This window comes from Candidatus Allofournierella merdavium, assembly GCF_944382735.1.
GTDB classification, from domain to species: domain Bacteria; phylum Bacillota; class Clostridia; order Oscillospirales; family Ruminococcaceae; genus Allofournierella_A; species Allofournierella_A merdavium.
The window spans coordinates 171,584-229,254 of record NZ_CALWND010000003.1 but is presented as its reverse complement, the minus strand read 5'-3'; the positions used below and the strand labels follow the sequence as shown (position 1 = coordinate 229,254).

Below are 57,671 nucleotides of genomic sequence, written 5' to 3'. Positions count from 1 at the left end.
CCAAAGGGAAGATATGGAAAGGAGGGAACAGCATGGGCAAGCTGACAGTAACCGTGCCGGAAGAACTGCACGAGCGGATCCGAAAGGCACTGGAGAACAAAGGAATGACCACAGCGCAGTTCATCCAACAGGCCGTTTATATGTATCTGGATGACCACAACAAGAAAGGAGAAGGGAACATGGCCACACGAACCATTGCATTTCAGGTAACCGAAGAACTGTACCAGAAGGTAAAAGAGTACCTGATCCGCTACGAGCAGGTGTACGGGAGAAAGTTGAGCCAGAAAGAGTTCATCGTTACTCTGATCGAGCAGGCTCTGGAGGAGGCGGACGAAGACTTCGAAGCGGCCCGGGCCGACGAAGACGAGGGCAGCCATGAAGACCCGCTGGAAGAAGACCAGCCGGAAAACGACGATCCCTCCGAATACGACGGCTGCGGCACCGAACAGGAAGCCGGTGCGGCTGACGAGGAGACTGACAACGCTCCCAGCGAGGAAGCGTGATAGTCCACAGGAAAAGGAGGTGGTTCCCATGCAGGCAGAAACAGAAACATCGTAACGAAAGGAGTTGAAGCAAGAGAGTATTCGATTCATCGATATGTTCGCCGGCATCGGCGGGTTTCGAGAGGGCCTGCAGCTTGCCGGCGGATTTCAATGTGTAGGATTTTGTGAGTGCGATAAATACGCACAACAGAGCTATCGGGCTCTGTTCGAATGTGAGGAGGAATGGTATAGCTCAGACGCAAGAACAATCGACCCCGCTGAACTCCCGGAATTCGATCTGCTCTGCGGTGGATTCCCTTGTCAGGCATTCAGCATCGCTGGCGCTCGAAAAGGATTTGGTGATTCCCGAGGAACCCTGTTCTTTGAACTGTCCCGAATGGCTGCAGCCCGGAAGCCTCGGTATCTGCTCTTTGAAAATGTTCCCGGATTGCTTAACCATGACCACGGCAGGACGTTTGCGGCGATCCTCGATGCGCTGGGGAGACTGGGGTATCATGTGGAATGGCAGGTGCTTAACAGCAAGGATTTCGGCGTCCCCCAGTCCCGACGTCGAGTGTACATTGTCGGATATCTTGATGAGCGATGCAGAGGAAAAATACTTCCTTTCACCACAGCAAATGCAACGCCTCTTGCCTGCATCCATGACGGACCGCAGGGGAGTAGGGTCTACGACCCCAGCGGAGTAAGCTGTACGCTCACCAGCCAGGCAGGCGGTGTGGGCGGCAAGACCGGGCTGTATCAGGTGGGGTTCCCAGTCAAGGAGGCCACCCGAAAGGGCTACAAGATGGCCTATCCGGGAGACAGCATCGACTTGGCCTATCCACAAATGAATACCCGCCGCGGCCGTGTGGGCCACAAGATCGCGCATACCCTGACCACGGATGCGACCCAGGGGACGCTTGTTGAGGCGCCCCGGTTCGTGGATCTGAACGAAGATCCTGAGCTTACGAGCATCTCACGGTGCCTGACGGCCAAGCAGAACGGAGGGATCCGCAAGCACAAGCGTGAAGCATCTGGCGTACTGATCGGCGGGCGGATCCGCCGACTGACGCCGAGAGAATGCCTCCGCTTACAGGGCTGGGCAGATGACAGGATCGACAAGATCCTCGCCATCCAGAGCGACAGTCAGGTGTACCGGCAAGCGGGCAACGGAGTGACCGTGACCGTGGTAGAGGCCATCGGAAAACGGCTGGCGGCTGTGGATGCGGAGGTGATGCGCCATTGACCTGAAAGAGCAGCCTTTTGGTTGCGAGATCGAAATGACCGGGCTGACCCGTCAACAGGCAGCGGAAGCGGTCGCCGCCCTGTTCGGGACCAGTGCCCGCCAGACTCACGAGTCCACGACCTATGATCCGTGGGAAGTGATCGACCGGGACGGAAAAAAATGGCGCTTCGTTTTCGACAATAGCATCAAGGCTACCATGCGGGATGGCCGCCGCCAGATTCCTGCGACATCGGGCCTTTATAAGGTCGAGATGAACTCCCCCAAACTGAGCTATGAGGAGATGGGAAAGCTGCAGGAGGTTGTGCGGACACTGCGCCATGCCGGAGCAGTTGTCAACGGCAGCTGCGGGATGCACGTCCATGTGGATGCCTCTCGGCACACACCCCAAAGTTTGAAAAACGCTCTGTCCATCATGTATTCCAAAGAGGATATTCTATTTAAGGCTCTGAATGTGAATGAAGCCAGAGTACAGCGGTGGTGTCAAAAGGTACGGGAGCCGATGCTGGAAAAGATCCGAAAGCTGCCCACGACCACCAGCATGGAGCGGCTGAAGCGGGAATGGTATGGCGGGAATGACGGAAGCTATGAGCACTACAACTGGACTCGATATTATGCGTTGAATCTGCATTCCGTATTTTATCGAGGCACACTGGAATGGCGATGCTTTGAAAGCACTCTCCACGCCGGTAAAGTCCGGGCGAACATCACACTGGCTTTAGCCATCTCCGCACAGGCGATCAACCAGAAGAAGACGTTGATGCGGAAAACGGAAATCTCCGAAAATCCCGCCTTCACGTTCCGCACGTTTCTGCTGCGACTCGGCCTGATAGGGCCGGAGTACAAAAATGTTCGAGAGCATCTGCTTGCCAACCTGCCCGGTGACCGGGCATGGCGATACGACCGCTCCAGCTATCCCAGCCTGACTACCAGGCACAGAGAAGAACGATAGGAGGTGAAAAAACGTGGAAAAACTGCTATACTTTGCCTATGGATCTAATATGGACTTGGACCAGATGGCTTTCCGGTGCCCGGATGGAGAGGTGGTTGGGGTGGTTCGTGTGGACGATTACCGCCTGACCTTCTGCGGAAACAGCTGCGCCGGGGTGGCAACGATCCTGCCCCAGGTGGGAGGCCATGTGGATGGCGTCCTCTGGCGCATTTCGCAGGAGGATGAAAAGCACCTGGACTTCTATGAGGGGTATCCCCGGCTGTACGGCAAAGAGTCTTTGGAGGTCACTGACAGCAACGGGCAGAAAATAACGGCTATGGCGTACATCATGAATTCTCCGTATCGGGAAAGCCCGGCACCGCCCGCGCCCCGCTATATGGAAGTAATCATGGACGGATGCTGCCAGCATGAGATCAACCCCGTCCCGATGCTGCAGGAAGCAAAGCGCCTTCAGAAAGAATACGAGGCGCGACTCTCGCAGCTGAAAACGCACAAGAAAAAGGCCAGCCGGGATGACCGCTGACCGAAAATGATAGAGAGATTGAATAGGAGTGGAACCCATGTATAAAACCATGATCGCAGTGTTGCTTCTGGCCTGTCTGGTCGGATGCGGAGCTCAGCCGAGCGAATCGCAATCTGCACCGAGCAGTTCTATGACCCAGTTGGAAGCCGCCTCTGACAGCCAGACCGAAGGAAACAGTCAGGCCACCCCCACACCGGCACCCGCAAGCAGCTCACAGGATCCTTCGTCTGCCGGCAGCCAGCCGACACAGACTCCGGAGCCTGCCACCACATCAGAGCCGACCGAAAGCACTGCACAAACTGCTGAAGCCAGTGGCTCAGATGCCGCAACTACAGCCTACGGTGCCGTGCCCTTTGAACTTGCAGCGGGCACAGATAAGTGGTGGTACATCGATTCCAGCGACAGCGCCTACTGGGCGGTGCAGGAGAACATCAACGCCATCCGGGCTGAAGCCGGACTGCCTGCACTGACGATGGACGAGTCGCTGAGCGAGGCGGCAAGTGACCGCTGCGAAAGCTTCGTGGCCGGCGGCGCCTTTGACCACTCGGGCATGACAACCCGCAGTGAGATCTGCGCAAGGGGTCCGCTGCGTTCCGCAAGTGAGGTCTGCGAAGCCTGGCAAGGCAGCCCTGACCACTACGCAAACATCGTCAGCCCCGACTTCACCACCATGGGAGTCTCCTGTTGGTTCTGCGATACTGCAGATGGGCAGTACACCTATTGGACGGTGACCTTCGGATAAAACACAGTAGAAGGATAAATACCTTCTGCAAGAAACAGAATCACGCAAAACAGCCTAAGCACCTGCAATTCGCAGGTGCTTTTTTTATTGGAGGTATTGATGAAACAGAAATACAAAATGAGGCACCGCTTCACGGCGTTGCTGCTAGCATTCATGCTCTGCCTCTCCTGCTTTGCCCCGTCTGCTTTCGCACTGGAGAGCAGCGCCTCGGAGTCTGCCCCGACGAGCGAGGCGAACTCGGCGGGGCAGGAGGTGGAAGTTTCCTCCACCCCGGAAAGCGCAGAGCCTGTTCCTGAAGCCGGCAGTGAGTCTTCGGACACCGCCGAAGGGCTCGGAGAAAAAACGGAACTGAGCGCAGAAGCCCAGGCGTTCATCGCCGCTGTAGATGCGCTGGACCGTGAACAGATCCTCTCAGCCATCGATCAATGGCGAGAAGCCAGTCAGGCGTGGCAGAAGGACAAGGAAAACCCTGATCTGATCGCCGCACTGGATGAAGCAATCGCCGTATCGGATGAAGCGGCCGCCCCGGTGACCGCTGCGGAAGATATCTACCTAGCCCTTCCCGACAGCGAAAAGGAAAACGATGCGGTGGCTGCCGCCTATGCTGCGTTGGCCGCGCTGGTCGTTACCATGCAGATGACAGTCGAGCAGGCGGTCGAGCCGAGCGTAGAAGGTGGCAGTACTGGCGGTACCGATGCCGGTGCCGGTGCAGAGCCCGACCTCAATGAGATCGCTCAGATGCTGTACGACGATCTGCCCGATGCGCCGACCGGCAGCTATATGGGGTCTTATGGCTTGCCTGTTGCTACCGGCGAAACCAAAATCGGCATCGGTCTCTGGCACGATGACCAGTCGGCTGTCATCGGCTATATGGATTCCGAGGCGCTGAATTCGGACGGGCTGACCATCACGGTGCCCCGGCAGGCTGGCGAGAGCTTCGCCATCGTTCCTATTTTTGTGCAGGTGGAATACCCTGCAAATGGCAGTTCTTCGCAAATCATTCTGCCCGAAGACGTGGTCCTGCTGGACTATAACGGCTCTGTTGCTGACGAACAGACTGCAGCGGAACTGCTGAACACCAACTATGTGGAAGCATCCGCAGGCACCACCGGCATCTATGTTCAAGCCGATCACGACTTCTCTGCAACCATCCGCTACGCTGCCCCGGACGGTACCAGCATGGAAAAGAGCCTGAATGTCCGGCTGGAAGGAGAAACAGAAAAGCCGACGGATGCCTACAGGGTCAGCACCTACGAGGCACGGCCCACACCGTCTGTAACGACAGGCAAGATCACTGCCGTAAAAAAAGTCAACGGAACTTGGCTGTTGTGGTTTAACGGTGAGGAGGCTTACTGTTGCACCCACGGCGCGAAAGGCACACCCAACGGATGCCCTGTTTACAACTATTCGCACACCTCTTTGGTGACTGCAGCTCAGTATACGCCCGGCGACCACTATGCTAATCAAATCAATATTTGGGGTGGCTTGAATCAATTGAGCCTTGGGCTGCTGAGCGTGGATGCCACCATGGATACCGCATACGACGATGTGCAGCGGTGGGTCATTGCCAACTACCCGGACAGCACCGCTGCCCGGAGTTACCTCGGTTCCATTGAACAGATGCGCAGCGGGGTATCGACCTTTGCAGCGGAAAGTGATTACTTTACCTATATCTATGAACCCTCCGAGGCAGGTTGGCAGACGATTGCTCTGATTGGGCCTCCTACCGGCAGCATCGACCCGAATGCACCGCCCGCAGGCGCCGAGTATTATGCCAGCTGGTCTGCTTCGCCCCAGACTGTCAGCGGCAGCTTTGATGCCAAGTACACGATCAATACAAACAAGATCGGGCTGGAGACCGGCGAAAAGGTGGACAACGCCACTATCGAGATCGAGCCCATCGAAAAAGGTGGGACCATCGACGGCGGTTCCTGGGCCATCACGCCTGCGGACAAACAGACGGTTACCACCGGCGGTCACGTTATGGACGATTCCTACCAGTCCACGGGTGGCGATGCCAGTGCCAGCTGGAGCTTGCACTATGCGGTGACCAAAACCTCCACCAGCAGCCGAAGCGGTCGGGAAGGGCCTTTCGCCAGTCAGGCAGAGGCCGACGCAGCAGCGGCCAGTGCCAAGGCCAGCGCAGAGTCTGATTTGCGGGCTGAAGCCCAGGGCATGGTTGATCGGGCTATCGCAGCGGCGAAAAGCAAGCTGGCCAGCATCAATTTCAGCTTTAATGAAACGGTGATCCCGGTTGGTTTCGAGTTCTATGATGGTGAGCATGGCGGCAGTCAGACAATTTCTGTTCCTATGAACAGTGCAAATGACTACCTCATGCGCAACGACGAGTGGAGCCTGCAGGTCAACATCTCTAAGGTGGACAGCGAGACCGGAGAGCCGATTGCCGCCGATGCAGAGTACGAAGTGTTCGAATGGGATACTGTGACCCAGAAGTATATCCCCTTTGGCGGGTACAATCGGTATACGGTGATCCGCAATGAGGACGGCACCTATTCCGTAGCCAATGGCACCGACTACGGAACGGAGTTCGATACCAGCCGCACTCTCTACTACACCCAGCGCAACCAGGGTCGTTTTATCATCGTTGAGACCAAAGCGCCGGACGGCTACTATGGCGACTGGACCAACATTGAGCAGCCCGGTGAGGCTGGCACTCCCCTGGGCAAGCGTGCCTACTATATCGAGATCACCAAGGACAATGATGGCAGTGTGATCTGGCTGGATAATGCCGACTATACAGCCGATATTGCCACCAACTACACCGGCGGCACCAAACTGGTGACCAGCGATGGCACGGAAGCCACTGTCACCATCCACGATAAGCCGCAGGATGCTGGCCGCACCTATGTGACCGACAGCACCGGCCTCGCAAACAACGAGGACAGCTACACCATGACCCCCAAGGATAATGTGTTCCAGAACGACCGCATTCTGGGTGAGATCATCTTGACAAAGGCGGATCTGGATCAAAAGCCGGAGGGTACTGCGACTCATGGTGAAGCCAGCATCGAGGGGGCCGTGTACGACCTTTATGCGGCTGAGGACATCCTGCACCCCGACGGTGTGAGCGGTGTGGTGGACTACAGCAAGATCACCTATGAGGATGGCACCCCCGTCTGGCATACCACGGTGCGCACCAACAGCGGCTGGGATGACAGTTATCTGCCCATCCTCTCCAAAGACCACCTGGTAGCCAGCGCCGAGATCAAAGACGGCCTGCTGGTGTTCAGCAACCTCTATCTCGGCAAGTACTATCTGGTGGAGCGGGCTACGGGCATTGTGCTGCCGGTGGATACTGGCAGCAAGTTTTACATCACCGGGCTGTACCCGGAACTGAACCGCAAGCTGGAGCCGACTGGCCGGTATTCTCCTCTGGAGCAGTCCGATGGCGAGTATACCGACTACGTCTACAAAAATCTGTACTCCGCCGTGGCAGAGGGCCGTGCGCTGGACGGCAGCAAAACCTATGATGGCTACTACCTGAGTTATGCCGAAGGTTACCTCTGCGATGAGATCAACCACTATGAAACCCTGTCCTATGGTGATGAGTCCGGCTATGTGGTTCGGGAGGGCAATCAGAGTTTGGACGCTGTCCTGAAGGGCGGTTTTGAACTGCGCAAGCTGGTGAGCACCACCGGCCCGGGCAGCCCTGCTCCCAAGCTGGAAGGTGCGGGCTTCACCATTTACCGCATCCCCGATCTGAGCAAGGCGAATCAGTTTACCCGCGCCCCGGACGGCAGCTACAATATCCAGAGCGTGCTGGACGCCTACCGCAAGGACAACTACGACAGCGAGACCCTCAAGTATGATTTCAGCAATGAGGCCCAGGCCATCGCCCGGATGTTCGAAAGCGATACCGATCTGGTGTATGCCTACAATGCTACGCTGACCGAAGCGGGGGACAATGCCAACGGCAGCGGTCTCGGCTGGGTTCCCACCGGCACGACCAATGAGTATCGTCTGAGCGAGCTCTTCACCAATGAGGAGGGCGTATTCCGGGTGACCGGTTTGCCCTACGGCCAGTATCTCATCGTCGAGACGACGATCCCGCAAGATGTCTTCCAGGCTGATCCCTTTGGCTTTACGGTGGACAGCACCACTCCGCAGAGCGTCATGTGCCAGCCCAACGGCAGCGTGACCGAACCCAGCAACAGCTACCTGACTTATAACATCCTCGACGAGGAGATGGAAGGCTATCTGAAGCTGGTCAAGGTGGATGCTGAGACCGGCAAGGCAGTCAAGCTGGCCAACACCTCTTTCGCCATCTATATGCTGCATGAGGATGGCACCAAAGAGCGCCTGTCCATGGTCGATCCCAGCAGCGGTAATCCGACTGAAAAAACCAATGTGTTCTATACCGACAGCGAGGGCCGTATGAAGACCCCCGAAAAACTGCCCTTGGGCCGGTACGAGGTCGTAGAGCTGGAAGGCCCCAACGGCTTCTTCAACGATGAAGCCTATACGGTTCAGTTTGAGATCTCTTCCGACTCTGCTTGGGAAGTGGTTGGCAATGCTGTCAACGGCATGGATGAGTACATTCTCACCCAGGAGTACATCAACCACGAAACCCTCGGCAAACTCACGATTCGCAAAATGGGCGAAGTTTTGACCGGCTGGGAACAGGACTGGAGTCTGGACATCCTGGACCCCTGGTTCTCTGGCGAAGCATGGCCCGGTGACTTCACCTGGGAGGAACGCCCGCTGGCCGGTGCCCAGTACACCATCACAGCCAACGAGGACATTTTCACTCAGGATCGTCAGACCGATTCCGACGGCAACCGCACCTTGTGGTATGCCAAGGGTGACGTGGTGGCGGTAGTCACCACCGGCGACGGCACCAGCGATATGGCTGTGTTTGCGCCCGGCCGCACCCAGGCTACCTACGATTTCCTGTCCGTTATCCATGAGAAGGTTGGCGAGGTCACAGTGACCCTGCCGCTTGGAAGTTACCACATTGAGGAGACCAAACCTCCCTATGGCTATACCAACACCACGCAGAGCTACGATGTGACTTTCCAGTGGGATGAGCAGACCAACAGCGTGGTTATGGCACAGAGCATCACCAGCACGGATGAGAACGGCAATGCCACCACGACCGAGTTTGAGATCGTCAATGCAGAAGATACCACTGCCGAGTTTACCGAGCAGCAGGTCTTGAAGTTCCACAACGAGCGGGAAAAAGCACAGGTCAAGGTCATCAAGCTGGACGAGAAGACCGGCACTGCCCTGGCTGGTGCAGTGTTCAACCTGTATACGCAGGATGACATCTACAACGCCGACGGCGACCGCCTGTTCCGAGCAGGTGATCTGCTGGCGACCTCTGCCCCCACGGGCGAGGACGGCACAGTCGTGTTCGACTGCGACCTGCCCATGCAGGATGCCCGCTATGGTGAAGTGGACGAGCAGAACAGCGGACGGTACATCATCCGTGAACTGCGTGCGCCCACCGGCTACTTCCTGAATGAGGAGCCGATGGAGTTCACCTTTACCTACACCGGGGCTAAAGTCCAAGTGCTGGAAAGCGTGTGCAAAAACGAAGGTACCAGCGTGTTCATCAGCAAGCGGCAGCTCACCGGCGACGAGGAACTGCCCGGTGCGACCCTGACCATCCAGGACGAGAATGGTGCTGTTGTGCGCCAGTGGGTCAGCGGCGACAAGCCCGTTGAGATCCGCGGCCTGGAACTGAACAAAGTCTATACGCTGGTGGAAACCATTGCCCCGAACGGCTTTGCCAAGGCAGAGAGCATCCGCTTCAAGCTGGTACAGCGGCAGGACGAGGATGGTAACGTGCTGCCGGAAAACGATGTGTATGTCTGCACGGACAAAGATTGGCTGATCTTCGATCACTGGACTCTGATGGAAGACGGGACTGTGGTCATGCGGGACGCCCCTGCGCCCACCCCGGATAAGCCGGAGTCGCCCAATCCCGAGCAGCCTGCACCTACTCCTACCCCTGTGCCTCCGGCACCCGCTGTTCCGCAGACTGGCGATATGACCTGGCTGTGGATCGGACTGGGTGTTGTTGCGGCACTGTCCGCCGGTGGCCTGCTGCTGATCTTCAAACGCGGCGGCACCCACGATGAGGATGAGGAGTCCTGATGCGACACTTCGCAAAGGGATTCCTCATCGGTACCCTGTGCATCTGCCTGCTGGGGCTGGTTTGGCTGTTTGCTTTCCAGCCCCGGCTGACGGCACAAGAAGCGCAGGACCTGAAAACTCAGTTTACCACCATCCCCACAGATGACCTCTCCGGGGATGGACCGGCTGGAAAAGAAGAACCCCAACTGGATTTCAAGGCACTGCAAACCAGGTACCCGGACGTGAAAGGATGGCTCACCATTCCCGGCACAGTGGTGGATTACCCGGTGATGCAAAGCAGCGCCCAAGACCCGGAGCAGTACCTCCGGCGAAACTACGACATGAAGTGGCGGATGGCCGGCAGTCTGTTCTTCCAGTATGACTGCATGCCGGACAGCCGGAATCTGGTTGTATTCGGCCACAACATGAATGACGGAACCATGTTCGCTGTTTTGAAAAAGATGGCGGATCCGAAGTTCCGACAGGAGCATCCAACCGCTGTCCTGCAAACAGCGGATGGGACGCATGAATATCGGATCTTGACCGCACTGACCACAGACACGACGCAGCTCCCATTCAACAGGACGCAGTTTGCCGGGGATGAGGATTTTCTGTCCTTTGCCGGCAGCATGCTGGCAGGAACCGGCTATACGGCCCGGGCGGGCGACCGACTGCTGACGCTGGTGACCTGCGCCTATACCTGGGACGGGGCGCGCACAGTTGTCGTGGCAGTCGAACAAAATTGAACCGAAATCGGCGGGGTGTGCAGGCGCCCCGCCTTATTTTATGAAGGGAGGAATTCATTGAAGCAAGGTCTGCTGGACAAGGTAGCGGAACAGAATCACGCATTTATCTCCAGCCTCCGCATTTTGCCTCACTTGAAATGGGCGGCTTTGCGTGACCTGTACTACCTGAAAGACAAGGAACAGTATCCCCTCAAGGAATGGGAGGAAGCTGTTTCGTATCTGCTGGGCTGCACTGTGGTGTTTCAGGCCTATGAGGAGATCACCAACAGCCTGAAACCTTTTTCGCTTGGATTGGAGTGATGAAATGAAAGTTGTTATGGTAGAACCGGGGCAGTATGCCCGAATCGAGGAGATGGATACTGGCCTGGAATCGCTGCAGAAAGCGGTCGGTGGCCTGATCGACTGTGCGTATCCCTGGGAAGAAATGGTCTGCATCGTCTGCAACGATGAGGGCCTGCTCAACGGGATGCCGCTGAACCGTCACGTGGAGAACTACCAGCCGATTGCCGGCCCGTTCTTTGTGTGCGGGATCGAGGGCGAAGACTTCTGCAGCCTGACCGATGAGCAGGCCCAGCGGTATCAGGCAATGTTCCATCAGCCGGAACTGTTCATTCCCTACAAAACCGGGCTGATGCATCTGAAGTACGATGACCCCAACCTGCCGGGGGCACCTGACACCATCAAGAAAGCCTATCAGGAACGGCACGGCCTCCCGGAACTGGGCTTCTGTTCGGTACCGGATCTCAACATGATCATGCTGGTGAAGTACGGCCAGACGGGTTATTGGCCCATTGAGCATTTCCCGGAGGGCATGGGTGCTGAGGAGTATGCAGACACCCTCAACCAGATGATTGGTGTTTCCAAACCGCAGCAAACGGCAATGCTGTACGGCTCTATGTTCGGCTGGAATATTCCCGCCGCCAGCCCGGAACGCTACGATGAAAATGGGAAACCCAAACCGCACGGTCAGCGGCGCGGCAACCCGGAACGATAAAGGAGGACGAGAGATGGATCGATTTTATACCGCTGAATCTGTGACCGAGGGACATCCCGACAAACTGTGCGACCAGATCGCAGACAGCGTGTTGGATGACTGTCTGGCCCATGACCCGTTGTCCCGTGTGGCCTGCGAAGTGCTGGCGACCCGCAATCATATCGTGGTTGCCGGCGAGATCACCAGCCATCATGTGCCCCGAGTCCCCGCCATCATCGAATCGCTGATGCATGATATCGGCTACTCGACCCGCGGCCTGACCATCGACCTGCTGCTTCACCGGCAAAGCCCGGACATTGCGGCCGGGGTGAACAACCCGCTGGAAGAAAGAGAGGTGATCGGGACCGGCGAACTGGGTGCTGGCGACCAGGGCGTCATGGTAGGTTTCGCCTGCAGCGAGACCCCCGAAATGCTGCCGCTGCCCGTGGTGCTGGCCAATCGGCTGGCGCTGACCCTTTCGTCTGTTCGCAAAGCCGGTTTGATTCCCGGTCTGCGCCCGGACGGCAAAACTCAGGTCACCGTGGAATACGACGAGGACGGCAAGCCCCTGCGGCTGGACACGGTAGTGATCTCCGCCCAGCACAGTCCGTCCATGGAACAGGATGAGCTGTTCTGGCAACTGAGCGACAAGGTCTTGGCACCGGCACTGCATGATCTCCGGCCCGACGAGGACACCAAGATCCTCGTGAACCCCTCCGGCCGCTTTGTCTTTGGCGGCCCTGAAGCGGATACCGGCTTGACCGGGCGGAAACTCATGGTGGACAGCTATGGCGTGTTTGCTCCCCACGGGGGCGGCGCTTTCTCCGGCAAAGATCCCACCAAGGTGGACCGCAGCGGTGCGTACATGGCCCGGTACATTGCCAAGAACATCGTGGCGGCAGGCCTCGCCAGTCGGTGCAAAGTGACGCTGGCCTACGCCATCGGCAAGGCGGAGCCGGTCATGGTGTCGGTGGATACCTTCGGTACCGGCACCCTCTGCGCCGATGACTGTTTGGAAGATGCTATCATGCTGGTATTCGGCCTGACCCCTGCGGCCATCATCCGGCAGCTGGATCTGCTCAAGCCCATCTACGCCAGCACGGCGGCCTATGGCCACTTTGGCCGCCCCAGTTTTGCCTGGGAGCGCACCGATAAGGCCAAGGAGCTGCGGGATGCCGTGGAATGAGAGGTGACGCAGTATGTCGGGGGTGACCAAAGAGCAGATCAACGCAGCGAAGCAGATCCGTGCCATTGATTTTTTGCTGCAGTACCGGGCGGACGATATCATGCCCAGCCAGTGTCGGGGGGAGTTCCAGCTGCGCAGTCACGACAGCTTCAAGATCAGCGGCGAGACCAGCCTCTGGCATTGGAAAAGCCGGGATATCGGCGGAAAGAGTGCGCTGGATTATCTCATTCATGTGGAGGGGATGCGCTTCATAGAAGCAGTCCTGCTTTTGCGGGACCAGACCCCGGCAGTGGTTCACTCTGCCCCGGCACCGAAGCAGATGCCCAAGCCGAAAACTTTTGCCTTGCCTGAAGCGGCAGCGGACAACCGACGAGTGTTTGCCTACCTGCTGCACCGGGGGATCGACCGCAAGGTCATCAGCGATTGCATCCGAGCCGGTATCCTGTACGAGAGCGCCCGGTTCCACAATGCTGTGTTTGTGGGCCGGGACGAAAACGGTGTGCCGAAGTATGCATTCCTGCGGGGGACGCTTACCAATACCGCCGAGAGTTTCCGGGCCGAGGTGGCCGGCAGCGACAAGCGGTACTGCTTCTGTCTGCAGCCGGAAGGTGAAAGCCGAAGGGTGGCTGTTTACGAAGCCGCCATTGAGGTGCTCGCCCATCTGAGTTTGGAACAGACACGGGACAAATACCGACTGTCGCTGGGTGGGATCTACGCACCCAAAGAGGGATTCAATGCCAGCTCGTTCAAGAAGCCGGCAGCCCTGACGGCCTTTCTGGAGCAGAATCCGAATGTCTGTGAAATCGAGATCTGCACCAACAACGACTATGCGGGGCGCTGGGCGGCGGACCATATCCGCAAAGAGTACGAAGGAAAGTACCAGATCATTATGAACCTGCCCGAACGGGAAGGAGCGGACTACGGAGATCTGGCACAGGAGAAAAGCAAAGAGAGGGCCGTCCGGCAGCGGGCGGCCCTCTCCCGTTAAATAAAAAAGGAGGACTATGGAAAAGGAAACCTTGAAAGCCTATGTGATCACGGACCTCACGGCAGAACTGGCTGTAGAAGACATGGACAGTGAGTACGGCGAAGACGATTACGCCGAGCTGGACGGGCATGACCTGACCGACTACGAGCCGAGCATCCGGGAGTACATCGAGAAGGAGAAGGAACTGCTGGATGACGGCGGCAACCTTGCTCCCTATATTGACAGCTCTCTTCCCCGGCTGCGTGAGAACGTGCTCCGCATCGAACCCGACGTGGTGGTCTACGATGGGAAACTGTGCGGCTGCGCCACCGTGGAGCTCAAGCAGGAACTGAGCGAACGGGACTGGAACACACTGTTCGACTACATCTCCGGCCAGTATTCGGATGGCTGGGGCGAGGGTTTTGAGCAGCGGGATATCCCGGTGGCGGATGGTGTTCTGAACGTCCACTTCTGGTAGCCGGATCAGCGTTGCCCGATTGTGCTGGATGCTTTGCCCGGTCAGGGAGCGGCAGTGCCTCGGCAGGCACACAAGCCCAAGATGAAGCTGATTGGCCAGGACGGGAATATCTTCTCTATCCTGGGCCGAGCTGGTCGGCTGCTTCGCCAGAATGGCCAGCGCAAACAGGCCGAGGAGATGGTTCAGCGTGTGCAGAACTGCGGCGACTACTACAAGGCGCTCGGGATCATCAGCGAGTACGTCCAGACCGAGTTGTCTGCACCTGAAAAGGGTGACGCTGCGCCTCGCCCCAAAAAAGATCAGCAGGAGAGGTGATGCAGATGTCCGTGTCGAATTATGATCTGCTGCAGGCCAAGGTGGATGCCGAGCTGGCGCGCTATACCGAAGAACTCATGAGCCACGGCCCGCAGGAGGTCGTGGACAACGCCTATGAACTCGTGATCAAGAGCGAACTTGCTGTTCGTCTGGAAAGCTCTTTCCTGACCAAGCAGCAGATCCGTGCGCTTCTGGATCAGGAGAACCCGCTGGCCTACATCTACGAACGCTGGGAGCATGACCATGCCGCCATTGGTGATCTGCTGTGCGATACCATCTATGCGGCAGGCAATGATGCCCATCGTGAACGTCTCACCAAAACCAAGCATCGAAAGGAGGAAACTCGTTGAGTCAGAAATACGAAATCAGCGAGATTGCCCATCCCCGGTATCCCTGGCTGCATCGGATCCGTGCATTAAGTGATGTGCGGTCAGGTGTTGTCAAAGGGGACTTGGGCGGATATGTTCAGAACGAGGATAATTTGAGCCAGGAAGGGACCTGCTGGATCTTTGATGACGCCATCGCCTGCGAGAGTTCTTTCGTGGATCAGCAAGCAACTGTTTCGGGCACCGCTGTTATCCGTGGCTCAGCTTTGGTTTCAGGCCGAGCCATGATTCGTCAAAATGCGGTTGTTGATGATCATGCCATCGTAATGGATGGCTTTGTAAAGGCGCAGGCTCATGTGGCTGGCAATGCTGCGATCACCGCCAGTTCGGTAACCGGGGCATGGCCGCACATCGAAGGTTTTGCCAGTGTGTACGGGGATGTTTGCGGCGCAGTGTTCGTGAAAGGGACTGCGGTCATCTTGCCGGGGGTTGCAATCAACAACCCCACCAAGGACTCCTTTGTGGTCGAGAACAATAAGGTGACTGTCGAGCGGAACTATTTCCGCCTGAACGGGATCCCGCAAAATCCCAACAAGCAGGAGACCAAGAGAAACAGACGCTCCGAGGTGGAGCGATAAGAAAGGAAGGATGCCTCTGAGTAATACCAATGAACTGAACCTGATCGTGGACCCTGATACCCAGCTCAACATCGAACACAGTGGTGGAGATGGCTGGACCATCCTGCACGGGGATATGTTGAGCATTGTCAAGGCGTTTCAGCCGGGCGTTTTTGATGCGGTCATCACTGACCCTCCCTACGCCAGCGGCGGCGCCAAGCCGTCCGAAAAGAACCGAACCACCAACCAGAAGTACAGCAGCATGAAAGCGGACAAGGCACTGCCCGACTTCGACGGGGATCAGAAAGATCAGCGCAGCTGGACCCGCTGGTGCGCCGAATGGCTGTCGGATGTCCGCCGTGCCTGCAAACCGGGTGCCGTGCTGGTCGTGTTCATCGACTGGCGCATGGCCCCTTGCCTGTCCGATGCGATCCAGTGGGCCGGGTGGATCTGGAGAGGCCAGATCGTGTGGGATAAGCAGGTCAGCCGTCCTCAGCGTGGCCGATTCCGGCAGCAGAGCGAGTATGCGCTTTGGGCATCCAATGGACCGCTGCCCATGGACCGCCCTGTAGGCTGCCTGCCCGGTGTGTTCCGCTACACCAATCCGGCCAACCGCATCCATGTGACAGAAAAGCCCCTGCAGCTCATGCGGGATGTGGTGCAGATCTGTGTCCCCGGCGGGCGCATCCTGGATCCCTTTGCCGGTGCGGGCACCACGATCCTGGCCGCCGTGAAGGAGGGCTACGAGGCCGTAGGTATCGAGGTGACGGACGCTTACTACAAGCTGGGCTCCGACCGGGTTCGATTCGCACTCAATGAAGCCACTGACCACAAGGAAACCCAATAAGGATGAAACAAGGAAGCCTAATTAGGCTTCCTTGTTTCTGATTGCAAGATATTAAGGAAGCCTAATTAGGCTTCCTTGATAGACAGAAAAGCCCGATGGCCGATGAGAAACCGGCTGTCGGTCTTTTCTTGTAAGAGAGGAGACATGGAATGGATAAAGCGTTTGCGTATATTTGTGCTTCTGCCGAGACCGCCCCCCGCATTCTCAAGCGGTATTGCCGTACTGTGTATGAACTGGGGTATGTGCCCATCTGCCCCACCCTGAGTGATAACCAGTATCTGTCGGATGAAAGCCCGGATGAACTGCGGGATCTGCACAGCATCGCCCTGCAGAAGTTGGCCCGCTGCCGGATGCTGGTGGTCTGCGGCAAAGAAGTCAGTCACGGGATGTCGGTGGAGATCGGCTTTGCTGAAAAGCGCCATATCATCTGCACCACTCTCGCAGGTCTCGCCAAGATCCAGGAAGACCTGGATGGGGCCGCCGAGTAAGGGACAACCCTATTTTTCTCAGGGGGTGGCTGTCTTTGCAAGCATAGCGTTTGGATATCCAAACGCACCCTTCTTGGGGAGAACCCCAAACCCCCGGCAGCCATCCCCGCAATGCTCTCACTGAAATGAGGTGAATCAATGGACGAAAAGCAGTACGCCGTATTCTGCCGGAAAGGCAGCGACGTGGATGAACTGATCGAGTGCGCTGCCTCGCCCGGTATGCAGAAGACCAAGACGGCCTTTCAGGTGGAAAAGGTGGTCGTCCTTTCGGACGCAGAGTATGCCATTTTCCGCAAGGAAGGCTTTATGCAGGATCAGGTTTTCCTGTTCGAAAACGGTGACCATATGTGGTTCGACCCGTCCGAGTCGTGCTGGCACTGCCTGCTGATCAAAGGCGAACACAGCCGTGAGGGGATCCTGGTGGAAGCCGAAGGGTATTCCTACGCCCGGTATGCGGCCCATGTGCCGGACTGCAGTCTGGTGCGGGTTGGTGCGGTGCCTGTGCAATTTGAGTACCCGGTCAAACCGCCCCACAAGAAAAAGGAGGCCCCGGAGCGGTGAGAAAACGTAACCATGTGATCCCGCTCCATCTGAACCGACGGGAGCTGGAATACCTGGAAGCCCAGGTCAAGCTCAGCGGCCAGCCGAGGGAGGAATATCTGCGCACCCTCATCATGGGAGCACAGGTACGGCCGAAGCCCTGCACCCATCATGCGGATCTTCTGCACAAAGTGTCGGGCCTCTGCAACAATGCCAACCAGCTGGCCAAGGTCGCAAACACTTATGGTGTGGCAGATGCAGCAAGCGTTGCTGAAATGACCGCTATCGCACAGCGGGTATGGGAGGAGGTGAAAATGCACTGGTAAACAGTATGAACGGAAAGGAACTGACCGCTTCCTTTTGGAAAGGGGTCAAGACCGCACGAGAACTGAAGATGCTTTCCTCCGGGTGGAATCCTTCCACAAAACAGAAAGTCCAGATCCGTAAAGTGGTGGTGCTTTGTGATGCGGAGTACAAGAGGTACATGGATGGCGAACTCGATCAACCGAAAATCTTCTTGGCGGAGGACAAAGAACGGCTTCGCTATGACACCCGACACCACGCATGGAACTGCCTGCTTGTTGTTGGCGAGTCCAGCAAGGACGGAATCCTTGCCGGCTATCTGCCGAAATCAGATTCTCTCTTCCTGACCTATGTCCCTGAACATCAGGAACTGGAACTGCCGGAAGGGATCCCCGTCGCAATGGAAATGGGGGCGGCTTCTACGAATCTGCAACCCGCCTTGCTTGGCACTGCGGATGCGGCGGCCCACTATTCTTCTTTTGTGGGGTTGGAGTTGATCTCTATGGCATCCTCCCTTCATTTTGCTGCGTATGACCCTGCGGCCAATGTCTTCACAGTGCTTGAGCAGGGCGGACCCAATGACTATATGCAGTACAAGGGCACGCCGGAAGAGATCGCACAGGCATTCCATTTCAACGGAAAACTGAAAGAAGCGTTCTTCGATCTGCGGTATCGGAATATCAGCCATGGAAGCCATCTGGTAAAAGAAAGGCAGAAGCGTACATATTCGAAAGAGCGCAGCGGAGATGGGAGATGAAAGATGGCGTATACGTCCGTTATCCCCGTCCACCGCCTGAAAGGCAGTGTTGATTATGTGCTGGATGAAGCAAAAACGTCCCGTGGCCAGAACGCAAAATCTCTGGAAGAAGCTGTGGCCTATGCCCTCAACCGGGCCAAGACGGAGCAGGATCTATTTGAGTCAGCCATTGCCTGCACCTGCAAAACTGCCTTTGAGGATATGTGTCAGGTCAAGGAGATGTGGCATAAGACCGGCGGAGTGCAGGGCTTTCATCTGGTGCAGAGTTTCGCAGCCGGCGAAGTGACTCCTGAACTGGCACACCAGATCGGGCTGGAATTTGCCGGGCAGCTCCTCCAGGGAAAGTATCAGGCGGTAGTCAGCACTCACCTGAATACCGGGCATATTCACAACCACATCGTGTGGAACTCTGTGGCGATCCAAGATGGGAAAAAGTATCACAGCAACGCCAAGAGTTACTACACAGAGATTCGAGCAATATCAGATACGCTCTGTAGACAACATGGATTGTCTGTTATTGAGGAGAAACGGGAAGATGTGGTGGGACGGCCATATCCACAATGGTTGGCTGAACAGGAAAACCGGCCTACATGGAAAGCGGCGATCCAACAGGATATTGATTCTGTTGTTGCCGAAGTGCTGACATGGAATCAATTTGTCCGAGCCCTTGAGGAGAAAGGCTATACCCTTCGGATGAACCGAAAATATATCACCCTCCAGCCACCAGGCAAATCCCGGCCGGTACGGTTCAAGACCCTGGGGAAAAATTACACCCCGGAGGTCATCCGCCGTCGAATCCTGTACCCGTCGAGGCGAACACCGGCTGGCAAGAAAAAACTGCCGCTCAGCCTGTACGCTGTGATCGTCGAACATCCCGAAAACCATTACTCCGGCCTTCGGGGGCTGTATGTTTCATATCTCTTTCAGGTTGGAGTGCTGCCCCGTAAACCCCGCTACCCCAGTTACGCAGTGCGGGAAGATATCCGTAAGCTGGACCAGCGGATCGAACAGATGGAGTTCATCTTTGAGCATGAGATCGAGGACCGGGGCCAGCTCAATGCCATACGCCAAGCAGCGGAGGCGGAGATTGAGAATCTCACGAAAGAGCGGAAGCGGCTGTACCGACGGGAACCGGATTCCCCACGGATCGATGAACTGACCGCCCAGCTGAAGGAAAAACGGAAGACCGTTCAGCTCTGTAAGCGGATCGAGGAACATTCTCTCGCCATTGAGCAGAGGCTTGAAGCCGGTCGAAAAGAACAGGCTCAGCAGGAAGCCAGACACCGTGAAGATGAGCAGAGAGAAGCTGCCATCAAAGAAAAGCAAAAGGAGAAAACCAAATGAACAGAATTCCCACACAGCAGCAGGTAGAACGCCTGCGCAAAAATTACCCCGTCGGCACCCGTGTGGTGCTGCACAGCATGGACGATCCCTATGCCCCTGTTCCGCCCGGCACCAAAGGAACGGTGACCTATGTGGATGACATGGGGCAGATCGGTGTGAACTGGGACAACGGCTCCGGCCTGTCCCTTGTGCCCGGTGAGGATACCTTCTCCAAGGTGTCTGAGCCGGAGAAAGCCAAAAGTGATCGCGGCATGAGCCGCTGAAAGGAGGGAGGAGAACACTATGAACTATGGCAGTGATCCCGCAGACCAGATCGTCCGATTCTCACTGGACGGCACCGAGATGGTGCTCAAACTGTCTGGTCTGGCGGCAAAGAATTTCGCCCTGTTCGTGTATGCAGTTCTGAACGACCAGCAGAAGGTGCGAGGGAAAACAAAGCTGGTGCGGATGCTCAAGGAGCGGCGCCCGTTCAAGTTCTTTCGCATCCCGGATAACATGATGCGGGAATTTGCACGGGAAGCCAAAGACCACGGCCTGCTCTACACGGCCATTCGCAACAGGTCCCGGAAGGGACAGATCGAGCTGGTGGTGTTTGCCGATGATGCCTCCAAGGTCAACCGCATCCTGGATAACCTGAATCTGGACTTCGTGCAGGCCCAGGCAGGCGAAGCTACGGTGGAGCAGGTGCCCGCTGCGCCCAGTGCCGAGCAGCCCGGTGCGGCGCCGGAAAAGAAGCTGGAACCGGCTGTGGAAGTGGAAACAGTTGCCACGGAACGCGGTGCGGTGGATTTCCAGGTGGGCGACAGCGAGGAGGCGTTCAACTTCTCGGATACGGCAGATGCCGCAAAGGAACAGGTGCCGGAAAATTTTACGCCCGGCCGGGAGCCGGTGGACAAAGCCCCGGCGGAAAAGAGTCCGTCCGAGCCTTCCTCGCCCAGCAGCGGCTCCTCCTCCGGGGCATCCGGCGGTGATAAGCCTTCGGTAAAAAAAGAGCTGGAGGACATCCGCAAGGAACAGGCTGCAAAAAAGGAGGCAAAGGCGAAGCCGCCCCAGCGCCAGACCAAAACGCCCGGACGCACCCGCCGCAAGAAGAACAAGAAAAAAACGAAAGGACGGTAATCCATGGATCTTTCCAAAATGATCAAGAACCGCGAAGCGGAGCAGCAGGAAACGCAGCCTGATGGCCAGCAGTTTTCCAAAGAGGAGTATGCCGCCATAAAAAAGGCCGAACGGGAGGAAGTATGGGCACGGGTGGATGCCCAGGCCCAGGCGGTGTTCCGGGACGATGCCTCCATGAAGGGATTCCTCGATTTCATGGCCCGCTGCACCCCGCAGAGTACCCGCAATCTGCTCATTCTGTATGACCAGAACCCGGAGATCACCCATCCCCGCACCTTTGCCATGTGGGCGGAAGCAGGCCGCTCGGTGCGCACCGGGGAGAGTGGCTATGCTTTCTTCACGGAAAGCAAGTATGAGCGTGAAGACGGGACCACGGGCCGAGGCTATGACATCGTCAAGGCGTTCGACATCAGCCAGACTCGTGGCCCGCAGATGTATCCTGCTCAGCCCCATCTGCCGGATGAGGTGATTGCGGCTATGATCGAGAACAGCCCCGTTCCGCTGGCACTGTCGGACCAGCTGCCCAAGGGAGTGCAGGCTCAGTATGTGCCAGCACGGAAAACCATCTATGTGCGCAATGGCATGGATGAAACTGCGACTCTCTGCGCCATTGCACGGGAACAGGCTCATGCCTCTTACGATGTGCCCGGAGCCGGGTACCGTCGGCAGGCGTATGCAGCGCAGAGCTACTGTGCCGCCTATGTGGTGGCACAGAAGTTCGGCCTGGACACTTCCGGCTTCAAGTTTGATAAGGTCTGTGAATCCTGGGCCGGCAAAGAACCTCAAGAGCAGCGCACCTTCCTTGGTGAAGTGAAGCGGGCCGCCTATTCCATCAACCGGGAGGTGCAGCGCAGCTTTCGGGATATGGATCAGGTGATCAAGCCGGACGAGTTTGAGATCGGAAAGGGGACACAGGCCAAGACCGAAAAAGCCGAAAAGGCGACGGAAAGCCGGTGATCCCCTCGGCCAAGAGTTTTCCGTTTGTTTTCATTTGAACAGTCGCTTTGTCACTGGCTTTGTGATATGCTTGGCTTGAAAAATAGATCCGAATGGAGGCGATCGTATGGAGAAACAGCGGCTGTTCAAGATGACGGATATCGAAAAAAATATGCTGGTACGGGCCTTGTCTGATAAGCAAAAGCGGGTCGGCAACGACCGATGCGGTGAGGTTCGGGCGCTCGTGGAAAAGACGGAGCAGGCACCTCGAAACCGGCTGTATATGGACGAGATCGAATACCAGTGGGTGGAGATCGCCCTGAACGATCTTCGCAATGCCTATCTGGCGGCAGGCCGCAGCAGCGGCGGAATTGACAAGGTGATGTTGAAGCTCTTCCGTTCGCACTACAAGCGGGTGCCTGCAAGATAAATATCTATATGCCAAGGGGTCTGTGGTGGAAGCCACAGGCCCCTTGGTGCTTTCGGAAAGGAGGATGCTGATACGGAGATTCGCCAGAAACAACCCTGGTGGGTATGGTTGCTGCCGCTGCCCATTGTCTGGTGGGCGGCACTGCTTCTGGCCGCCAACTGGCAGGCGGGCATGAACATCGTGGAATGGATGGGTGCCTTCTCCGCCGCAATGAATAAGCCTTTTCACCTTCGCTGGACGGAGTATTCTGTTCGGCTTTTGTTTTTATTCACCATTGTCTACGGAGCAGCAGCGGTACTCATCGTGACAGGCCGGAAGAACTATCGACGCGGCGAGGAACACGGTTCTGCCCGCTGGGGAAATGTGGTACAAGCCGGAAAACGGTATCGGGACCATGAACATCCGTTCCGCAATCTCATACTGACCCAGCACTTTCAGATGGGGCTGGATGGCCATCGCCATAAACGCAATACCAACGTGCTGGTGATCGGCGGCAGCGGTGCAGGCAAAAGCCGCAGCTATGCCATCCCCAATGTATTGCAGTGTGCCCAGGGGCCGGACGGCGGGTGTTCGGTGATCGTTGCAGACCCTAAATCCGAGATCCTGCGCAAGACCGGCAACGCTCTGATCGCAGCCGGATATGAGGTGCGGGTGTTTGATTTGCTCAGCCCGGACACGTCTTACTGTTATAACCCGCTGGCCTATGTGCGGGATGACAAGGACGTGCTGCGGCTGATCGAGACCCTTATCCAGAGCACCACCCCGCCCGGTTCCCAAAGCACCGACCCATTCTGGACCAAGTCCGAAACGGCTCTGCTGCAGGCCCTTGTCCTGTACCTCATCCATGAGGCGCCGAAAGACGAGCAGAACTTCGCCATGGTCATGGAGATGCTGGCGGCTGCCGAAGTGCGAGAAGAAGACGAGGATTTCGAGTCGCCGCTGGATATTCTGTTCGAGCGGCTCGAGATGCGGGACCCGGAGAGCATTGCCGTCAAGCAATACCACATCTTCAAGATGGGTGCTGGCAAAACTCTGAAATCCATCCTGATCAGTGTTGGCGTCCGGCTGTCTGCCTTCAACTTACCCCAAATCGCACGGCTCACCTATACCGATGACCTGCATCTGGAAGAAATGGGTGAGAAAAAGGTGGCGCTTTTCTGCTGCCTGCCGGACTCGGACAAATCTCTCAACTACCTGGTCGGCATGATCTACGGCCAGCTCATCCAGACACTGTACTATGTGGCCGACCGCAAGTACAAAGGCAGGCTGCCGGTGCCGGTCCACCTGCTCATCGACGAGGCTCCTAACATTGCTTTGCCCACCGATAACTTTCTGCCCTGGCTTTCCACCATGCGCAGCCGCAATATCTTTTGCAGCTACATCGCTCAAAACATGGCCCAGCTGAAAGCCCTGTTCAAGGAACAGTGGGAATCGTTGGTGGGCCTCTGCGACGAGTTCCTGTATTTAGGAGGGAACGAGAAAGAAACGCACAAATATGTGTCTGAGCTCATGGGCAAGGAAACCCTGGACACTCACACCTATGGTCATACCAAAGGCCGGAACGGCAGCTACTCCATCAACGACCAACAGACCGGCCGGGAATTACTCACGCCGGATGAAGTACGCATGCTGGACAACCGAAAATGTATCCTGTTCGTTCGTGGTGAGCGCCCCATGCTGGATGACAAGTATGACCTGATGCACCATCCCAATATCCATCTGACCGAGGACGGCGGCGCGCCGCCCTACGACTATACCGCAGTTCGTGATGCTGCCGATGACCTGGACTATGACCCGGAGCGGTATGAGGATTATGAACTGCTGGATCCCGATGATTTTCTTTGATACAAAGGAGGAACGCATTTGAAACTGTTTTCTAAAAAGAACGATCAGAACCACAAGACCGAACCGCTGCGCCTGGGCAAAAAGGGGCGGATGCGCTTTGCCACTTTTGCAACACTGATGATTTGCACCTACTGTCTCTCTACCACTGTCCTTGCCGCAGCCACCGACCCGCTCACCGTGGTCAACAACCTGTCCACCTTCATCTTCTCTCTGATCCGTGCCATTGGCCTGATCCTGCTGGGCTGGGGCATCGTGCAGGTCGGCCTGTCCTTCCAGAGCCATGATCCCAGCCAGCGTTCTCAGGGCTTTCTGACCCTGGCAGGCGGTCTTGTGATCACCTTCACCAAAGAGATCCTGGACCTGATCACCGGCACTCCTTGAGGAGGCCGGAGTTCAAGGAGGGAGGTGATGTGGTACGAATTGGATCGTGGACAATTTGAACTCCGCCCTGCAAACCTGGAATGACAAGCTGGCGGAGATCTGGACGCTGCTCACGCAGGATCCGGCCACATTCAAAGGCGGCGGCATCTGGCAGGTGATGCTGGGTATTCATGGAGCATTGCAGGCCATCGGGTATGGTCTGTTGGTGCTTTTCTTCGCCGTGGGCGTAGTCAAGACCTGCGGCAGCTTCGTGGAGGTCAAGCGCCCGGAGCAGGCGTTCAAGCTGTTCATCCGCTTTGTGCTTGCCAAAGCAGCCGTGGGGTATGGTCTGGATTTGATGCTGGCCATCCTTTCAGTGGTACAGGGGATCGTCTCGACGATCATCACACAGTCGGGTGTTGCAGGAGCCGGCGGCACCACACTGCCGCAGGATGTCATCGACAAGATCAACCAGGTGGGATTTTGGGACTCTATCCCGCTATGGGCGGTGACCCTGATTGGCGGACTTTTTATTACGGTGCTGTCTTTCCTGATGATCCTGACAGTGTATAGTCGTATGTTCAAGCTCTATAGTGCGCCCGGAAGGGCTGCGGCGTAAGCCAAAGCAGCCCGCGGGCAATTTGGGATTCTGCCAGTGGCGCGGCAGTAGGAAAAGGTATTGCGAAAGGAGGTGGAAATCACCCTATCACCAGCCGATTTATCCGGAGGGGAAACCCAACGGGGAGTGTAGCATATCGGCAACGCCGTAAGTTGGGAAACTATCGAACCACTACTGAACGGCAAGGTGAAACGTTGTGAACGAGGAATAAAGCTGGATTGCTTGAAGGGCAGTCCAAGGCGGCATACTGGAGCCGGCGGCGCAGGATAGTTGTATTCGCCGCATACCGCGGCAATCGGTGACATGTATACACCGATTGCGGAATACCCACGGTAGCCAACCGCAATAAGCGGATAACGGACGAAAACCCATTCCGACATCACAACACGCTGTCCCAAACTGCTTAACCGGGGATTGCCTAACCCGGAGTGCCAAAAAGGCTATGGCTTTCAGAGCCTGAAAATCCGGTATGGCAACGGAGCCGCCATAGTAGTCCGAGCAAGGGAAATCCTTGCACATGGCGAAGGGCGGCAGGATATCAACCAAACTATCAATGGAAAGGTGCGTGAGGCACTATGAGAAATCCAAAGAATGTTTTGGAAAGTTTAACTTCAAAAGCAGCAAATGAAGATTACCACTACAAACGGCTTTATCGGAATTTGTACAACCCGGAATTTTTCCTGTTGGCATACGAGCGCATTCAAGCAAAGCCTGGCAATATGACAGCCGGAAACGATGGGAATACAATCGATGGTATGAGTATGAAGCGGATTGACAGTCTTATACAGAGATTAAAAGACTTCAGCTATCAGCCGAAACCAGCCAGAAGAACGTATATTCCCAAAGCAAACGGCAAAATGCGCCCATTGGGTATTCCGGCCTTTGACGACAAACTGGTACAGGAAGTGGTACGCATGATACTGGAAAGTATCTATGAACCCACATTTCAAAACTCATCCCATGGATTCCGTCCGAAGCGGAGCTGTCACACAGCTCTGCAATATATCAAGCGGAATTATACGGGTGTCAAATGGTTCGTCGAGGGCGACATCAAAGGGTGCTTTGACAACGTCGACCACCATGTGCTGGTGCGGATACTGCGCAGACGTATCAAAGATGAATATTTCATCAGCCTGATTTGGAAATTTTTGAAGGCAGGCTACATGGAGGACTGGGTGTACCACAACACCTACTCCGGCACCCCGCAGGGGTCGCTGATCAGCCCGATTCTGGCGAATATATACCTCAATGAACTTGATGTGTTTATGGCAAAATACGCAGAGTCCTTTAACTGCGGAAAAGGCCGGAAAATCAATCCAGCTTACAAAATGCCGCTGGATGTTCGGCGCGGAAAGCAGGAATGGCTGAAACGCAATAGTGCGAAAATCAGTGAGGAAAAGCGCCAGAAAGTTATGGCAGAGATTCGGGAACTGAACAATTATCTGTTCACAGTCCCGTACAGCGACCCTATGGATACAGGGTACAAGCGAGTCGTATATGTGCGCTACGCCGATGATTTCCTGATTGGTGTGATCGGAAGCAAAGAGGATGCAAAACAGGTTAAGACCGATGTGGGGGAGTTTATCAAGGAGCAACTCCATTTGGAAATGTCTCCGGAAAAGACGCTCATCACCCATGGAAATGACTTTGCACGCTTCCTCGGCTACTTGGTCACAGTCAGCCGCGAACAAAACCGCACTCGGACAAAAAACGGGTTCACACGCCGAACCTACGTGGGAAAAGTCAAGCTGTATGTGCCAAAGGAAAAATGGCTGAATCGCCTGCTCTCCTATGGTGCGCTGAAAATCAGCTATGACAAGGCCCACGGAAACAAAGAGGTGTGGGAGCCGGTAAGACGCCCGGGGTTGATACGTCTGGATGATATTGAAATCTTGAATCAATATAACGCGGAAGTGCGCGGGATGTACAACTACTATCGGCTGGCAAACAACGCCACTGTGCTGAACGCTTTTGTCTATGTGATGAAGTACAGCATGTATAAGACCTTTGCTGGGAAATATCGGACGAGTATGCGAAAAATTATCCGCAAATACTGCCGCAACAAAGACTTTACCGTATCCTATCAAACCAAGAGCGGAACAAAGTCTGTTGTGTTTTACAATCAGGGAGTGCGCCGGAACGACAAAGTCATCGCAACGGAAAACCCTGATATCATCGGCAGAACGAACGAAAATCGACGTTATACCCGACTGACAGACCGGCTGCAAGGCCATGTGTGCGAGTTCTGCGGAGCCGAAACGGAGGATATCGAAATCCATCACATCCGAAAACTAAAAGATTTAAGTGGTAGGGCAGAATGGGAACGCCATATGATTGCGCGCAAACGCAAGACGATGGCACTGTGCCATTCCTGCCATGTAAAGCTGCATAATGGAAAGTTAGACTGATATCTGGAAAGCCGGATACATCGAGAGGTGTACGTCCGGTTTGGAGGGGAGCGTTTGGAAACCTGCCGCAGAAATGCGGTAAGGCGCCGGGCGCTTACCCTACTGTACACTGCGCTGGCGCCCATTCCGCTGTCCACCTTTGTGGGTGAACCTACCAGCAATGTGGGCAAGAACTTTCTCCGCAGCTATGCAGGAGTATGTCTGGAAGGTGCTGTCATCGCATTGGCCTGCATCATCTTTTCGGTAATGGCGGCTGCCCCGCCTGCCGTGGATTCCAACGTATCTGCGGTAACTGCTGTTTGGAGTTATGTGGGCGAACTCATCTTCAACCTGTTGGTGCTGGTGGGAGCTGTGCGTATGAGCGACCGAATCATCAAGGAATTGATGGGACTGTAACTCAAGTTGCATAAGTGGGCAGAATTATGGTATAATATGGCCATGATAAGGAGGTGACCTCGAGTGCCACAAATCGTACCCATTAAGGAACTGAAAAACACCAACCGGATCTCCCAAATGTGCCACGAGTCGCATGAACCCATCTATGTGACCAAGAACGGCTATGGCGATATGGTGATCATGAGCATGGAAGCCTATGAACGCCAGATGGTACTGGCAGAGGCGGAAGCAAAACTGGCAGCGGCAGAAGAACAGGTCGCCGCTGGGAACGTACTTGATGCAAAAAAGGCATTTGCCGCACTGAGGGAAAAGTATGGCGTATAAGGTCATGATCACCGAGGATGCCGACCGGGATCTGGACAGGATCCTCGCATACCTGACACAGCAGCTGTATTCCGAACAGGCGGCAAGTACACTGGTTGCTGAATACGCACAAGTTCTGGAGCAGCTGGAGCAGTTTCCGAGTATGTTCGAAGTCGCACACAGTGTGAGTCACGCCGGCAAAGAATACCGGAAATTTTTGCTTGGAAACTATGTTGGTGTTTACCGTGTGCAGGAACGGGAACAACAGGTTGTGATCCTGCGGATTTTCCACGGGTCACAAAACTACGCAAAATATCTGTGAGTGAATATCCATCAGGCGCGTCGCTGAAAAGCGGCGCGTTTTTTGTTTATCCGAACAGGAGGGAATGCCTATCGAAGTAAAAATCCCCAAAGAAATCAGGGAGTATCGGGAATCCATCTTCTTCGGGCTCTCAACCCGACAATTCACCTGCTCGCTGCTGGCACTGAGCGCCGCAGTCGGGCTTTATTTTGTATTCGACCCGTTGGTGGGTACAGAAAGTGTGGGCTGGATCTGCATTCTGGGAGCAGCTCCGTTCGCTGCCTGCGGCTTTTTCACCTACCACGGCATGACCGCAGAACAGACTCTGTGGGCGTGGTTCAAGTCCCAGGTTCTGACACCCCGCTGCCTTGTCTTTCGGTCGGACAGCCTGTACTACCAGGCATTGCAGCCTGCCATAGAGCAGGGGAAAAAGCCGCCCCGTAAGAAGAAAGAGCGAGGCGGCAACAAACCGGCTGGAGAAAATGCTCCGGCCTCGAAACCAGATAAGGAGGATGCCTATTATTAAAACTCTCAGCAAAGCGACTAAAGCGGAACGGGATAAGTTCCGTATTCCCCGCTCGGTGCAGGATGCCATTCCCATTCGCCGTATCTGGTCGGACGGAATCTTTCAGGTGGGGCCGCAGTTCTCCAAGACGTTCTCGTTCACCGACATCAACTACCAGATCGCCGGCAAGGAAGACAAAACGGCCATGTTCCTGAACTATTCCGAATTGCTCAACGCACTGGACTCCGGCGCCAGCACCAAGATCACCATCAATAACCGGCGGCTCAACAAGGCCGAGTTCGAGGCGGCACTGCTGCTTCCCATGCGGCATGATGGGTTGGACCATTTCCGCAAGGAGTACAACGATATGCTGCTCTCCAAGGTTACCGGCACCAGCAACAGCGTAGTACAGGAGCGGTATATCACCATCAGTGTGGTCAAGAAAAACATCGCGGAGGCCCGCGCCTACTTCTCGCGTGTCGGTACTGATCTGCTCACCCATCTTGCCCAGCTGTCCTCCATCGGTCAGGAATTGGATCTGGTGACCCGCCTGCGGATCTTCCGGGACTTCTTCAAGGGAGCAGAGCCGCCCGCCTTCGAGTTTGACTTGAAGACCCAGATGAAACAGGGTCACAGCTTCAAGGATTGGCTCTGCCCGGACTCCATGGAGTTCCAACCGGATCACTTCAAGCTGAATGACCGCTGGGGCCGGGTACTCTACCTTCAAGGATACGCCAGCTACATCAAGGATAGCATGGTGTCCGAACTATGCGAGCTGGACCGTGACCTGATGCTGTCCATTGATATCCTGCCCGTACCCACCGACGAGGCGGTGCGCGAGGTCCAGAATAAGCTGCTGGGCGTCGAGACCAACGCCGCCAACTGGCAGCGCCGTCAGAATGCCGCCAACAACTTTTCCGCTATGCTGCCCTATGACATCGAGCAGCAGCGGGCCGAGACCAAGGAGATGCTGGGTGACCTGACCAACCGGGACCAGCGTATGATGTTCGGCCTCGTGACCATGGTGCATCTGGCGGACACCAAGGAGCAGCTGGACAGCGACACCGAGAGCCTTCTCACGGTCGCCCGCAAACATCTGTGCCAGATGAGCATCCTGCGCTGGCAGCAGAAAGATGGGCTGGACACTGTCCTGCCCTACGGCCTGCGGAGGATCACCGCACTGCGCACCCTGACCACGGAAAGCATGGCCGTTTTCATTCCGTTCCGCGCCCAGGAAATCATGCAGGACGGCGGCATCTACTATGGCCAGAACGCTGTAAGCAAAAACATGATCGTGGCTGACCGGCGCAAGCTCCTCAACGGCAACAGCTTCCGTCTGGGCGTGTCCGGCAGCGGTAAGTCCTTCAGTGCCAAAGAGGAGATCGTGAGCATCGCCCTGTCTACCAATGATGATATCCTGATTCTGGATCCGGAAAGTGAGTTTGGCTATCTCACCGAGGCACTGGGCGGCGAAGTCATCCGTGTATCGGCGGCCTCCGACACCCACATCAATGCACTGGATATGGACAAAGCTTACGGCGATGCCCGCAACCCGCTCATCGAGAAATCCCAGTTCGTGCTGTCCCTGTTCGAACAGCTGGTGGGTTCTGAGGGTGTGTCCGCCAAGGAGAAATCCATCCTGGACCGCTGCACCTATGAGGTGTACCGGGAGTACATGGCGAACAACTATATCGGCCAGCCTCCCACCCTGAAGGATCTGTACCAGATCCTCCTGAAGCAGCCGGAGCCGGAAGCCAGAGGTCTGGCCCTGTCGGCAGAGTTGTTCATCACGGGCAGCCTGAACACCTTTGCCCAGCCCACCAATGTGGATACCAAGGCTCGGATCATCGCCTACGATATCCGGGAACTGGGTGAGCAGCTCATGCCCCTGGGCATGCTAGTGACACTGGATGCCATCTTCAACCGGGTCATCCAGAACTGGAAGCGCGGCAAGACCACCTGGGTGTTTGCCGACGAGTTCTATCTGCTGTTCCGCTACCAGTACAGTGCCGACTTCTTCTACAAACTATGGAAGCGGATCCGCAAGTACAACGGCCTCGTGACCGGCTTGACCCAGAACGTGGATGAGATCCTGCGTTCTGATACCGCCCGCCTCATGCTGGCAAACTCGGAGTTCCTCATCCTGCTGAATCAGTCGCCCACCGACCGGGAAGAACTGGCCCGCCTGCTACACATCTCGGATACCCAGCTTGGCTATATCACCAATGTGGCTGCAGGCTGCGGATTGATTCGCTGTGCCGGCAACATCGTCCCCTTTGAAAACAGCTTCCCCAGGAACACCCAGCTGTACAAGCTCATGACGACCAAGCCGGACGAAGCTATCCGTGGAATGTGATGTGTCCGGTTTGAGAGGGAGGTGGTGCTGCCGCAAGAGAAAGTAAACCCATATACACTGTTGCATCGCTGTCGGGCGGTAAAGATTCGACAGCGATGCTTCTTCGTCTTGTAGAAGAAAATCGCCCCATCGATGAGATTCTATACTGTGATACCGGGTGGGAGTTTCCTCAGATGTATGACCACCTGGACCGGCTGGAGCAAACCATCGGCAGACCTATTACCCGGTTGAAAGCACCGTTGACGGCAGAGCAGTATTTCTATGAGTACACGGCAAAGCCGAACGCAAAGCTGGTCACAGATCGGGGGCTCAGCTGGCCTTCCCATGCCTGCCGCTGGTGTACCGGTCGGCTCAAGACCCATGTGATCAACAAACATCTTCGCCTGCTGCGCCGGCAATACCAGCTGAAACAGTATGTGGGGATCGCAGCGGATGAAGCCCACCGTTGCAAGGATCTGCACTACCCGCTTGTGGAGTGGGGCATGACAGAGGCGGACTGCCTGCGGTATTGCAAGGAACATGGATTTGACTGGGACGGCCTGTACGACATTTTCCGGCGCGTATCCTGCTGGTGCTGTCCGCTGCAGCCACTCGGTGAACTGCGGAAGCTGCGTGTCCACTGCCCCGATCTGTGGCAGAAGCTCCTGTACATGGATGCACATACCTGGCAACCCTTCCGACCGGATTACACTGCCCGACAACTGGACATCCGATTCAAACTCGAAGAAGAGCGAGCCGCGCATGGTCTGCCCATCACCGGGCGGGCCTTTTTTTCTGCACTCGATGAGCGGCTGGAACAGGAAGGGTGTCCGAGGAAGCAAAACAAGGGATGATACATGGGAAAAAGAACAAACAGCCGAGGGCCGCCCAGGCCCTCGGCGCCAGTCTTGTGAAGGAGGAAAACTGTGAAGGAGATCAAAACCAAACCGGCAGGAGGACAGCCCCGAACCTTCGATAAGGCGGGAGTTGTACCTAAGACCGCTATGAGAGATATGTGGGTTCACACAAGAGATAAGGCTCTGAGTGAAACTACGAGCACTCCCTTCGCCAGCCAGCAGGAAGTCACCGGGAACGCCCCTGCCAATACGGCCGGGAATCAAATGCTGTCTGGCGCTGCAGCGGCCACCAAGGAAGGGACGCAAACAGCGTATGATGGCAGTCGGAAAGTGACACGGTTTGCGGGCCAGAAAATCAAGGAGCGCCGGGAAGCGGCACATATCAAAAACCAGTCATCGGTTGCGGAACAGTCCGCTACAGGAAGTGCCCGAAAAGGCACATCAGCAGGCTCGGCTGGAAAGAAGACTATCAAGGGCCGAAAGTCAACGGCAGAGCTCAAGTCCAATGCGGCCAAGAGCATCAAGCAGGGTGGGAAAGGTGTTAAGGGGGCGCAGCAGGCTGCCGCCAATACTCAGAAAGCAGCGAAAGCGGCCCAACAGATTACCCAGAGAATGCAGGCTGCGGCTAAAGCCACCGCGCGAGGGGTTCGAGCGGCAGCTCGTGCAGTGATGGCGGCCCTCAAGGCAGCTGTTGCAGCGGCGCAAGAATTGGCGGCAGCTATTCTAGCTGGCGGCTGGGTATCGGCGATAATCATCCTGGTGATTTGCCTCATCGCTCTGGTTATGGGATCCTGTTATGGCATATTCTTTGGAGTAGAGGCAAACGGATATGGCGTCAGTGTTTCTCAGGCAGTAAAAGAGCTGAATCAGGAGTACGCTGATCACCTGCAACAGATTTCAGAATCAGTTTCCCACGACCGACAAGAAATCGACGCTAACGATGGTAACCTTTCTATCAACTGGCAGGAGGTTTTGGCTGTCTTTTCCGCAAAGATGACGGGGGCCTCCGATGGTGAGCAAGTAGCCTCGTTGAGCAATGCCCAAGTGGATGAGTTGAGAACCATCCTATGGGAGATGAATGATGTGAGTTACACGACCCACAAAGAATCTCATGAGGTTGAAGTAACCACTACCAATGAAGATGGAGAGGAAGAAACCACAACCGAAACTGTCACCGAAACAGTGCTGACCATTATGATCACACATAAAACGGCTGCTGAAATGGCAGGGGAGTACCGTTTCAACAGCCGTCAGAATGAGTATTTAGCTCTGATGATGCTACCGGACAATCAGAATCTGTGGGCGCAGCTTCTGGGCGGATTGGTCTCCGGTGGCGGGCAGATTATTATCCCGGATACCGACTGGGTGCCCATAGGGGCGCTGGCGTGGCCGCTTCCGCAGACATTTTCCATTACTTCTCACTTCGGGTATAGAGAAAACCCGTTCACAGGAGTAATTGAATACCATAATGGAACAGACATAGCAGCCCCGGCGGGAACGCCAATTCTAGCGGCAGCCGATGGAACAGTAACCATCGCCAATGGAATCGACTCCTGGGGCGGCAGCTACGGTTACCATATCAAGATTGACCATGGGAATGGACTTGAAACGCTTTACGCTCATTGCTCAGCTATCTGCGTTACTCCCGGTCAGCAAGTGCGTCAGAGGGAAGTAATCGGGTTTGTGGGCAACACGGGAAACACCACGGGTAACCATCTTCACTTTGAAGTGTGGGTGAATGGGGAGCGCACCGATGCAATGGGATTTTTTGTTTGAATTTTGCCTAAATATGCCCCAGAGGAGAAACATGAGTTCTGAAATGTTTGTAGATGTGTGTGGTTAAGGAAAGGCTTCGGAGCTATAGGAGAAAAAGGCTGAGAATCAAGGTGCTTTGATTCTCAGCCAAGGCAATAAGAGATTTTGGAGGAAATGTTGAATTCATTACAGAGTACGATTATTTCCAACTCGAGAATAACCGATCGATACAGAGCCAAGATACTATGTTGGATAAAATCAGTATGATGAAACAGGCTACGCCATCAGCAGGTCGGCGTAACAGTTCAGCAGTGTGAAAAAGTGGATAAAAGCTAATCCAACGTAAAGGCCACAATCCACTCAAAGCCAGCAAGGGCGGCAGGCAGAAGCCAAGGGCAGAGAGGAAGATGGAACTGAGGGCGCTGCCTAATGTCTCGGAAAGCCACAGTGTAATCGATGCCATGCACAGCACGGCTGAAAGCCGAGTTATTCCCGCCAGAAGCAATATACCTGCGAGTGAGAGCCAGCCAGGCAGATGCAGATATTCATAGAGGCTCATGGCCGGGGCTAAAGGAGCAGGCAGACCATAGTCCCGCAGGACCACGATGAGCCGAGGCAGTCCCACCAGCGCCCACAGCAGTATCGCAGCGGCACCAGATGACAACAGTTTGGCAATCACCGTTTTTTTGCGCCCCAGCGGGGTGGCCATTAACACCCGCTTCATTCCGCCCCGGTGCTCGAAGGCGAAAAGGCCCGCAAAGCAAACGCTGACCAAAAGTCCTGTTACAAGGGTATCCCGAAGGTCGTCGTCGCCTGTAAAGCAAAATAGCTCTTTCCAACCGCTCTCATATACCAGCTGCGCACCTGGATGTTCTTTGAGATAGGGCAGATTCCCGTAAACGATACGGTCGAACACTTGTCTTTTCTGGTCGAGACCATAGAAAGCACTTGATTGCTTCTGGTACTCTTCCACCGTTATTTCTCCTGTTTGCAGCGCCCGCTCCATCCGCCGGATGGGCTCGAACTCTTCGTTCTGCTCCTGTAACCATTGGTAGGCTTCCTGATCGTAGGGGCCGGAGATGTGGGTCATGTAGTACTGATAATAAATTTCCTCCGCACCGATGAAGCTCTTAGCCTCGGCGATCTGCCATGCCTGATACCCGGCAAAGACGGCTAGCACCGCCAGCGCCCCGCAGCCCAAGGCCAGCTTGCGCGCCTCCTGTCTCCAAACGGTGGTGGGCCGGGTGCGAGGACGGCCCAGCCGCAGGCCCGCAAAAGCGGGGGCGGCCAGCAGCGCCGCCCAGCAGAACACCAGGCAGAAAGCGGCCAGCAGCGCGGCGCACCACAGCGCCGCAGCGGTCCACTCCACCAGCGGCAGTGGGACGGGATGGTCGAACCAATAAAGGTTCCGGTAATTGCCCAAAAGTTCATTGGTGCGCAACAGGCTTGCCAGGTTCGCGTATTTCACCACGTTCAGACGGCTGGTGGCGGGTATAGCTTGGCGGATGAGCCACTGGGCCGCGGGCAGCGCCAGCCCGGCGCACCAGCCCGTAGCCGCCCGGCGGCAGACCAGCGCGGCCAGCATGACCCAAAGGCCCATCACAAAGGCCCCCGCCCACTTGGCCAGCAAAAACAGCCCCAGATACTGCCCCACGGTGATGCGCATGGTGCAGCGCATGAGGGCGGGCACACTTTGGATGTTGCGGTCAAGGGGACCCAGGCCGAAGGTGAGCTGGCAATAGGCCAGGTTCACCCCGTAAAGTAGCACCAGCACCGCCAGCAGGCTGAGCGCCAATGCCGCCAGCTTTGCCGTCGCCGTTTTCAACCGTCCGCCGGGGGTGGTGCGCACGAAGGCCAGCATGCCACTGTCCCGTTCGGCGCGCACCAAAAGACTTGCCAGCAGCAGCATGGCCGCCAGCAGGATGAGGTCGGTGAAGGGATAGTCCAGGGCGGTGTAAAGGCCCTTTTGGGGCGCGTAGTTTATCTGAACATCGCCCATGCCGGCGTAGACCGCGGCGGTCTTGCCGATGTTTTCCAGGTCGTAGCCGCTCTGGGAGTTCTGGAAAATGGAGATGCCGGAAAGCTGTCGGGCCTTGGCCTGCACATCCTCCAGAAACTGCGGGTAACCAGCCACCGTGTCCAGTTCCGCCTTGACGGTGGTGAGGAAGGCCACCTCCTGGCTCAGGTTCTCGGTGTAGAGGGTGTAGCTTTTGTCCTGATAGATCTGCTCATACTGTTCGAACAGCTCAGGGTACTGGGTGCGCGGGTCGGACATGTAGCCGTACTGGGCGTTCAGGGCATAGTCATAGAGCAGCTGCCCCACCTGATAGACGCCCTTGGCCGTGTCCAGCTTTTCGTTGATGAGGGTCTGCTGTTCGGTGGTGGGAAGGCCCCACAGGTCGCGCCCCACGGCCCGCCAGGCCGAGGCGGAGGCGGCGTTTGGGCCGGGTTTTGTGCCGGTGTAGAGCAAAAACAGGTTTGCGCCCGCCAGCACTGCAAGGCAGAGGGCAGTGACCCGCCGGCCCCAGACCTTGCGCAGTTCCGCAAGAAGAAGCCTCATGCGCCGCCCTCCTCCCCAAAGACATGGAGATACACGTCCTCCAGGCTGCCGCCGGGGGCGTACTGCTCCACCAGCGAAGCCACCGAAGCCTGGGCCACCAGCCGGCCGCCTTTCAGCAGAAGAATTTCCTTTGCCACCGTTTCCACATCGCTGACCACATGGGTGGCCACCAGGATGATTCGGTCCTGGGCAAGTTCGGCCAGAAGCTGGCGCAGGCGCACCCGCTCCTTGGGGTCAAGGCCGGCGGTGGGCTCGTCGAGAATGAGCAGCTTCGGCTCGCCCAGCAGGGCGCTGGCTAGCAGAAGGCGCTGCTTCATGCCGCCGGAATAGGCGGCGAGGCGCTTGTCCAGCTCGTCCGAAAGGTTCACCCAGGCCGCTACCCGTTCCACCTGAGCGGCTGTTTCTTTGGCCGGTATTTCCTTCAGGGCGCAGAGGTAGGCCAAAAAGCGGCGGCCGGTGTAGCTGTCGTAAAGGCCCTGCTGCTGGGGCATGAAACCCAGTGCGCGGCGAAATTTGACGTCCAGCGCGCGGGCGCTTTTGCCGCACCAGAGCACCGAGCCGCCATCCTGCGCAAGGCCGCCGGTGATGATATTGATGAGGGTGGATTTGCCCGCGCCGTTGGGGCCCAGCAGGCCGTAAAGCCCGGGCCCGAGGGTGAAACTCACCCCGTCCAGCGCCTGCTTTTTTCCCGCCGGGCGGCCAAACCGCCCCGTCAGGGCGTAGCTCTTTTTCAGTTCTTTCACCTGCAAAACCGGGGTGTTCGTTTCCATGGCGGGCCTCCTTAATGTTTTCCTTAGTAGGGTAGCGTTGCGGCTTTGCGCTTTATGCCACTGCAAAGCATAACCTGTCGGTAACCGAACGGGAAAACTACTTGGTTGTCATTCTTGATAATCTGAAAATGATTTTATTTCTCTATCCCTTATGAAAAAGCGTAAGCTGCCGCCCACCTCGTCTTCGGCGACGGTGGGCGGCAGTGTGCTTTTCTTCAATGGGTTGTTCTGTGCTTGGGAGACAGAATGTACTAGACGAAGTTGCGGTGAGACAGTTTCTCTTTGGCGATTCGTGTGATGTTGCGACTTTAGAAATCCTACTTTAGCACGATGTTATCTTGTGGGAAAGAGAATCATCTAATCATTGCTAGTTGCTTCTACGCATTGAAATATCAATCCATGGACTTGGAAGAATGATGAGGATACCTAATGGAGCTTAACAAATAAATGGTTTCTGAGCATGAGGAAAACTCTGCTCCATCCGGAGAGGTTATTAAAGGTCAAGACCTTCAATATAGGTGTAATTCGGAACCGAGTGCAGGTAGTCGTCTTTACTGATTAAAGCGTATATGGGTTTAAGATTTGTCAACGTGGTGCCGTCTCTTGTCTCATCCCAGCCTGCGCGAACAAGCAAATTATTACCGCTTTCTGCAAAAATAAGGACAACGTTCATTGAGTCCTCATAATATAAGGTCATAGGGAAAAACTCTCCAGTGACAGGGTTAACATTGAAAGAAGCAAACTTTCCATCACCGTTGAGAGTAATGCGATACCAGCCATCCCACAAATCAAACACATTAAGGGTTGCACTATTCATACCGGACGCAGACAAAAGGGCATTTGTCTTGTATTCGACGGAGGAACCCGTTCGCAAATCTGTGAACGTCATAGTGGCGGTTAAAGCATCCTTTGTATCCAATGTGATCAGAGTGCTGTTATATATCGTGTAAGCTTCCTCGGATACGCCAGTCAAGGAAATAACAGGATCATCAAGAGTGTTGGTGTCAACGTGAAATACTTGCGCATAATCTTCTACGCTTCCAGACTCTTCGTCGATTCGTGTGAACATCAGGGTCAAACTCATATCAAAACAAGAAGTAATCATCCCATTCACACCGTCGGCAAAACTGCACAAGCTTTCGTAAGATCCATCTTTCAAACTAAATCGATAAAGCTCAAGATGAGAGCCGGATCCGGAATAAACGGTGGCAAGGGCATACAAATTTGCACCGTCAGTGTATAATTGAGGCGAAATCGAAATATTGGAGTCCAATTCGCACAATAATTGAGGATTGCTTCCGTCGAGATCCGCAATCGAGATGTGCGGAAGGGTATCACTCCCAACTTCGGTCTGCATTATTACCAATTTATCGTTAATGACAGCAAGGACAGGGATCGACATGTTCTCAACCAATGCGTATGCGGTGCAAGAAGAGTCGGAGTGGCGACACTCAGGCCGACCACAGAGCGGCAGTTGAGTCTGCGTGGCATAATCAATATATGCCACGATTCCATGACCATCATATTCCTCGACAGAGTAGAAGCCAGCTTCGTTGCCTGCCGACACAAAAGAGATACGTGCTGTTGCAGATGGAGTATCGTTTGTGTTATCGGTGGATTGAGAGGGCGCAATGGAATGGCTCTCGGAGGGAGCGTCAGTCCTCGTGCAAGACGAAAGCATAAAAAGGCCCAAAGTGAGCAGGACAACCAGAATGATAGAACGCATTGGTTTCATTGATTTACTCCTTTTGTTAGGAATTCATAATACACATATACGCTAGCACTTGCAGGAGGTATGGACTCATCCCCTCCGGCAAGTGCTAGCGTGCTCTTATAGTGAACCCTTATTTATTACTTGTTCACCGATAAATGTTTGAGTTATACGAGGTAACTGTTCCAAGAGTTAGCGGGAGTGGAAGCAAAATAAACTGCCGTCCCAGAAGCAGTAGACTGATAGGTGAGATAATTGCGAGACCCGTACAGCAACCGCAATTGACCATAGCCGGTGTGATCATTCATAAGGGAGTCTCCATTGATTTCGTACTGCTGCACAGCCACCGGCCACATAAAAGCGTTGCGCCCGTTCTGGAAAGCCGCGTTATCCTCATTGATCATGTACCACTGGGAGCCCGACTTCTGGCCGTAGTAATAGCCGCGATCCACGCCACTCACGACAAAGACACGCTTGAAATTCTGATCTGTGCCGGGAGCAGAAGTGCGGTAAAGGCAAAGACGGCGCATATAGAGACTTGTTCCGGTGGCACCTTTCAGATTGAGAAAAGTTCCTCCATCCGAAGGGACAGTGAAGCGATAATAGCGAGTGCTCTCGCTGTATGAGCCGTCGGCCGCAAAGGCAGGAACTGCCATTGCAAAAGCCAAAATGATGGTTAGGCAGATGGTGAGAGCGCGTTTGTTGAAAACCTTCATAAAGCAATCCTCCTCCTTGGTTATAGTTGATATTTGGCCGATGGGATGCTTCGCGCGCCAGCATCTCTTTGGTGCTTTTAAAATAGCACAATAAGTCGCATCATGCCATTTTTCTGTAATATAAAAGGAGAAAGGTGACACGAAAAAGAGGTCGTGCCTAATAGATAAAGGGCTTTTCGAGAAGCGATGCAGAGCGATGCAAAAAAGTTGCCCCCGGAAAAGTCCGGGGGCAACTTGTTAATCTTTAAAAAACAAGCCCATCATATGCGCAATTTTAACTAGAATTTCAAGTTTTTCTTCTTCACTGGTGATTTGCTTTGACTGAACTACACGAATCAAATCGGAAACAATCTGTTTTTCGTTTGAGGATAAGTTCTTAACAGATACAGCTTCGAAATTATCACCATAAATCAGTTCGTCGATTGTTATGCCGAATGCCTCTGCTAAGGGAATTAGGGAATCGACAGGTATGGATTTTGCGTCTGTCTCATAGCTGCTGATTGTAGATGTGGATTTACCTAACCTTGCGGCCAAGTCAGACTGCGACAATCCACGCGCCTTCCGATAATCCCGAATGCGATGGCCAAAATAATGCTGCACCATTTGAAGCAAACCTCGTATTCATTCGTTTGCTTTAATCATAAGAGTTGAAATTTCGGTTTAGGTGTAATATTATTCTGTAAATAACACTTTGGGTGGCGTTGAGTCTTTTTCCCTTGACATTTGCGAGGTGAGCATCTATTTTGAATACACAAAACATACAACGAGGAAATCTAAAACGAAAAGGTAATACAGCAATGAAAATACAAGTCCTTGTATGTGATGACAACCTTGCTTTTGTCGATAGAGCCACAGAAAAAATAGATGAATGCTTACGAAGCGAAGGCATAAAGGCAGAGATTACGAAATGCAATGACCCTAGCGAATTGACAGATTCGGATCTTCTCCGGTTCGATATTATGTTTCTAGACATCGATATGGGAACATATAACGGACTGGAAATTGCTCGAAAGGTTAGAAGACTCCATAGCGAAGCACTGATTATCTTTCTTACACAATTTGTTGAGTTTAGCCTTGAGGGTTATGAAGTGAACGCTTTCCGCTATTTGTTGAAAGACGATTTCGAGATAAGGTTGTCTGGCCATATCAAGGATGCATTGAAGGTGCTTGCACAGAAACGAGACTCCTTTGTTTTCATAGCTAACGGGGAAGAATACATCGTAAAATATCAAAATATTGTTTATCTGGAAAGCCAGTTGAGAGTGATGTGTTTGCATACTTTAGATCAAACGCGGGAAAATCGCTTTTATGCCACAATGGAAGAAATGGAAAATGAACTGGCGCCAGCAGGGTTTCTCCGTATCCAGAAAAGCTACTTGGTCAATATGCGCTACATAATGAAGCTAAATTACAACCAGGTTTTGCTTATAGATGGCACGATTCTTCCTGTCAGCCAAAAAAGATTTGCTGAAATCAAGCTACAATATATGAATTGGAAAACAAGACAATGACTGATTATTTACTGCTCCTCCTGCGGTTGACGATTGACATGATTGCCGCGCAGCTCTTTTTTGACTCGTTTTTTTCCAGGAAAAAGCAAAGAATCGGTCCAATCGCCATGATTTTGGTCTCGGCCTTTTGCGCATCGGTGATCTTGTATTTCATGCCCGGCAGGCTGGTTGCCGCTGCCAGCATTTTGGTGTTCTTTTTGTTTCACTGGCTTACCCACGCCTCCCCAATGAACTACCGAATATACTTTGCAGTCATATTCTACGCAATGGGATGCGTGGTGGATAACCTTGTCTATACGGGTTATCTGAGCCTGAATCAGTGGCAGTACCAATCTCTGGTGGCGAACTATTATGTGAATGCTGTGCTTGGGATCATTTCACATGGAATGGTCTTTTTGATCTGCGTTGCGATACTAAGGGTCAGAAGGGTAAATCCGATTGATTTATCCAACGGGCGACTGTACACAATCCCAACGGCGCTTTCCGCGATATGCGCGGGCATGGTCTTTTATCTAAATGGGTGTTACCGTAACGGCCAAATTGCCGTGGGGCCCCTGTTTGTGTGTGCGGTGTTTGTTGCGGTGTTTGACATCGCGGCGATCTTCCTTGTCAGCTGGATCGAACAGACATCGCGGGCCCGGGCGGATTCTCTGTCGCTGCAGGCACAGGTAAAAGCGCAGTCCGAAGGCATTGAAGCGTTGAGCGCTGCAAATGCGGCGCAGCGAAAAATGACGCATGACTTTCGCGCACATTTGGAAGTCCTCAGCGCCTTGCTTCATCAAAATGAAACGCAGAAGGCAAGAGATTACATTCAAAAACTGCATGATGAGCAAAACGAACGTTTGTTTTATGTGAATACGCACCATGCGTCCATCGATGCGATTCTGAATCAAAAAACGAGGATCGCGCAAAACCATGGAATCGATGTTCAGTTCCAGGTGAACGACCTTTCCGGCCTTCAAGTCAATCCGGTGGACATCACTGTTGTGATCAGCAATTTAATGGACAATGCTATCGAAGCATGTGATCAACTGGAAATTGAGAATCGGCAAATCCACATCAAAGCAGTACTGGAAGACGAGTTCTTCTTTTCAATACGGAACACTTCACTCCCTGTAACTGTACATAATAATTCCGTTGCCACAACCAAAAAAGATACACTGCTTCATGGGTATGGTTTGCAAAATGTAAAAACAATACTAAGCAGATACGATTCGCTTTTTGGCATTGACTATAAAGACGGCTGGTTTCTCGCATACCTGGAAATAGCAGAGACTCGTCGTTCGTGACATAATACTCGTATTTTATATCAAAAAACAGAAAAAGGAAAGGAGGAATGATATACTGCAATAGAGGATGTGATAATCGAATGACCATGCTGGCAAATTACATTACATCATTCCTTGTTCGATATAGGCTTGTGGAACCCAGGGAAAACGAGTGGTGTGCATACCTGATTGAAAGCGGACTGACGCAAATGATATCCATCCCTTTTCTGATACTTGTAGGGAGCGTGATTGCTCCGCTCGACAGGGTTATTATTTTAAATCTTGGAATGATTTTTCTGCGTCCTAAGACAAACGGTTATCATGCTAAAACGTTTGCAGGGTGCATGCTTTTCTCATTGGCCTTGGAATTGGCGGCACTGGCCTGCTTGGCATATATGAACAGCGACATTGCATGGATTGCACTGGGGATAGCTGTCGCAACAGTTCTTGCATTCGGACCGGACAACAACCCGCAAGTTCACTATTCTGAGGAAGAATATAGAAAACTAAGGCAGAGGATGCACACAGCACTGTTGGCATACTTTTTGCTGTGCAGTATTCTTATTTACCTTCTTCCAAACTGGGCTCACTCTTTGATTATGGCATTGCTCGCAGATGCGTTTTTATTAATTTTTGCAAGGGTTGTCCGATGTATCCAAAGGAGGTTCGTGCCATGAATAACCGTACACAAAATGTGGTTCATGATGCCCTGAAATCGTTGCTTCATAAGACGATTGAACATGCTGCGAATAGTGTGGAGTGTCCGTTTGTGTGGTCGTATCAACCGAAGCGTCCCCAGCGTATCGAAGAGCAATCTTCACGGACAGAAAGCTAAATCAACACCAAGCACGCATCTGCATAACGCAATAAGCTCAAAATCAAAAGAAAAACCTGGCTCAATGGAGCCAGGTTTTTTCTTTGAGCGAATGTTTTTTACAGAGAAGACGGTCCGGCTGGAAATTCAGGTTTAGTCGACGAACTGAACGTAACTGTATGCATCAGCTGTTTCAAGCAGTGTGCTTCCCTGATATACCTGAGCGTGGAGATGGGCCTGATAAGTTCCGGGCGATAAAGAACGGGACGCACTGGTATGAGCAGAGATCATACCAGAAGCAGTCCAAGAGTAGCCGGGAACAGCTTCCCATTTGTCTCCCACTATTTTTTCTAATGTGAGAGTTACAACAACCTTTTTGGAACCACTATTTGCTGTAGCTCCGCCCTCCATTGTATAAATGCCAAGTCCTTCGTCGTATATCCCGGCATAAACAGAACTGAAGTCACTAAACCTCAAAGGCTGGACGGTGTTGTCCGCATAGGAAATCGGGGATGCCGCACAAATCAACATCACAAGCGTGAGCAGAAAAGCAACGAGTCGATTTTTCTTCATAGTATTCCTCCAGGCTAAATATTATTTGACACAATGATCATCGCGTCATTATTATGACCCAGAAGCAAGCGTTTTGTAACAAAAAGTTCAAACCGAAATGTTTTCCGCAACTTTTATTATCTCGTTTTCAGACACGTTTCCGCTAATATAAATAGTTATTTTCTGGACCGTAAAGCTTAGTCCTAGCATATTAGAGTTCAGTTTTACATACAACGAAGCTTCCGTTCCATTGATTTGCAAGGTTCTTTGCAATAACAGATTCTCATAGTCGATTTGTGGGGATGTGTCCTCACTCCAAAACGAAATGGTGAGGATATCAGGCGACTCAATAGAAGTGTAAGTTAATTGCGAGTTGTGACGCATTTCAACAGCCACAACGTTAGTAAATCTCTCTGGCACCCACATTGGAATAATTGGACCTGCCCAATCAGCCGGAAGCGGGGCACGGATTCCGTCCAATTCCTCGTCGCTATGAAGAATAGCATACCCGTCATGGAGTTCAAGAAAGAAATTGTTGATGGTATTACGTGCTGCATCTACAGTGATGTACAAAACCCCAGTTGTAAGAACCGATGCCAGTGCAAGGCAAGCAACAGAGCGCCGTACTCGTTGAAAGAGTTTCTTCTTTCGGTAGTGACGCTCCGCATGAACCATCTCGGCAAATATGCCTTCCCGTGCCGATTGGTAACCAGGAATTTGGGTAAGGTCTTTTTTTTCGCCGTCCGCCGAATCGTATGTATCCAGTTCTCGATTAGCGATTCGCACAGCAGCCATCCTTGCAAGATTCTCTTCAAGGCTATCACATTTACTTTGCGGATTGAGATCCGGCCGCCTCTGGCTCATCAGTTTTCCACCTCGATTCTTCTTTCAAATAAATTCTTTTCAATTTTTTGCGTATTCGCCATAATGTAACACGTGCGCTTTCAGCGGTCATATCAAGCACTCGGCCAACTTCATCCAACGACACGTCATCGAAATAGTACATTTTTAGGGCTATCTGTTGCTTCGGAGATAGTTTGGAGATGCAATGATCGAGCAAACCTTCGTCAATAGACTTGATGCAGGAACGGATGGGATCCTCCTCTTCATCGGGCACATCTTCCATGGCATCGGAAAGGTAGATACGCTTTCGCGAGTCGATTTCCTTCAAGACCTTGTTATGCACCATCGACATCATGTAGTTAAACAGACGTCCATGTGGATAATCTCTATAGCGATCATAGTTCGCGATAATAGTCTTGAAACTTTCAGACACGGCATCCATCGCTATCTCCTGGTCGTTCTCAGCGACACGCAAGGCATAGCGAAGCAAGCCATCATATTCCTCTTGGAAAAAGCGTTCAATGGAAGGGGAATCGGAGGGATTGTCATTAAATGTCATCATCAGAAAGACCTCTTTGATGTTCCTGCCGCAGCAATTTAATAACGCCATGGACAAATCGTTTCTCGCTAATTGTCAAACCCTCAAACTCGGTGGCAATTTCCTTTGTAAGATAGGAGCTGGAGTCAACACCCATTAGCACGACACCTCGCAGCATTTCACAAAGATCCACTTCAAAAGCGTTGGCCAGCCCAACCAACAAATTCAAATCACAAACCATTTTTCCGTTCTCGATATGACTAACACTAGCCACTGACACATCCAGCTTTTCTGCTAGCTGTTCCTGTGTCATGCGAGCCTGTGAACGATGCATTGCGATGCGCTCACCAAGGAGCATAGCATCATACTTGAATCGTTTTTCTCTATTTGGCATGGATTAGCCTCCCTTACCTCGGATAATTTAAGATTACCAAGGTAAGTTTCCACAAACCATGCACAGAGATACATGCGTGGACAACAGTACATGATAATATAAATTTTTGTTTCAGCGTGAACAGCGGTACATCGCTGCCTCATACTAATTCTGTCTCTATATGCTCCGCTAGTGGTGGAAAAACGACGAATATTCTTATCTGTTTCTGGCTAATTCGTTAATTTTCTACTTTTTGCACAAAATGATGTTACAAAACGATACCTCTGAAGGTGTATTGGCCAAAGAGGCGCCCTGCGAAACGCCTAAAAACGGCTAACACAAGAACGGAGGGACAATTGTGAAAAGCACACGATGGAAAAAGATGATCGCAGCTGTTTTGTCAGTTGTGATGGCAGTATCGATTCTGCCAGTGTCGGTGTTTGCTACCGGTGATGATCCGGGGGTTTACGATCTTACTTACTACAACTATGCTCAGTTGCGGGCGTTGTCTTCACCTCCTCGTGCGCTCGCAACAAACTATGTGTCTGCCAACCTCTCCAAGATTTATGCACCCCTGATTCCTGGAGAGCTGTCCTATGCGAAATTTGCACTGGACTATAATGGCATCGTTGACATCAACGTATATACTCAGGACGGAACGCTGCTGGGACCGGTATATGGTGCCCGTTATGCGCAGCATGTTACTTTAAATTCGGACGGCAGTTATACGTCCAAAAACCTGAGCGATTATGCCATTGAGGAGCAGATCAGGACTCTCATGGCAAATGGCATCATTTTCAAAGCTCTTCGTCCCTATACGGGTATCGGCCTGACGGGTGAGGAGCCTGCATATAGAACACTTGCACAGTACTACGATTACCATGGGTTGGAAATGCCTGAGAATGCCTCTCCGACTCCCACGCCTGATGCAACAGAAGCGCCGGCGGCAAGCGAGTCACCTCTTCCCACGGAGACTCCAGCGCCCACGCCTGAACCAACAGAGGTTCCAGCCGTAACGGAAGAACCCATCCCTTCGGAGCAGCCTGCTGAAGAGCCTGGGACTGAGCCTGAACCTACTGAATCGCCAGTTGAAGAAGCAACTCCGGCACCGGATTCTTCTGCACCTGCTGAGGAACAACCAGTAGACGATTCTGAAGCGGCAGTTGATAACAGTGCCCAGATGAATGAAACGACATCTGTTCAGGAAACGACGGCCCTGAGTGCGAATATGTCTGGGCCGCTTGAGGTGCAGACAGTTGTTGCGACTGTGGACAACGCAGGTCAAGAAACCGAAGATGACGTTTCGGTGCCTTCGCCTGTTCCTGCGCCCAGCGAACAACCCGAAGTTACTCCTGAGCCCAGTAATGAACCTGCTGCCACTCCGCAGCCCAGTGAAACTCCTACGGCTTCGCCTGAACCCAGTGAGAAGCCCAGCGTAACTCCTGAACCGAGTGAGGAGCCTAGCGTAACTCCTGAACCGAGTACGGAGCCCAGCGCAACTCCTGAACCCAGCGAGGAGCCTGACGCAACTTCTGAACCCGGTGAAGACCAGAACGTATCGGAGGAAGATCGGCCTTCTTTTACTCATGAAGAACTGCAGGAGATTTTCCAACTTACTGACGAAGAAGCGGCCAACATGACGGATGCCGCGTGGGAAGAATTGGAAGCTGTCGCAGCCGAAGAGGATCCTTACTTTGGCGTTCCTGAGAGTGAGCTGCCAGATGATTTCTTCATTGACAGTCCGGATTACAAAAATATTTTCAATCATACAAACCCGACTATTCGTCCCTTTGGGATAGAGGAAGGATCAGGCGGCGGCAGTTCTGGTGGAAATGACGCTAACATTATCCACAACTATTTCTATTGGGACGGACGGTATTGGGATAATGGTACTCCCACATATCTGCCCGCGGGAAATTACACAATTAAGGTAACTCCGCGCGCTGGCGCAGCCAATAAAGAGGTCTCTCTTGATTTCACGGTTGCAGGTTTGGTTGATGAAAACGGAGATCCGATTGATCCGTCGACACTCACACCGGATGAACTTGAACAAGCCATTCAGAACAGTTTGTCCAAATATAAAGACAAATATCTTACAATGCAGAATGGTTTCCCCGCTGTAATTCTCCAGCTGGACGGTGACCCTGTGAACATGGTTTCCGGTGCACTGGAATGGAGTTACACGGATCTTACCATTGACGGCGAAAAGCCTCTGTCGTTTAGTCGCACATATCTATCTCACCGTAGTGAGATCGATGAGGCGGGACTGGGGTTCGGCTGGTCGTATAATTGGAGCTACAAGGCGGATGTTCTTATGGGTGAAGCCTTGATTCAGCTTCCTAACGGCGGTAGCGTATTCTTCTCCCTTGATCCCTCTGGTACATTCACCACTGAAGCGGGCAATGTCTATTCTTTCCGCCAGGATGGGGACAATTATGTGCTGACCAACAATACTACGGGCGCCACTGTACTGTTCAACAAAGACGGTGCCCCTGTAGTTCTTACAGAGGCGGACGGCACAGTTACGACTTTTACAACTGATGGAGATAAGCTGGTGAAGGTGAGCAACGACACCGGCTCTCTTAGCTTTGCCTGGGAAGGCGAACACATCTCCTCTGTTACCGATAGTGCGGGACGGACTTTGACCTTTGGATATGAAGGGGAAGATCTGGCCTCTGTTACGAACCCGGATGGCGATTCTCTGCGCTATACTTACGATAATCACAAGCTGTTGACTGTTACCGACTTCAACGGCTCTTTAATGCTGCAAAATACCTATGACGGGAACGGTCGTGTGGCAACACAAACCATGCCGAATCGTGGCCTCCTGACCTATTCTTATGATACGAATTCTCGAGTGAACACCTATACAGAGGAAGGTGGCGCCACTCGAACGACTACCTATGATGAACAATACCGCGTGACCTCGGTGAGCGACGGGGCGGGTACAGAAACCTATACATACGATGACTACAATCGACTTGCCAGTGAAACCGATCGCAACGGAAATACTACTACCTACACCTATGTTGGTGAAACCTGTAACCTTGAAACAGTCACACATCCGAATGGAACCGTCGACGTATATGCTTATAACGGAAATGGGCAGGTAACCCAGCAAACGCAAAAAGACGGATCCTCTTTGTCGTACACCTATGAAAACGGAAAGCTGACTCAGAGCACCGATGCAAATGGTGGGGTGACAACCTACGCTTATGATGGCGCTGGCCATCTGTCTAGTAGCACAGACGCTCTGGGCAACACCACTCTTTATACTACCAATGGGTTGGGACTCATCACAAGCATGACCGACCCGCTGGGGAACAAAACTGTATATGAGTATGATGGAGCGGGTCGATTGACCAAGCAGATCAGCCCTATGGGCCATGAATATCGCTATGAGTATTCGTCTGCGGGTAAACTGGTTACTGAGATCGATCCGTTGGGCAATAAGCGCACCCATGAATATACCGGCAATGGATTTGAAACCATGTCCACTGACTGGATGGGGAATGCTACGCACTATACTTACAACGCCATGAATGATATGCTGTCTATCACTGATCCGATGGGCGGCAAGACGGAGTATACCTATGACGGGCAAGGTAACCTGCTTAGCGCCACAAACCCGGACGGAAATACCACCCAATATACTTACGATTCCACTGGGCGTTTGGTTACTATGACCGACCCGAACGGAAACACCACAACTTACAGCTATGATGGAAACGGAAACGTTGTGGCAGTGACCGACGCATTGGGAGGCGTTACTTCTACCAGTTATGATAACATGGATCAGCCGATTTCGGTGACTGATGCAAACGGTAACGCCACACTCACAGAGTATGACGCAATGGGTCGCGTGACCTCTATCATTGATGCCGAAGGACGCACTACACACTACGGGTACGATGCTAACGGTAATGTGATTTCGGTCACTGATGGAAACGGACATGCGACGAGCTATGAGTATGACGCTGAAAACAAACTGACCAAGATCGTCACTGCCGAAGGAAATACAACACTCTTTGTCTATGATGCGGCAGGACAGCTTGTTAGCGTGACTGACGCCTTGGGCAATAAGGTTGAGAACAGCTATGACGCTGATGGTAATCTGATCAAGGATACAACTGCGCTTGGCTTTAGCACGACCTATTCCTACGATAGCCTGGGCCGTGTGACTCGCAAAACCAATCCGGATGGTTCTGCTATCGAGTACACCTATGATGGCAACGGCAATATTCTCTCAATGAAAGACGCTCTTGGCGGTGTCACAACATACACTTACAACGAGAACAACTTGTTGACCGCAGTCACCGATCCGAAGGGCGGCAAGACTACCAATCTGTACACCGCAGCGGGGCTGCTTGCTTCCACCACTGATGCGGAGGGTCGCACCACCGCTTATGAGTATGACGGTAACCAAAATGTTATTTCGGTAACCGATGGACGCAACAATACGACCCGATACGGTTATGACGCTTTGAACCGCCTTGCTTCTGTGGTCGATAGAGAAGGGCATACCTCCATCTATAATTATGACGCGAAGGGCAATCTCACCAGCATCGTTCGACCGGATGAAGGCGTAATTTCCTATGTGTACGATAAGGCTGACCAGGTCACGTCGAAGACGGATGGCAATGGTAGTGTGACGACTTATGTCTACGATAATGCTGGAAACCTTATCAGCGAAACGAATCCCAACGGAAACACCACGACTTATACCTACGACAAAGAAAACAAACTTGTCAAGGAAACCAGTCCTCTTGGCAATGTAACGGAGTACGTCTACGATGCTGTTGGACAGCTGGTTGCAACCATCAATGCAAACGATGAGCGGGTGTCCAATAACTATGATGCAGATGGACGCCTGATCTCCACCGAAACTGCACTTGGCCTTGTCACCCGGTATGAGTACGATGACATGGGGCGTCTGACGAAGACAATCAATCCTGATGGCACCTTCACCAGCAGCACCTATGATGCCAATGGGAACAAGCTGACCTTTACCGACGCACGTGGTAATACGACGAGCTATACCTATGACAGCAAAGGCAATTTGCTTACCACAACTGACCCTGAAGGATACACTTGGGAAAGCACCTACAACAAAGTAGATGAGCGTACCACCTATACCGACCCCAAAGGCGGTATTGTGTCCTTCACTTATGATGGAAATGGTAATGTAACCTCTGTTACCGACGCCAGAGAGCACACCACATATTATTCGTATGACAAAAATGACCGGCTGGCCACGACGATTGATCGCACCGGCGCGGTGACCACATTCACCTATGACGGAATGGGCAATGTAACCAGCATTACCCGTCCTACCGGCGGTGTGTTCACAAGCAGTTATGACAAAGCCGATCAGCTTACCTCCTACACCGATGCGCTGGGCTTCACTGAGCAGCGCACCTATGATGCTGCGGGCAACCTGACTTCTATTACTGATCGCCGCGGCAATACCACCTCCTATGAATATGATTCGGATAATCGACTGGTCAAGGTGATCGATGCCTTGGGCGGTGTAACCACCTATACCTACGACAATATCGGTCAAATCGTAGCCATCGAGAATGCTCTGGGAGGTATGACCGGCAATCAGTATGATGACGATGACCGTAAAGTGCAGGCATCCAACGAGCTCGCACAAGAAGGCAGCGATACCCATCGCGTCACCTATGAGTACGATGCAATGGGCCGAGTCATTAAGCTCATCAACGAAGATGGTACATTTGAAAGCTATGCTTATGACGAAAACGGCAACCTGATTTCCTCCACAGACGAGAACAATCATACCACCCAATATACCTACGATAAGAACAACAATGTGATCACCGCAACTGATCCTATGGGTGGCGTCACCACTTACACCTATACGGAAACGGGTATGGTAAAGAGCGAGACCGACGCCTTGGGTGCCGTTGTCAAGTATGTTTACGACAAGAACGACAACGTCGTTGGGATGATCGATGCCGAAAGCTATATTTGGAGTTTCGGGTATGACGAAGAAGACCGCCTTTCTTCCGCTGGCGATGCAAACGGGAACAAGACCTTCTTTACCTATGACGGAAACGGTAATCTCATCCGGATCGATAATCCGGATGGCGGCATTGAAACCTACACATACGATTTGAACGATCAGCTGATCAGCTATACCGATGGCGAAGGTTATACCACTCAGTATGCCTATGACGAGAACGGCAACCTGATCTCTATCACTGATCCCCGTGGTAATTCGCGCACCGCTGTATATGACGCTCTGAACCGCCAGACCAAAGTTACGAACGAGGAGGGCGGAACGGTCGAATATACCTACGATGCACTTGGCCGCGTAACAATGGCCGTGAATGAAGACGGCGCGGTAACCAAGTATACCTATGATGCCAAGGGCCGTGTCACCGCAATTGAGGACGCATACGGCAACTTCCGTCACCTTGAATACGACCCGATGGATCGCGTTACCGCCGATACTGACGAGAACGGCGTGCGGCGCACCTATGAGTACGACGCCAAGGGAAATCTGATCAAATACACCGACGGTCTGGGCAACAGTGAGACTTATACCTACGACGCAAACGACAACAGGATCACGCTGACCAATCGGAACGGTAATACCTACATCTACACTTATGATGCGGTCAACCGTGTTACCAGTGAAACTGATCCTAAGGGCAACACCAAGACCTTCACCTACAACAAGCGTGGGGAAATTGTCGCTGTCACCGATCGCAATGGAAATACGACGACCTATACGTTGGACGGCAATGGTAATATCGTAGCCAGTACCGACGCCGCAGGCACTGTTTCTGAGTTCACCTATGACAGCATGAATCAACTGACGAAGGTGCGTCTCCATCGAGTGGATGATGTACACGGCGTGGACGAGTATCAGGAAACGCTTTACACCTACGATCACCGCGGCCTGGTCAAGACCGAAGTGAACGCCAAGGGAGACGGTAAGGTCTTCATCTACGACGGCAACGGCAACCTCATCAGCAAAACGGATGAAGATGGTTATGTAACCGAATACGATTACAGCCCTGTCAATCTGGTTAGTGAGATTCGCTATGACGATGGTCAGGTAGCTAGCTTCCTCTACGATGGCACCGGCGACCTGATCAAGATGGAAGATTGGAACGGCACGACCTCTATCTCTATGGACCTGTTGGATCGTATCGTTTCGGTCACTGATCATAAGGATCGCACCGTCGAATATGGCTGGGACGCCGTAGGCAACAAGACCAGCCAGGGCTACCCCGACGGCAGTCAGGTCGATTACTGGTACGATGCGGAAAATCGAATCGTCCAGGTCCAGGACTTTGACGATGGCGTTACCTTGTTTGAATACGATCCCAACGGCAATAAGATCTACAAAGAATACCCCAATAACGAAACCGCATGGTACAGCTATGACGTTTGCGATCAGATCATTGAACTGGATGAGTATGATCTCGGTGGCAAAAAGCTCTTTAAAACCACATACAGTTGGGATGCAGAAGGCAATCGTTTGAGTGAAATGCAGTACAACCATGGGCAGAGCGGAAGCAAAAAGGAAAATGCTTCTGTGCTGGACAATGTGTTGAGCATTTTTGGGCTTGGCGCTGAAGAGCCCGAAACGCCCACGGTGGAGCTGTCCACTCCTGATTTGGATGCTACCAGTGCTGCGCAGCCCATTGTTAATCCGGTGCAACTGCCCGATCCGACCACAGACACGGCTGCCGGAGTATTCCTGGAGGCTGCGAACGAAAACATTGAAATTATTAACCAGCAGTTGCTGGTGGCCCCCGAAGAGGAGGCTGGCGCTGCTGAGCCCGAAACGGAGAGTGAAAAGCCCGAAACAGGGAAAGATGACGCTACCATCGAAGGTAATGGTGATGGCAATGGCCAGGTTCCTCCGGGTCAGCACGAGGATGAAGATGGGACCATCGTGAACCCCGGTGGCAACGTGGCTCCCGGCCTCAACCGCGGCAAAAAGATCGACAAACCTGCCAATCCCAACAAGCCTGAAAAACCCAATAAGCCCGGCAGCGAGGATACGGAAGACAAAAAGGCCAATAAAGCCCAGCAGGGCACTCATATCTACACCTATGACGAACTGAATCGCATGGTTACCAGCGACATTTCGAAGGTGTTTACCAATTATACCTACGATACTTTGGGTAATTTGGTGCTTGAAACCGCAAAGAACAAGAGTGTAGACTATGAGTATAATGAGTTGAACCAGTTGGTGAAACGCACAACCACTGAAAATGAGACCTTCACCTACAGCTATGACAAGCGTGGTAACCGTGTGGCAGAAACTGGCAAAAAGGAAAGCCGAGAGTATGTCTACGATGCCACCAATCGACTGGTGGAAGGCACCAACTGGAAAGGCGACAAGTCTGCCTACACTTACAACGGCCTGGGCCTGCGAGTGAACAATCTTGTCACTACCCACGCCGGTAAAACCTACGACCGCGACTATGTGATCGACTACACCAGCCCGGAGAACGACGATCTGTATGTCTACGCTATGGGCAACGGCCAGCTTGAATACGAGCAGCGCCATGTGTACGCCGGTTCCGAGCGGTTGGAGCAGATCACAGAAAAGGGAACTGGCGGCTGGGAGCGCACCCTCTACGTCCACGAGGATGTGATGGGCAATACCCGCTACTACACCAAGGCCACAGGCCAGAACTTTGCGGAGCTGCAGTACGATGCCTGGGGCCAGCCGGTCAGCCCGAACAAGCTGGTGAATAATGACCACGGCAACTATGTCTTCGCCACCTTCACTGGCCATATCTACGATACGACGCTCGATGTCTACTTTGCGGAGGCCCGGTTCTACGATGCAATCACCCGCACCTGGATGGCAATGGACCCGATTAAGAGCGGACTGAATTGGTATTCCTACGTTGCGGCGAATCCGGCCACATTCTTTGATCCCTTTGGCACGATTGAAATGAGCATTCAAAACAAGAACAACCTTGATGTGGAAGGGGACGGAGAACCATCCTACGCTTATGTGCGCATAAGCCCTGAAAGTTTCGCTTGGTTTGCTGGCTTTACAGTGGTCGATTCCTTGACACTGGGTATTCCGACCATAATCATTAACAGTGGCTTGGAAGAAAGCGGTGGGTACAGTGCACTTTTCGAGGGAGAAGTTGTTTGGCGTGATTTGGCTTTGGGACCTGGACCAGATATACTGGAAAAAGCACCTGATGTTGTTGACGCCTTCTCCAAGACCACAATTGCTTCTCACTTGGGAGGAAAAACAATTGGTACACTTACGAGAGGGGCTAATGTGCTAAAAGGAGCTGCACCAATTCTTTCCACTGTTTCTGCGGTATCGTCTTTTGTTAACTTGGTCGATAGAGACCGCGTGTTGAATGATGATGCCATGCTCAGCATGATGGCTGAGGCCGGATGGATCGTAGAAAGCAAAGATGGATCCGGCCAAGCAGTGTACTTCGCGGATCCCCAAAAGCGTTTGTCGGAAAAGGAGCAGCAGGAATACTTTGATGATCTTGTGGAACGTGTGGAACGTGGGTATGCTTTCTTTGAGACGGAACAGGCGGAGTTCTTCCGGACGCATTCGACCTTTAATAAGGCCTATTCCATGGCCTCGGATTATGAGATCTATATGAGTATCCGAAACCTCCCTGCCGCTGAACGGGAAAAGAAGCTGCAAGATTATCTCCGAACCTACGAAGGGAAATTGCTGGGTTCTTTCTATGCGGAAAATGACAGCATTGAATTGACGGCATCCCAGAGGAACGATTTGAATTTGATGCTTCGTGAGTACAAACAGCGACTGAACACTCTTGACGAGAGATACAGGGAGGCATTCCATGCATTTAAAAAATTCGTCTGCGGATGATGCTGTGGTTGTTTTTTACCCAAAGTTTTTCAGACGGTTTTTTTGCTTACTTCCGGTGGCATCCCTACTGATTGGCTATGGCTTTTTCGCTGAGTTCATGATGGCAAAGGGGACTTACTATTACAGTAACCCAAAGAGGGGTAGCGGATATGCAATTGCCGCAGCTTTCGCTGTGTGGTCTGTATATGCCATAATATGCCTAATGAACCAAAGACTCACGATCGATCAGACAGCTGTTTGCATTGAGCCTGTTTTCAGAGAAATCTTTTCCGTAGCCAAACAGCCCCAACGGTATGAATGGGAAAAAATCGCGCTGATCAAACAGACCGGACGATTTTTCCGAGGCTATGATCTCTACACAGCCGCAGGCGAACGCTATGGCACGATTTCGTACAACAGCTGGCGGCACTCGAAGAAATTGCAGTCGCTCATCATAGAGCATGTACTTGCACATGGGGGACGATTTGAAGTGGAGCCGCCTCGCCCGCATGTACCTCTCACTAATCGCTTGTCAGCGGGCATTCCAAAAGTTCTGGAAGCCATAAAAGCCCAGTTTATGCCCCGCTGACTTGATTCAATAGCTTGTCCGCTGTCATTGAACAAATCGACCCGCTGCCAAAAGGCAGCGGGTCGATTTCCTTTTGCAAGACAAGTCGTTATTACAGTGAAAGTTAAGCTGACAATCTTGTGGAATTCGACGATTTTCAATAAAATCTGCAAATCGTTGTTACAAAACAGGCTCCCTGAGGGTGTATGAAAAACAGACAGACAATCCTGTTTACTATAGCTTTGAAATGCGGTTTATTCAGAGTTATAACACCAGTATCGTAATGGGAGGAATTCAATATGTCTCCACGCGAATCATCGGGAAAAAACAGCAACAAGGTCGTGAAAACGCTTTTCAACCAGCAGCAGGATTTTATTGTTGTTGGACTCTGCGGAAAAACAGGTTCGGGTGTTTCCACTGTTGCTCAGATTTTGCGCCAGGACTTTGAGGATTTGAATCTTTGTCCGACACCGCCGAAGAGTCTCTCTGATTATGGAAGGCATGAATACAGTATCCTGTACAACTATGCACAAAAAAATTGGAGCGGATTTTATCTTATCAAGACGCGCGCGCTTATCGTCGCTCGTGTTCTTTTGTATGGAGAAGACCAGTTTGTACAGTTTTTGACGAGACTGGCTCATCCTGAACATGCCACAGTCACTAACGCAAATGAGCCAGGTTACAGTGGAGCACACTCGTCTCAAGAAACAGAGAATATCAAGGAAACAGTTCAGGCGTTCTTCGAGAAGAAAATGGCCTTTTCCATTGAAAAACAATTCTATACGACAATGGATCAGCCCATCAAACTGAAGGATTTTTTGGCCATTGATAGAGATACCCTGGCAAGCCAGAAGTTGATAGTGAACGCGAAAGGAAATACTGGGGGCAAACCAATTGTTAGCGTTCCGATTGAGGAAACTGTTATTGAATATCAAGACCCGAAACACCCGGAGAAGGCAGATCCGGAACGGATAACAGTCTATCCCGTAGTGGAAAAAGAGGGTACACAGGGGACCTCTCAAACACAGAGCATTGCAATCACCAACAGGGATCTCTACAAGCTCTTTCGCTATTATCAGCACTGCAGGCAGAGCAAAAGAGGTAATCTTAACCCAGTATACTACTGGATATTGCAGGAGTACATCTTTGACTTTTTGCCTCAACAAGTGGATCTGTTTTGGAAGAACATCAAGAAAAATGAGGGCTATCAAAAAATCGAAACAGTTGCCATGCAGCTGATCGGAAATAATCTTCGTATCAGCGATGAACCGTATGACAACAAAGCCAATGGGGACAGTTACCCGTTTAAAGAAGATGCATATACCACCATCGCAAAAGACATCAATCATTCCATCAAGATACTTCGGGCGTATCTCTCTAAGAAGACCGAGCTAAAAGCCATGGACGGCCAGGAGAACGAGAATGAGCTGGACGTAACGTGTGGGAAACCGATCCACACCCATGCATTGGCGGTTATTGATTCCATCAAAAACCCGTTCGAGTCAA

The 57,671-nt window shown here is 53.1% G+C and carries 49 protein-coding genes and 2 pseudogenes (2 of these 51 running past the window's edge); 42 read left to right on the top strand and 9 right to left on the bottom strand.

The features are described from left to right. The 36 genes and pseudogenes from ACH2A7_RS03515 to ACH2A7_RS03340 all read left to right on the top strand — a co-directional run. Positions 1 to 503, top strand: partial view of a translation initiation factor 2 gene (locus ACH2A7_RS03515; protein WP_394960129.1) — the 3' portion only. Its footprint begins 19 nt before the window's first position; 503 of the gene's 522 nt are visible here — the last part of the coding sequence; its start codon lies beyond the left edge, outside the window; it ends in the stop codon at positions 501 to 503. Positions 504 to 567: 64 nt separating this feature from the next. Continuing rightward, positions 568 to 1,728, top strand: coding sequence for a DNA (cytosine-5-)-methyltransferase (gene dcm / locus ACH2A7_RS03510; RefSeq protein WP_394960127.1), 1,161 nt, complete (start codon positions 568 to 570; stop codon positions 1,726 to 1,728). After that, positions 1,724 to 2,677: an amidoligase family protein gene (locus ACH2A7_RS03505; RefSeq protein WP_394960141.1), complete on the top strand. Its 954-nt coding sequence runs from the start codon at positions 1,724 to 1,726 to the stop codon at positions 2,675 to 2,677. The genes dcm and ACH2A7_RS03505 overlap by 5 nt, the downstream gene beginning before the upstream one ends. Before the next feature lie 13 nt (positions 2,678 to 2,690). Then, a complete protein-coding gene (locus tag ACH2A7_RS03500) occupies positions 2,691 to 3,200 on the top strand; it encodes a gamma-glutamylcyclotransferase family protein (RefSeq protein ID WP_394960125.1) in 510 nt (169 codons plus the stop codon). A gap of 37 nt (positions 3,201 to 3,237) precedes the next feature. Next, the gene (locus ACH2A7_RS03495) at positions 3,238 to 3,942 is read left to right on the top strand and encodes a CAP domain-containing protein (RefSeq protein WP_394960123.1); all 705 of its coding nucleotides are present in this window, start codon (positions 3,238 to 3,240) and stop codon (positions 3,940 to 3,942) included. A 99-nt stretch (positions 3,943 to 4,041) separates the two neighbouring features. After that, positions 4,042 to 10,062, top strand: a complete 6,021-nt coding sequence (locus tag ACH2A7_RS03490) for a SpaA isopeptide-forming pilin-related protein (protein ID WP_394960121.1) — start codon at positions 4,042 to 4,044, stop codon at positions 10,060 to 10,062. Then, the gene (locus ACH2A7_RS03485) at positions 10,062 to 10,787 is read left to right on the top strand and encodes a class B sortase (RefSeq protein ID WP_394960119.1); all 726 of its coding nucleotides are present in this window, start codon (positions 10,062 to 10,064) and stop codon (positions 10,785 to 10,787) included. Before ACH2A7_RS03490 ends, ACH2A7_RS03485 begins: the two co-directional genes overlap by 1 nt. Positions 10,788 to 10,844: 57 nt before the next feature. After that, on the top strand, positions 10,845 to 11,087 hold the full coding sequence (locus ACH2A7_RS03480) for a hypothetical protein (RefSeq protein WP_394960117.1): 243 nt from the start codon (positions 10,845 to 10,847) through the stop codon (positions 11,085 to 11,087). A gap of 4 nt (positions 11,088 to 11,091) precedes the next feature. Further along, positions 11,092 to 11,781 carry a DUF3846 domain-containing protein gene (locus tag ACH2A7_RS03475; RefSeq protein WP_394960115.1) on the top strand — a complete coding sequence of 230 codons (690 nt, stop codon included), beginning with the start codon at positions 11,092 to 11,094 and terminating at the stop codon, positions 11,779 to 11,781. A 13-nt stretch (positions 11,782 to 11,794) separates the two neighbouring features. Beyond that, entirely contained in the window at positions 11,795 to 12,946 is a 1,152-nt protein-coding gene (gene metK, locus ACH2A7_RS03470; protein WP_394960113.1) for a methionine adenosyltransferase, read from the top strand. 13 nt (positions 12,947 to 12,959) lie between these two features. After that, complete coding sequence (locus ACH2A7_RS03465) at positions 12,960 to 13,934, top strand: DUF3991 domain-containing protein (protein WP_394960111.1); 975 nt, start codon at positions 12,960 to 12,962, stop codon at positions 13,932 to 13,934. A gap of 16 nt (positions 13,935 to 13,950) precedes the next feature. Further along, positions 13,951 to 14,391, top strand: a complete 441-nt coding sequence (locus tag ACH2A7_RS03460; RefSeq protein WP_394960109.1) for a hypothetical protein — start codon at positions 13,951 to 13,953, stop codon at positions 14,389 to 14,391. An 81-nt stretch (positions 14,392 to 14,472) separates the two neighbouring features. Beyond that, positions 14,473 to 14,706 (top strand): hypothetical protein, encoded by a 234-nt coding sequence (locus ACH2A7_RS03455; RefSeq protein WP_394960107.1) that lies wholly within the window; start codon positions 14,473 to 14,475, stop codon positions 14,704 to 14,706. After that, a complete protein-coding gene (locus tag ACH2A7_RS03450) occupies positions 14,706 to 15,056 on the top strand; it encodes a DUF3848 domain-containing protein (RefSeq protein WP_394960105.1) in 351 nt (116 codons plus the stop codon). Before ACH2A7_RS03455 ends, ACH2A7_RS03450 begins: the two co-directional genes overlap by 1 nt. Further along, positions 15,053 to 15,670, top strand: coding sequence for a hypothetical protein (locus tag ACH2A7_RS03445; RefSeq protein WP_394960103.1), 618 nt, complete (start codon positions 15,053 to 15,055; stop codon positions 15,668 to 15,670). Before ACH2A7_RS03450 ends, ACH2A7_RS03445 begins: the two co-directional genes overlap by 4 nt. A 10-nt stretch (positions 15,671 to 15,680) precedes the next feature. Continuing rightward, the gene (locus ACH2A7_RS03440; RefSeq protein WP_394960101.1) at positions 15,681 to 16,496 is read left to right on the top strand and encodes a DNA-methyltransferase; all 816 of its coding nucleotides are present in this window, start codon (positions 15,681 to 15,683) and stop codon (positions 16,494 to 16,496) included. Positions 16,497 to 16,645: 149 nt separating this feature from the next. After that, positions 16,646 to 16,984, top strand: a complete 339-nt coding sequence (locus tag ACH2A7_RS03435; RefSeq protein WP_394960099.1) for a hypothetical protein — start codon at positions 16,646 to 16,648, stop codon at positions 16,982 to 16,984. Positions 16,985 to 17,122: 138 nt separating this feature from the next. Further along, on the top strand, positions 17,123 to 17,545 hold the full coding sequence (locus ACH2A7_RS03430) for a DUF6329 domain-containing protein (RefSeq protein WP_394960097.1): 423 nt from the start codon (positions 17,123 to 17,125) through the stop codon (positions 17,543 to 17,545). Further along, positions 17,542 to 17,850, top strand: a complete 309-nt coding sequence (locus ACH2A7_RS03425) for a plasmid mobilization protein (RefSeq protein WP_394960095.1) — start codon at positions 17,542 to 17,544, stop codon at positions 17,848 to 17,850. Before ACH2A7_RS03430 ends, ACH2A7_RS03425 begins: the two co-directional genes overlap by 4 nt. 5 nt (positions 17,851 to 17,855) lie before the next feature. Continuing rightward, on the top strand, positions 17,856 to 18,584 hold the full coding sequence (locus tag ACH2A7_RS03420) for a hypothetical protein (RefSeq protein WP_394960093.1): 729 nt from the start codon (positions 17,856 to 17,858) through the stop codon (positions 18,582 to 18,584). Between the two features lie 3 nt (positions 18,585 to 18,587). Beyond that, entirely contained in the window at positions 18,588 to 19,928 is a 1,341-nt protein-coding gene (locus ACH2A7_RS03415) for a relaxase/mobilization nuclease domain-containing protein (RefSeq protein ID WP_394960091.1), read from the top strand. Continuing rightward, positions 19,925 to 20,191 (top strand): DUF4314 domain-containing protein, encoded by a 267-nt coding sequence (locus ACH2A7_RS03410; protein WP_055080112.1) that lies wholly within the window; start codon positions 19,925 to 19,927, stop codon positions 20,189 to 20,191. Before ACH2A7_RS03415 ends, ACH2A7_RS03410 begins: the two co-directional genes overlap by 4 nt. Before the next feature lie 19 nt (positions 20,192 to 20,210). After that, complete coding sequence (locus ACH2A7_RS03405; RefSeq protein WP_394960088.1) at positions 20,211 to 21,047, top strand: PcfB family protein; 837 nt, start codon at positions 20,211 to 20,213, stop codon at positions 21,045 to 21,047. A 3-nt stretch (positions 21,048 to 21,050) separates the two neighbouring features. Further along, positions 21,051 to 22,004: an ArdC family protein gene (locus ACH2A7_RS03400; RefSeq protein ID WP_394960086.1), complete on the top strand. Its 954-nt coding sequence runs from the start codon at positions 21,051 to 21,053 to the stop codon at positions 22,002 to 22,004. A gap of 106 nt (positions 22,005 to 22,110) precedes the next feature. Further along, the gene (locus ACH2A7_RS03395) at positions 22,111 to 22,413 is read left to right on the top strand and encodes a hypothetical protein (RefSeq protein WP_394960084.1); all 303 of its coding nucleotides are present in this window, start codon (positions 22,111 to 22,113) and stop codon (positions 22,411 to 22,413) included. Between the two features lie 108 nt (positions 22,414 to 22,521). Continuing rightward, positions 22,522 to 24,258 carry a VirD4-like conjugal transfer protein, CD1115 family gene (locus tag ACH2A7_RS03390; protein WP_394960082.1) on the top strand — a complete coding sequence of 579 codons (1,737 nt, stop codon included), beginning with the start codon at positions 22,522 to 22,524 and terminating at the stop codon, positions 24,256 to 24,258. Between the two features lie 90 nt (positions 24,259 to 24,348). Next, positions 24,349 to 24,639 carry a formate hydrogenlyase gene (locus tag ACH2A7_RS03385; protein WP_394960139.1) on the top strand — a complete coding sequence of 97 codons (291 nt, stop codon included), beginning with the start codon at positions 24,349 to 24,351 and terminating at the stop codon, positions 24,637 to 24,639. A 106-nt stretch (positions 24,640 to 24,745) separates the two neighbouring features. After that, a pseudogene (locus tag ACH2A7_RS03380) lies at positions 24,746 to 25,210 on the top strand (hypothetical protein); the annotation flags it as partial. A 602-nt stretch (positions 25,211 to 25,812) separates the two neighbouring features. Beyond that, the gene (locus tag ACH2A7_RS03375) at positions 25,813 to 27,645 is read left to right on the top strand and encodes a reverse transcriptase domain-containing protein (protein WP_394960080.1); all 1,833 of its coding nucleotides are present in this window, start codon (positions 25,813 to 25,815) and stop codon (positions 27,643 to 27,645) included. Between the two features lie 102 nt (positions 27,646 to 27,747). Then, positions 27,748 to 28,041: pseudogene (locus ACH2A7_RS03370) on the top strand (hypothetical protein); the annotation flags it as partial. A gap of 63 nt (positions 28,042 to 28,104) precedes the next feature. Next, positions 28,105 to 28,365 carry a type II toxin-antitoxin system Phd/YefM family antitoxin gene (locus tag ACH2A7_RS03365; protein ID WP_394960078.1) on the top strand — a complete coding sequence of 87 codons (261 nt, stop codon included), beginning with the start codon at positions 28,105 to 28,107 and terminating at the stop codon, positions 28,363 to 28,365. Beyond that, positions 28,355 to 28,666 carry a type II toxin-antitoxin system RelE/ParE family toxin gene (locus tag ACH2A7_RS03360; protein WP_394960076.1) on the top strand — a complete coding sequence of 104 codons (312 nt, stop codon included), beginning with the start codon at positions 28,355 to 28,357 and terminating at the stop codon, positions 28,664 to 28,666. The genes ACH2A7_RS03365 and ACH2A7_RS03360 overlap by 11 nt, the downstream gene beginning before the upstream one ends. 64 nt (positions 28,667 to 28,730) lie before the next feature. Continuing rightward, on the top strand, positions 28,731 to 29,171 hold the full coding sequence (locus ACH2A7_RS03355; RefSeq protein ID WP_394960074.1) for a PrgI family protein: 441 nt from the start codon (positions 28,731 to 28,733) through the stop codon (positions 29,169 to 29,171). Then, a complete protein-coding gene (locus ACH2A7_RS03350; RefSeq protein WP_394960072.1) occupies positions 29,158 to 31,506 on the top strand; it encodes a VirB4-like conjugal transfer ATPase, CD1110 family in 2,349 nt (782 codons plus the stop codon). The genes ACH2A7_RS03355 and ACH2A7_RS03350 overlap by 14 nt, the downstream gene beginning before the upstream one ends. A gap of 50 nt (positions 31,507 to 31,556) precedes the next feature. After that, positions 31,557 to 32,339 (top strand): phosphoadenosine phosphosulfate reductase family protein, encoded by a 783-nt coding sequence (locus tag ACH2A7_RS03345; protein WP_394960137.1) that lies wholly within the window; start codon positions 31,557 to 31,559, stop codon positions 32,337 to 32,339. A gap of 72 nt (positions 32,340 to 32,411) precedes the next feature. Beyond that, a complete protein-coding gene (locus tag ACH2A7_RS03340; RefSeq protein WP_394960071.1) occupies positions 32,412 to 34,118 on the top strand; it encodes a peptidoglycan DD-metalloendopeptidase family protein in 1,707 nt (568 codons plus the stop codon). A gap of 178 nt (positions 34,119 to 34,296) precedes the next feature. On the opposite strand, the gene ACH2A7_RS03335 is transcribed toward ACH2A7_RS03340, so the two are convergent. The 5 genes from ACH2A7_RS03335 to ACH2A7_RS03315 all read right to left on the bottom strand — a co-directional run bounded on the left by ACH2A7_RS03335 (position 34,297) and on the right by ACH2A7_RS03315 (position 40,457). After that, positions 34,297 to 36,657 carry a hypothetical protein gene (locus ACH2A7_RS03335; RefSeq protein ID WP_394960069.1) on the bottom strand — a complete coding sequence of 787 codons (2,361 nt, stop codon included), beginning with the start codon at positions 36,655 to 36,657 and terminating at the stop codon, positions 34,297 to 34,299. Then, on the bottom strand, positions 36,654 to 37,427 hold the full coding sequence (locus ACH2A7_RS03330) for an ATP-binding cassette domain-containing protein (protein ID WP_394960067.1): 774 nt from the start codon (positions 37,425 to 37,427) through the stop codon (positions 36,654 to 36,656). Before ACH2A7_RS03330 ends, ACH2A7_RS03335 begins: the two co-directional genes overlap by 4 nt. Before the next feature lie 493 nt (positions 37,428 to 37,920). Further along, a complete protein-coding gene (locus ACH2A7_RS03325; protein ID WP_394960065.1) occupies positions 37,921 to 39,162 on the bottom strand; it encodes a hypothetical protein in 1,242 nt (413 codons plus the stop codon). A 143-nt stretch (positions 39,163 to 39,305) separates the two neighbouring features. Next, positions 39,306 to 39,854, bottom strand: coding sequence for a hypothetical protein (locus ACH2A7_RS03320; protein ID WP_394960063.1), 549 nt, complete (start codon positions 39,852 to 39,854; stop codon positions 39,306 to 39,308). Positions 39,855 to 40,091: 237 nt separating this feature from the next. Continuing rightward, entirely contained in the window at positions 40,092 to 40,457 is a 366-nt protein-coding gene (locus ACH2A7_RS03315) for a helix-turn-helix domain-containing protein (protein ID WP_394960061.1), read from the bottom strand. Positions 40,458 to 40,597: 140 nt separating this feature from the next. Between ACH2A7_RS03315 and ACH2A7_RS03310 the strand changes: the two genes are divergently transcribed. The 3 genes from ACH2A7_RS03310 (at position 40,598) to ACH2A7_RS03300 (ending at position 43,310) form a co-directional block, all read left to right on the top strand. After that, a complete protein-coding gene (locus ACH2A7_RS03310; protein WP_394960059.1) occupies positions 40,598 to 41,365 on the top strand; it encodes a LytR/AlgR family response regulator transcription factor in 768 nt (255 codons plus the stop codon). Further along, positions 41,362 to 42,654: a sensor histidine kinase gene (locus ACH2A7_RS03305; protein WP_394960057.1), complete on the top strand. Its 1,293-nt coding sequence runs from the start codon at positions 41,362 to 41,364 to the stop codon at positions 42,652 to 42,654. The genes ACH2A7_RS03310 and ACH2A7_RS03305 overlap by 4 nt, the downstream gene beginning before the upstream one ends. An 80-nt stretch (positions 42,655 to 42,734) precedes the next feature. Beyond that, entirely contained in the window at positions 42,735 to 43,310 is a 576-nt protein-coding gene (locus ACH2A7_RS03300; RefSeq protein WP_394960055.1) for an accessory gene regulator B family protein, read from the top strand. Positions 43,311 to 43,600: 290 nt separating this feature from the next. Here the strand turns inward: ACH2A7_RS03300 and ACH2A7_RS03295 are convergent, their stop codons facing one another. From ACH2A7_RS03295 to ACH2A7_RS03280, 4 genes are all read right to left on the bottom strand, one after another. Beyond that, positions 43,601 to 44,020 carry a hypothetical protein gene (locus ACH2A7_RS03295; protein WP_394960053.1) on the bottom strand — a complete coding sequence of 140 codons (420 nt, stop codon included), beginning with the start codon at positions 44,018 to 44,020 and terminating at the stop codon, positions 43,601 to 43,603. Between the two features lie 87 nt (positions 44,021 to 44,107). After that, complete coding sequence (locus tag ACH2A7_RS03290) at positions 44,108 to 44,863, bottom strand: DUF4367 domain-containing protein (protein WP_394960051.1); 756 nt, start codon at positions 44,861 to 44,863, stop codon at positions 44,108 to 44,110. Further along, complete coding sequence (locus tag ACH2A7_RS03285; protein WP_394960049.1) at positions 44,826 to 45,404, bottom strand: RNA polymerase sigma factor; 579 nt, start codon at positions 45,402 to 45,404, stop codon at positions 44,826 to 44,828. Before ACH2A7_RS03285 ends, ACH2A7_RS03290 begins: the two co-directional genes overlap by 38 nt. Next, complete coding sequence (locus ACH2A7_RS03280) at positions 45,391 to 45,774, bottom strand: helix-turn-helix domain-containing protein (protein WP_394960047.1); 384 nt, start codon at positions 45,772 to 45,774, stop codon at positions 45,391 to 45,393. The genes ACH2A7_RS03285 and ACH2A7_RS03280 overlap by 14 nt, the downstream gene beginning before the upstream one ends. Positions 45,775 to 46,111: 337 nt before the next feature. On the opposite strand from ACH2A7_RS03280, the gene ACH2A7_RS03275 reads away from it, so the two are divergent. The 3 genes from ACH2A7_RS03275 to ACH2A7_RS03265 form a co-directional block, all read left to right on the top strand. Beyond that, a complete protein-coding gene (locus tag ACH2A7_RS03275) occupies positions 46,112 to 55,618 on the top strand; it encodes an RHS repeat-associated core domain-containing protein (RefSeq protein ID WP_394960045.1) in 9,507 nt (3,168 codons plus the stop codon). Next, entirely contained in the window at positions 55,590 to 56,186 is a 597-nt protein-coding gene (locus ACH2A7_RS03270; protein WP_394960043.1) for a hypothetical protein, read from the top strand. The genes ACH2A7_RS03275 and ACH2A7_RS03270 overlap by 29 nt, the downstream gene beginning before the upstream one ends. Positions 56,187 to 56,464: 278 nt before the next feature. Further along, positions 56,465 to 57,671 carry the 5' portion of a hypothetical protein gene (locus tag ACH2A7_RS03265; RefSeq protein ID WP_394960041.1) on the top strand. The gene runs 1,205 nt beyond the window's last position, so only the first 1,207 of its 2,412 coding nucleotides appear in the window; the start codon lies at positions 56,465 to 56,467; its stop codon lies beyond the right edge, outside the window.

Coding starts and splice junctions, on each gene's coding strand:
- ACH2A7_RS03430 (WP_394960097.1), top strand. CDS start 17,123: ATGGACGAAAAGCAGTACGCCGTATTCTGCCGGAAAGGCAGCGACGTG.
- ACH2A7_RS03330 (WP_394960067.1), bottom strand. CDS start 37,427: ATGGAAACGAACACCCCGGTTTTGCAGGTGAAAGAACTGAAAAAGAGC.
- ACH2A7_RS03420 (WP_394960093.1), top strand. CDS start 17,856: ATGAACGGAAAGGAACTGACCGCTTCCTTTTGGAAAGGGGTCAAGACC.
- ACH2A7_RS03440 (WP_394960101.1), top strand. CDS start 15,681: ATGCCTCTGAGTAATACCAATGAACTGAACCTGATCGTGGACCCTGAT.
- ACH2A7_RS03335 (WP_394960069.1), bottom strand. CDS start 36,657: ATGAGGCTTCTTCTTGCGGAACTGCGCAAGGTCTGGGGCCGGCGGGTC.
- ACH2A7_RS03360 (WP_394960076.1), top strand. CDS start 28,355: ATGGCGTATAAGGTCATGATCACCGAGGATGCCGACCGGGATCTGGAC.
- ACH2A7_RS03325 (WP_394960065.1), bottom strand. CDS start 39,162: ATGAAACCAATGCGTTCTATCATTCTGGTTGTCCTGCTCACTTTGGGC.
- ACH2A7_RS03305 (WP_394960057.1), top strand. CDS start 41,362: ATGACTGATTATTTACTGCTCCTCCTGCGGTTGACGATTGACATGATT.
- ACH2A7_RS03280 (WP_394960047.1), bottom strand. CDS start 45,774: ATGCCAAATAGAGAAAAACGATTCAAGTATGATGCTATGCTCCTTGGT.
- ACH2A7_RS03405 (WP_394960088.1), top strand. CDS start 20,211: ATGAACTATGGCAGTGATCCCGCAGACCAGATCGTCCGATTCTCACTG.
- ACH2A7_RS03320 (WP_394960063.1), bottom strand. CDS start 39,854: ATGAAGGTTTTCAACAAACGCGCTCTCACCATCTGCCTAACCATCATT.
- ACH2A7_RS03435 (WP_394960099.1), top strand. CDS start 16,646: ATGGATAAAGCGTTTGCGTATATTTGTGCTTCTGCCGAGACCGCCCCC.
- ACH2A7_RS03465 (WP_394960111.1), top strand. CDS start 12,960: ATGTCGGGGGTGACCAAAGAGCAGATCAACGCAGCGAAGCAGATCCGT.
- ACH2A7_RS03455 (WP_394960107.1), top strand. CDS start 14,473: ATGAAGCTGATTGGCCAGGACGGGAATATCTTCTCTATCCTGGGCCGA.
- metK (WP_394960113.1), top strand. CDS start 11,795: ATGGATCGATTTTATACCGCTGAATCTGTGACCGAGGGACATCCCGAC.
- ACH2A7_RS03460 (WP_394960109.1), top strand. CDS start 13,951: ATGGAAAAGGAAACCTTGAAAGCCTATGTGATCACGGACCTCACGGCA.
- ACH2A7_RS03375 (WP_394960080.1), top strand. CDS start 25,813: ATGAGAAATCCAAAGAATGTTTTGGAAAGTTTAACTTCAAAAGCAGCA.
- ACH2A7_RS03270 (WP_394960043.1), top strand. CDS start 55,590: ATGCATTTAAAAAATTCGTCTGCGGATGATGCTGTGGTTGTTTTTTAC.
- ACH2A7_RS03400 (WP_394960086.1), top strand. CDS start 21,051: ATGGATCTTTCCAAAATGATCAAGAACCGCGAAGCGGAGCAGCAGGAA.
- ACH2A7_RS03385 (WP_394960139.1), top strand. CDS start 24,349: ATGCGCTTTGCCACTTTTGCAACACTGATGATTTGCACCTACTGTCTC.
- ACH2A7_RS03315 (WP_394960061.1), bottom strand. CDS start 40,457: ATGGTGCAGCATTATTTTGGCCATCGCATTCGGGATTATCGGAAGGCG.
- ACH2A7_RS03355 (WP_394960074.1), top strand. CDS start 28,731: ATGCCTATCGAAGTAAAAATCCCCAAAGAAATCAGGGAGTATCGGGAA.
- ACH2A7_RS03485 (WP_394960119.1), top strand. CDS start 10,062: ATGCGACACTTCGCAAAGGGATTCCTCATCGGTACCCTGTGCATCTGC.
- ACH2A7_RS03475 (WP_394960115.1), top strand. CDS start 11,092: ATGAAAGTTGTTATGGTAGAACCGGGGCAGTATGCCCGAATCGAGGAG.
- ACH2A7_RS03410 (WP_055080112.1), top strand. CDS start 19,925: ATGAACAGAATTCCCACACAGCAGCAGGTAGAACGCCTGCGCAAAAAT.
- ACH2A7_RS03295 (WP_394960053.1), bottom strand. CDS start 44,020: ATGAAGAAAAATCGACTCGTTGCTTTTCTGCTCACGCTTGTGATGTTG.
- ACH2A7_RS03290 (WP_394960051.1), bottom strand. CDS start 44,863: ATGAGCCAGAGGCGGCCGGATCTCAATCCGCAAAGTAAATGTGATAGC.
- ACH2A7_RS03415 (WP_394960091.1), top strand. CDS start 18,588: ATGGCGTATACGTCCGTTATCCCCGTCCACCGCCTGAAAGGCAGTGTT.
- ACH2A7_RS03450 (WP_394960105.1), top strand. CDS start 14,706: ATGCAGATGTCCGTGTCGAATTATGATCTGCTGCAGGCCAAGGTGGAT.
- ACH2A7_RS03395 (WP_394960084.1), top strand. CDS start 22,111: ATGGAGAAACAGCGGCTGTTCAAGATGACGGATATCGAAAAAAATATG.
- ACH2A7_RS03285 (WP_394960049.1), bottom strand. CDS start 45,404: ATGATGACATTTAATGACAATCCCTCCGATTCCCCTTCCATTGAACGC.
- ACH2A7_RS03495 (WP_394960123.1), top strand. CDS start 3,238: ATGTATAAAACCATGATCGCAGTGTTGCTTCTGGCCTGTCTGGTCGGA.
- ACH2A7_RS03490 (WP_394960121.1), top strand. CDS start 4,042: ATGAAACAGAAATACAAAATGAGGCACCGCTTCACGGCGTTGCTGCTA.
- ACH2A7_RS03350 (WP_394960072.1), top strand. CDS start 29,158: ATGCCTATTATTAAAACTCTCAGCAAAGCGACTAAAGCGGAACGGGAT.
- ACH2A7_RS03300 (WP_394960055.1), top strand. CDS start 42,735: ATGACCATGCTGGCAAATTACATTACATCATTCCTTGTTCGATATAGG.